At 56.7% G+C, this 57671-nt stretch carries 37 protein-coding genes, 1 other RNA gene and 1 pseudogene (2 of these 39 only partly in view); 24 read left to right on the forward strand and 15 right to left on the reverse strand.

The genetic code is table 11. From position 1 onward, the window contains the following. The 4 genes and pseudogenes from AO064_RS32030 to AO064_RS09095 form a co-directional block, all read right to left on the reverse strand. Positions 1-657: pseudogene (locus AO064_RS32030) on the reverse strand (PDC sensor domain-containing protein); its annotated part reaches 606 nt to the left of the window's first position; the annotation flags it as partial. Between the two features lie 130 nt (positions 658-787). Then, complete coding sequence (locus tag AO064_RS09085) at positions 788-1933, reverse strand: cyclic di-GMP phosphodiesterase (RefSeq protein WP_064053097.1); 1146 nt, start codon at positions 1931-1933, stop codon at positions 788-790. 75 nt (positions 1934-2008) lie between these two features. Beyond that, entirely contained in the window at positions 2009-2941 is a 933-nt protein-coding gene (locus tag AO064_RS09090) for a chemotaxis protein CheV (RefSeq protein WP_064053098.1), read from the reverse strand. A gap of 1155 nt (positions 2942-4096) precedes the next feature. Next, on the reverse strand, positions 4097-4972 hold the full coding sequence (locus AO064_RS09095; protein ID WP_064053099.1) for a BrxR family helix-turn-helix transcriptional regulator: 876 nt from the start codon (positions 4970-4972) through the stop codon (positions 4097-4099). A 119-nt stretch (positions 4973-5091) separates the two neighbouring features. On the opposite strand from AO064_RS09095, the gene AO064_RS09100 reads away from it, so the two are divergent. The 11 genes from AO064_RS09100 to AO064_RS09150 all read left to right on the forward strand — a co-directional run bounded on the left by AO064_RS09100 (position 5092) and on the right by AO064_RS09150 (position 31743). Next, positions 5092-5349 carry a hypothetical protein gene (locus AO064_RS09100; protein ID WP_064053100.1) on the forward strand — a complete coding sequence of 86 codons (258 nt, stop codon included), beginning with the start codon at positions 5092-5094 and terminating at the stop codon, positions 5347-5349. A gap of 243 nt (positions 5350-5592) precedes the next feature. Next, the gene (locus AO064_RS09105; RefSeq protein ID WP_064053101.1) at positions 5593-8013 is read left to right on the forward strand and encodes a dynamin family protein; all 2421 of its coding nucleotides are present in this window, start codon (positions 5593-5595) and stop codon (positions 8011-8013) included. After that, the gene (locus AO064_RS09110) at positions 8010-8918 is read left to right on the forward strand and encodes a diguanylate cyclase regulator RdcB family protein (protein ID WP_064053102.1); all 909 of its coding nucleotides are present in this window, start codon (positions 8010-8012) and stop codon (positions 8916-8918) included. Before AO064_RS09105 ends, AO064_RS09110 begins: the two co-directional genes overlap by 4 nt. Beyond that, a complete protein-coding gene (locus tag AO064_RS09115; protein ID WP_064053103.1) occupies positions 8915-9994 on the forward strand; it encodes a patatin-like phospholipase family protein in 1080 nt (359 codons plus the stop codon). Before AO064_RS09110 ends, AO064_RS09115 begins: the two co-directional genes overlap by 4 nt. A 676-nt stretch (positions 9995-10670) precedes the next feature. Next, positions 10671-11414 carry a hypothetical protein gene (locus AO064_RS09120; protein WP_064053104.1) on the forward strand — a complete coding sequence of 248 codons (744 nt, stop codon included), beginning with the start codon at positions 10671-10673 and terminating at the stop codon, positions 11412-11414. Next, positions 11411-12931 (forward strand): DUF262 domain-containing protein, encoded by a 1521-nt coding sequence (locus AO064_RS09125; RefSeq protein ID WP_167355318.1) that lies wholly within the window; start codon positions 11411-11413, stop codon positions 12929-12931. Before AO064_RS09120 ends, AO064_RS09125 begins: the two co-directional genes overlap by 4 nt. Then, a complete protein-coding gene (locus AO064_RS09130) occupies positions 12921-14951 on the forward strand; it encodes a DUF262 domain-containing protein (RefSeq protein WP_064053105.1) in 2031 nt (676 codons plus the stop codon). The genes AO064_RS09125 and AO064_RS09130 overlap by 11 nt, the downstream gene beginning before the upstream one ends. A gap of 212 nt (positions 14952-15163) precedes the next feature. Next, a complete protein-coding gene (locus tag AO064_RS09135; protein WP_082893913.1) occupies positions 15164-18061 on the forward strand; it encodes a DEAD/DEAH box helicase in 2898 nt (965 codons plus the stop codon). 33 nt (positions 18062-18094) lie between these two features. Beyond that, positions 18095-23050, forward strand: coding sequence for an Eco57I restriction-modification methylase domain-containing protein (locus tag AO064_RS09140; protein WP_064053107.1), 4956 nt, complete (start codon positions 18095-18097; stop codon positions 23048-23050). Positions 23051-23201: 151 nt separating this feature from the next. After that, positions 23202-29639: a DEAD/DEAH box helicase gene (locus AO064_RS09145; protein ID WP_064053108.1), complete on the forward strand. Its 6438-nt coding sequence runs from the start codon at positions 23202-23204 to the stop codon at positions 29637-29639. A 1-nt stretch (position 29640) separates the two neighbouring features. Further along, positions 29641-31743 (forward strand): UvrD-helicase domain-containing protein, encoded by a 2103-nt coding sequence (locus AO064_RS09150; protein ID WP_064053109.1) that lies wholly within the window; start codon positions 29641-29643, stop codon positions 31741-31743. A gap of 102 nt (positions 31744-31845) precedes the next feature. On the opposite strand, the gene AO064_RS31200 is transcribed toward AO064_RS09150, so the two are convergent. The 7 genes from AO064_RS31200 to AO064_RS09185 all read right to left on the reverse strand — a co-directional run bounded on the left by AO064_RS31200 (position 31846) and on the right by AO064_RS09185 (position 40993). Then, the gene (locus tag AO064_RS31200) at positions 31846-32121 is read right to left on the reverse strand and encodes a hypothetical protein (protein ID WP_064053110.1); all 276 of its coding nucleotides are present in this window, start codon (positions 32119-32121) and stop codon (positions 31846-31848) included. Then, positions 32118-33098, reverse strand: a complete 981-nt coding sequence (locus AO064_RS09160) for an integrase domain-containing protein (RefSeq protein ID WP_064053111.1) — start codon at positions 33096-33098, stop codon at positions 32118-32120. The genes AO064_RS31200 and AO064_RS09160 overlap by 4 nt, the downstream gene beginning before the upstream one ends. A gap of 946 nt (positions 33099-34044) precedes the next feature. Then, on the reverse strand, positions 34045-35301 hold the full coding sequence (locus tag AO064_RS09165) for an integrase domain-containing protein (RefSeq protein WP_064053112.1): 1257 nt from the start codon (positions 35299-35301) through the stop codon (positions 34045-34047). A 187-nt stretch (positions 35302-35488) separates the two neighbouring features. Next, positions 35489-35885: a transfer-messenger RNA gene (gene ssrA / locus AO064_RS09170) on the reverse strand. A 104-nt stretch (positions 35886-35989) separates the two neighbouring features. After that, on the reverse strand, positions 35990-36268 hold the full coding sequence (locus AO064_RS09175; protein WP_064053113.1) for a hypothetical protein: 279 nt from the start codon (positions 36266-36268) through the stop codon (positions 35990-35992). Positions 36269-36418: 150 nt separating this feature from the next. Next, positions 36419-39229 carry an FAD-binding and (Fe-S)-binding domain-containing protein gene (locus tag AO064_RS09180; RefSeq protein WP_064053114.1) on the reverse strand — a complete coding sequence of 937 codons (2811 nt, stop codon included), beginning with the start codon at positions 39227-39229 and terminating at the stop codon, positions 36419-36421. A 69-nt stretch (positions 39230-39298) separates the two neighbouring features. Beyond that, on the reverse strand, positions 39299-40993 hold the full coding sequence (locus AO064_RS09185) for a lactate permease LctP family transporter (RefSeq protein WP_015885938.1): 1695 nt from the start codon (positions 40991-40993) through the stop codon (positions 39299-39301). A gap of 250 nt (positions 40994-41243) precedes the next feature. Here AO064_RS09185 and AO064_RS09190 point away from each other — a divergent pair, with 250 nt between their 5' ends. Further along, positions 41244-42011, forward strand: coding sequence for a GntR family transcriptional regulator (locus AO064_RS09190; RefSeq protein ID WP_015885937.1), 768 nt, complete (start codon positions 41244-41246; stop codon positions 42009-42011). A gap of 36 nt (positions 42012-42047) precedes the next feature. On the opposite strand, the gene smpB is transcribed toward AO064_RS09190, so the two are convergent. Then, positions 42048-42530, reverse strand: coding sequence for an SsrA-binding protein SmpB (gene smpB, locus AO064_RS09195; protein WP_003235073.1), 483 nt, complete (start codon positions 42528-42530; stop codon positions 42048-42050). A 168-nt stretch (positions 42531-42698) separates the two neighbouring features. Here smpB and AO064_RS09200 point away from each other — a divergent pair, with 168 nt between their 5' ends. Further along, the gene (locus AO064_RS09200; protein ID WP_015885936.1) at positions 42699-43133 is read left to right on the forward strand and encodes a type II toxin-antitoxin system RatA family toxin; all 435 of its coding nucleotides are present in this window, start codon (positions 42699-42701) and stop codon (positions 43131-43133) included. Continuing rightward, complete coding sequence (locus AO064_RS09205; RefSeq protein ID WP_015885935.1) at positions 43126-43428, forward strand: RnfH family protein; 303 nt, start codon at positions 43126-43128, stop codon at positions 43426-43428. Before AO064_RS09200 ends, AO064_RS09205 begins: the two co-directional genes overlap by 8 nt. Before the next feature lie 63 nt (positions 43429-43491). On the opposite strand, the gene AO064_RS09210 is transcribed toward AO064_RS09205, so the two are convergent. Beyond that, complete coding sequence (locus tag AO064_RS09210; protein WP_016976810.1) at positions 43492-44019, reverse strand: outer membrane protein assembly factor BamE; 528 nt, start codon at positions 44017-44019, stop codon at positions 43492-43494. Between the two features lie 98 nt (positions 44020-44117). On the opposite strand from AO064_RS09210, the gene fur reads away from it, so the two are divergent. Next, positions 44118-44522: a ferric iron uptake transcriptional regulator gene (gene fur, locus AO064_RS09215; RefSeq protein WP_003194220.1), complete on the forward strand. Its 405-nt coding sequence runs from the start codon at positions 44118-44120 to the stop codon at positions 44520-44522. Between the two features lie 96 nt (positions 44523-44618). Here fur and recN read toward each other — a convergent pair whose 3' ends face one another. Further along, positions 44619-46292: a DNA repair protein RecN gene (gene recN, locus AO064_RS09220; protein WP_046034280.1), complete on the reverse strand. Its 1674-nt coding sequence runs from the start codon at positions 46290-46292 to the stop codon at positions 44619-44621. A 254-nt stretch (positions 46293-46546) separates the two neighbouring features. On the opposite strand from recN, the gene grpE reads away from it, so the two are divergent. The 8 genes from grpE (at position 46547) to AO064_RS09260 (ending at position 57013) form a co-directional block, all read left to right on the forward strand. Beyond that, positions 46547-47107, forward strand: a complete 561-nt coding sequence (gene grpE, locus AO064_RS09225; protein WP_015885932.1) for a nucleotide exchange factor GrpE — start codon at positions 46547-46549, stop codon at positions 47105-47107. A gap of 102 nt (positions 47108-47209) precedes the next feature. Next, positions 47210-49126, forward strand: a complete 1917-nt coding sequence (gene dnaK / locus AO064_RS09230; RefSeq protein ID WP_015885931.1) for a molecular chaperone DnaK — start codon at positions 47210-47212, stop codon at positions 49124-49126. A 316-nt stretch (positions 49127-49442) separates the two neighbouring features. Then, entirely contained in the window at positions 49443-50567 is a 1125-nt protein-coding gene (dnaJ, locus tag AO064_RS09235) for a molecular chaperone DnaJ (protein ID WP_015885930.1), read from the forward strand. A 10-nt stretch (positions 50568-50577) separates the two neighbouring features. Beyond that, positions 50578-51384 carry a 4-hydroxy-tetrahydrodipicolinate reductase gene (gene dapB / locus AO064_RS09240; RefSeq protein ID WP_064053115.1) on the forward strand — a complete coding sequence of 269 codons (807 nt, stop codon included), beginning with the start codon at positions 50578-50580 and terminating at the stop codon, positions 51382-51384. Positions 51385-51643: 259 nt separating this feature from the next. Continuing rightward, positions 51644-52780: a glutamine-hydrolyzing carbamoyl-phosphate synthase small subunit gene (gene carA, locus AO064_RS09245; RefSeq protein WP_046034282.1), complete on the forward strand. Its 1137-nt coding sequence runs from the start codon at positions 51644-51646 to the stop codon at positions 52778-52780. A 105-nt stretch (positions 52781-52885) separates the two neighbouring features. Further along, entirely contained in the window at positions 52886-56107 is a 3222-nt protein-coding gene (gene carB / locus AO064_RS09250; protein WP_064053116.1) for a carbamoyl-phosphate synthase large subunit, read from the forward strand. Beyond that, positions 56104-56580 carry a transcription elongation factor GreA gene (greA, locus tag AO064_RS09255; RefSeq protein ID WP_015885926.1) on the forward strand — a complete coding sequence of 159 codons (477 nt, stop codon included), beginning with the start codon at positions 56104-56106 and terminating at the stop codon, positions 56578-56580. Before carB ends, greA begins: the two co-directional genes overlap by 4 nt. A gap of 28 nt (positions 56581-56608) precedes the next feature. Further along, positions 56609-57013 (forward strand): hypothetical protein, encoded by a 405-nt coding sequence (locus AO064_RS09260; protein ID WP_043205906.1) that lies wholly within the window; start codon positions 56609-56611, stop codon positions 57011-57013. 20 nt (positions 57014-57033) lie between these two features. Here the strand turns inward: AO064_RS09260 and AO064_RS09265 are convergent, their stop codons facing one another. Then, positions 57034-57342: a YhbY family RNA-binding protein gene (locus AO064_RS09265; protein WP_010206607.1), complete on the reverse strand. Its 309-nt coding sequence runs from the start codon at positions 57340-57342 to the stop codon at positions 57034-57036. A gap of 106 nt (positions 57343-57448) precedes the next feature. Here AO064_RS09265 and rlmE point away from each other — a divergent pair, with 106 nt between their 5' ends. After that, positions 57449-57671, forward strand: the 5' end (the start) of a protein-coding gene (rlmE, locus tag AO064_RS09270; RefSeq protein ID WP_015885924.1) for a 23S rRNA (uridine(2552)-2'-O)-methyltransferase RlmE. Its footprint extends 428 nt past the window's final position; the window shows 223 of its 651 coding nt (coding positions 1-223); the start codon lies at positions 57449-57451; its stop codon lies beyond the right edge, outside the window.

Genomic DNA, 57671 nt, shown 5'->3' on the forward strand with positions numbered 1-57671 from the left:
AGTGATTGGAACCGACAGCGTAGTGAGCCACACGTTTTTGCCTTGCACCACGTAGGGAATGGGGTCCAGCACGCTTTCCTTCTGGGTATCCCGAGGGCCGGAGTACCAGCCGCCCTTCAATACACCGTTGGGGTGGCGGGTGTCGGAGTCATACTCGACCAGCGGTTGTACCGCGATGTGGCCATCTGCGCTGCGCGTCCAATAGGGGGTGAAGCGGCCGGTCAATGGGTTGTTGCCGCCTTCATTGTTACGAAAGGCTTGATCCTGGCCGTCCAGTGCATCCGGCTCCCAGCATGAATACGTGCCGTTGAAGTCCGGGTTGTCTTTGAGCACGCTGAGCAACATCGCATTGATATGATCACGGCCTAATGTCAGCGAACTGTGTGCATTTTTGCTGGCGCCCAGTGTGTTGGCCAGGGTACGAGCCGAATCCAGGGCAGTCTGCAGTTTGGCCTGTATGGCGTTGGCGCGGGACTCCGCCAGGTTTTGCATTTCGCGGATGGTGGCGCTTTCAATCAATGTTGAAACTTCGGTGCCCACATAGGCTTGATTGGCGTTTGAAGAGTACAGCCCATACAACACCAGACTCGCACATGAGATAAACAGGCAGAGTCCGGCGGTGAAGCAAATTCGAGTCTGCAATGATTTGAATTTCATGGTATTTCCCGCCCACGCTAATAGTTGTCGACATAATCGGATGTCGACATTCCAATATATTTTTCACGCAAGGCTTAGTGCTTGATCATGTGCTGCTTAGGCATCGGAATGCTGTACAGCTGTAGAGTGCTTAACTCTGTGTGTGCGTATCTTCATCGCGCCATAAACGCTCGGTATCTTTAAATCCATAACGCTGTGACGGCACGCGCGCAATAATTTTATCGGTCTGGGTGGGGTCGCTCAAATCGATTGTTTTGGGGGTGATGTAGATGTTTAGAACCGGCAAAAAGAATAATTTGATCTTGGGCGTTAACAGGGAGTGGGCATGTTGCTCAATGACGACACCAATTGTGCCGCTTTTTAGTTGAACGATGGACCCGACAGGGTAAATACCCACAGCCTTTAAAAACGCCCGAAACACCTCATCATCAAAATGCCCTTCCCACGTCGACATTTGCTGGATGGCAACGGCGGGATCCCAACCTTGATTGTAAGAACGGTCCGACGTGACGGCATCATAGACATCACACACAGCGGCCATCCGAGCGAAAAGGCTGATCTGTTCGCCTGCCAACCGATCCGGGTAACCGGTGCCGTCGAACCGCTCGTGGTGATGCAGGCATACATCCACGACCATTTCGCACACCTGCGATGTGCCCAGCAGGGTTTTCTCACCTTCCAGCGGATGGGTACGCATCAGTTGCAATTCGTCATCGCTCAGCCGACCTGGCTTGTTCAGCACGGCACCGGGTATGGCCATCTTGCCGATGTCGTGCAGCAGGCCGGCCAGCCCGACCCTGCGCACCATTGCGGCGGGTAGGGCAAGTTGATTGGCCAGTGCAATCATCAGTGCGCACACGGCGACCGAATGCATATAGGTGTAGTCGTCGAGACTTTTCAGGCGTGCCAGGCTGATAAACGCATTGGGATGGCGTGCGATTGAACTTGAAATATCGTCGACCAGCGTACTGATGTGTTCAAGCTCGAGGGCTCGGCCCATGCGAGCGTGGCTGAACATCTCGACCACGGCGGTCTTGGCTCGGGCGCAGATGGCCTGTGCAGCGACCAGCTCCTCTTGCATGGAGGTCGAGGTTATCGGGGGGGCTGTGATGTCCTGCGGTGGGGTCGTCTCAGGCAAGGTGACCGAGTGGGTAGGCTGTACGCCGCAGCCCAGTGCGCATTGGATAGCCGACTGCGCGTTACGCGCGCGGTCCCGCCAGAAAGGTCTTGCCTCGCTGTCTGGCGCCAGATGGTAGAACTCATTACATTTCAACATGATATTACCTCTGTTGATTTGTTCTTATACGTTTCTTGCTAGCCTCCTTGGCTTGGGTGTTGTCGGGCTAACGCTTCAGTTCGGATGTGCAGCCTTGATGCGCGTAACAACGCGCCCGGCCAGGTCGTCGGGGCGAAACTTGGCCAGGAAGTCATCGGCGCCCACTTTCTTGACCATGGCTTGGTTGAACCCGCCGGAGAGCGAGGTGTGCAGCACAATGTGCAGCTTGGCCATGCGCGGGTCGTTACGGATTTCGGCAGTCAGGGTATAGCCGTCCATCTCTGGCATTTCGATGTCGGAGATCATCATCAGAAACTCCTCCTCCGGCTTGCGTCCCTCGTCGAGCATGGATCGCAGGTAATCAAGCGCTTGTCGACCGTCATTTAAGGCAACCACCTCGACACCAACGGTTTCCAAGCAGCGTGTCACCTGTTTACGCGCGACGAGGGAGTCATCCACGGTCAGGACACGCAGGTGTCTGGCCCGCAGGGTGACCTCGTGATCCACCACGCCGCTGGATATTTCCTCGGACGATGGCGATATTTCAGTCAGTACTTTTTCAACGTCAATAATCTCGACCAGACGATCATCCGCATGGGTCACGGCCGTCAGGTAATTGTGTTCACCACTGCCCTTGGGCGGTGGATGAATGTCTTCCCAGTTCAAATTGACGATGTGCTCAACCGCATAGACGAGGAAACCTTGAACGCGGTTGTTGTACTCCGTAAGTATGATAAAAGCACTTTCCTGGTCTTGTACGCCTGGCAGTCCAGTGGCCATGGCGAGGTCTAGAATAGGAATGCAGGCGCCTCGAATATTGGCAACGCCACAGATATTGTTATTAGACTTTGGTAGTAGAGATAACTTTGGGCAACGTATAACTTCTCGAACTTTAAAAACGTTGATCCCGTACAGCTGGAGGTTGTTGAACCTGAAGAGTAGCAGCTCAAGCCGGTTCTGACCGACCAGTTGTGTGCGACTGTTAACGGATGCCAATACACCTGTCATACACACTCCTTTAGCTCGGCTGACAGCGTTGATGCCGTAATGACACTATCCTATGTAGGGCTATGTAAAAGATATGTGAAAATAAATAAATCTTGGGTTTATCGTTAAAGCGATATGAAATTAATTGGTTGTCTATTCGGATGAGTGTTTGAAATGGTTAGTTGGCTAACTTATTGGTGCTATTGTTGAGAACGATTTAGAACGGCAGTTTCATACTGCGTGTGTTGTCCGTTCAGTACAGGACGCGTCATTTAACTTTGTTAAGCGGCGGTTGTGCAGCGGGCCGGTGCGGACACCCAGCGCGCGCCTCGTGCTGTAGCGAATATCGGCTTGCTGCTGGGCTTTTTGTCCCCATATGTGCGGGTTTTTTGGCAGGGACGCCGACGTACTGGCGGTGTTGGTCGGCGTCGCGCTATGTGCGCACTTGATCATCATCGCCAAGCCATGGCCGTCGAGCGTATTTCACCTATTTCAATCGGACGCCGCAGTCGACCGTGGCTCGCATTTTTGACAAAACCGTCCACGAGCCGAGGATATGGGCCGCTCGCTGCTTGATCAGCTAAGTGGGTCCCAGCGTGATCACCACTTGGGCATTTATGAGGCCAACCTGATCGGCCATTCCCTCGGCGGGTGTCTGGTTATCAGTCGCTCGAAACACCTCGCCGCCGCACGCACTCGCCGTCAATGACGTGTTGCCGAGGGCTGCCGCTGTTGCCATCTGGAATGCCAACGCGCCTGGAACTCACAAACCTTGCAAAGCCCCCTAAGCGCTGAAGCCCTGCATTTACTGGATGTCAGGCATAAAAAAAGACGTCCAAGGACGTCTTTTTTCGTTGAAGTGCCGGGGTAATCTGAATTAGGTCGGTAACATGTTGATTAATTGGGTGAATTCCGGTTTGTATTTTAAGCTGGAATACCGATTGGAATACTGCGAGAAGTGTTCCTGGCCTGCCGATGACCAGCTCGGTCGCCCGCTGTAGGGCGACCCTTGGTCCAAGCGCGGTCACTGAGCTAAACGACTACGAGATAACACGCATCACCCCACAATGTGTCCGGGTTATCCAGCATCAGCAGAATGATGACCGGAACTAGCTTGCCGAGCAGGTTGGCGCAGTCACGCAGTTGATCTCGGTTGACGCTGCTAAGATCCAAGCGTCAGTATTTCATCAACCACGGCTGCAGTTCCTGGAGGTTGTTCACCACCAGTTGCTGGGCCTCGGGAAGTATCGCCATGTTGCGGTGGTCAATCTGGTACCGCTGCAACACATACTTCACCAATGCCCTGCGGCTTGGCACCACCAATTGCCCCTGCGTCATGCCGTAGTCGGTTTCGATGATTGCCTTCTGCGCCTCGTTCAACCGCCCATCAGGCGCGAAGATGACCGGCACCTCGACATTCCAGTCTTTATCCTGCTCGCGCGTGTTCGGTGAAACGTCGAGCAAGTCTGGCTGCCCACGCAGGCGGCTAAGGACGAAGTCGCGGTATTGGCCGTTCTTTTCGCAATAGGCTCGCACGTGCCAGCGCATACCGGTGTAGACCAGTGTGTGGGGGGCGATCAGGCGCACCTCGACATTGGGGGTGTTGAAGGACACGTATTCGGTTTCCAGGCGCAGGCCTTCACGGCAGGCCTTGAGCAAAGGGCGCAGTACCTCTGGCCGAATGGGGCGGTCAGGCACTTCCAGTACCCGGGTGTGCGCATACGCCAGAGCCAGCCCGTCGATGTGCGGGGCGCGCTCATTGTTCTGGTAGAGCAGGTGCAGGTAGGCGCTGGCGCTGTTGTCGATGAACAGCGGCTTGAAATGCTTGCTCGGCACATAGCCCTTGAGCTGCTTGTCATATGTCAAGTTTTTGGGCGCATGTTCGGTGATGTACGTATTGATGTCCTTAGACGCCTGCTGGCGGCTGATGCCAAAGCTCTGCATCAGGTGGCCCGTGGTCAGCCGGCCTTCCCACCAGGCAACGGTCTCGATCAAGCGATAGCGAAGTGCCAGGTCCCAGCGTACCCGCTCGATGGATTGCTTGCGTTTCATACCCTCTCCATGTGCGCGATTACTTTACCTGTATAAGTCTACATTCTAGACGTGTAATTTCACATTACATATCTTTCGCTTGTCTTTGGAATACTTCGCAGGCAGCAAAGGATATGAGTATGGCTATGCCGGAAGTGGTTGCGACGGGTGCATTGGTGGCGATGGGGATCATCCTGCTGGTGCTGATTCAGCAGGGGTTAAAGCTCGGCGAGCTTGGGAAGACGGTGGAGCACTGCCAGAGGGATCTGCGCTGGTTGCAGATTTGGGAGATGGAGAATAGTGAGCTGCGGTCAGCGTTGCGGGCGGAGCGAGAGCATGTGGTGCAGTTGCGGCGCAAGTGTGAGTTGCTGGAGGCGTTGGTGCCGGTTGCGGAGTGATCAGCGGCAATGGATTGAGTAGCGTGCCGTTCAGGGCGTTTGCATAGCGGGCTATCGCCATGTCTGGGGTGGCGTGGTCAGGGTTATGCCGCTCTTTGTTTGCCCACTGGCAATCGTGATTTGAGTTCACAGTAGGTTGCTGTCATTTTGATATTATCGGCGTGACGAAGATAGGCCGCTTGTCTGCGGTAGGCGTTTTACGGATGACTAGAGGCCAATGGTGCCTCGCGCAAGGAGTTTTTGATGCAGGAACAATCGATAGATCTGCTACGTGATGAAGCTCGTAGGCTTCTAAGCTTGGAACTAGGCTTGCTGCATCACGTGCAGGAAGGCGAAGGTGTGCTGTCTGATGATCAGGGTGATGAGCATCAGACCTTCAGCAAAGCGAATGTCATCCAAGAGATTGGTTACCTCGAAGGCGAGCTGGTCAAAGTCGGCGAATTGAAGATGGTCCTGGCCGTGGTCGGCACCATGAAGGCCGGTAAATCGACCACAATCAATGCCATCGTTGGACATGAAGTGCTGCCTAACCGCAACCGGCCAATGACTGCGTTGCCGACTTTGATCGAGCACACCCCTGGCCAAGTCGAGCCAGTGTTGGAGCTGAAAAACTGCAAGCCGATCAACGACCTCATTGTGCAGCTTGGCAAAGTAATCTCATCTGACCGAGGTGACGCGGTGCTGCAGAATCTGGAGCGTACCGATGACATGCTTGACCTGCTGAAGCTGATTGATCAGCGGGGAAGTTTCAAAGCGCTATATGAGGGGTCGGAAAATATCTTCTGGTTCCTCAAAAGCCTGAACGATTTGGTACGGCTTGCGGCGTTTCTGGGGGTGGACTTCCCCTTTGGCAGCTACTCCAGTATCGACGATTACCCTGTCATCCGCATCGAATTTTCTCATCTCGGCCAGGCGGCGGGTCAGGGTAAATTGGCATTGCTCGATACACCCGGCCCCAATGAGGCGGGCCAGCAGCATCTTCGCAAAATGCTCAAGGAACAGTTGAAGAAGGCTTCGGCTGTGCTGGCTGTCATGGACTTCACACAGCTCAAGTCTGACGCCGATGAGCAGGTGCGAAAGGAGCTGGATGAGATTGCCGATATTGCCGAAGGGCGACTGTTTGCATTGGTGAACAAGTTCGACCAAAGGGACCGCAACGGCGACAGTGCTGACCAAACACGTACCTTCGTGGCCGAGTCGTTGATGAATCGCAGGCTCGATGCAGCAGATGTCTATCCAGTCTCTTCGCGCTGGGGATATTTGGCCAGCCGTGCCCAACAGGAAATTGCCAACCACGGCAAGCTTCCTGAGGCCAAGAGTGGCCAAAATGCGTGGGTCGAAGACTTCGGCCAGTTGGTGCTGGGCATGGAATGGGAAGACGCCTTGCAAGACACCGAACTTGTCCAGCGCGGTGCCAGTCACCTTTGGAAAAAATCAAATTTCGCCGAGCCGCTGGAGAAAGTGATCTTCAAGGCCCACCGGCAGGCAGCCGTCATGGCGTTGTCCTCTGCTGCGTCGAAACTGGTTGACACGGCGACCCGCCTTGCACGCTTCCTGGAAGTGCGTGATACCGCGCTGGCCAAGAGCGCCGAAGAGCTTCAGGAGCAGATTGGGTCGCTGCGCCATGACATTGCAATGATTGATCGCCTGGAACAGGACAGCGAGGAGTCTTCGCAGAACGCGCTGGCGGAAATCAAGTGCGAGATGAGCATGACCTTCACCGAATTGGCGGAGGCTATCAAGCATGAGGTCGGCGAAGGATTCAAAGCGGGAAAGCGGCAAGAGCAGCAACAAGCCGTCGCCAGAATGCAAGAGCAGCTCGCACCGACCATGGCAGGGCTCCTCAAGGGAGCCTTTAGCACTTGGTTGGGTGGCGAACAGGCTCGTCGCGCGCGCAACGGTTTCGATTTTGAATTCGACGAAGAAAGCCCAGTAATCAATTTCGATAAGCAGTCTGAGGCCGAAGCGCTGCTGAAAAAAATCGAAGATGGGGTGCACAGCATCATTAGCGATGGTGAAGTCGAACTGGTAAGGCGTATGGGTGAAATCCTCAAGGATTTCCGCATCACTTTCGCAGTTGATATCGAAGCCGAAGCCAACAAACTTATCGCAGGCCTGAATGAGCGGCTCAATCGCAGCGGTTTTGCCATCGATGTGAAAATCCCGGACACGACCCCGCTGACTCTCAAGTACACCGCTGGCGAGATTCTGCGTGATTCGGTGGATAGCAAGCACCGTAACGTCACGCGCTCTCGCCGCAGCAAAGGTGCATGGGGCACCATTTGTAGCTGGTTCGGTACCTCTGACTGGGGCTGGGAAGAGTTCACGGTCAAGCAGGGCTATTACGCAGTCGATATCAACAAGGTCCGCAAAGCCATCGACGCATCGATCGAACAGCTGTTCAAAGACCTGGAAGCCTCCGCTGCGGACACCATCGCTCAGCCGCTCAATGAAGGGCTTCACACCTTCTTCGAGCAACTAAAAGGCAGCATCGAAAGCATTCGAAGCGATTTGCAACAGAGTATTCGCGATCAGGAACGCAGCCAGGACGAGCAAATTGCATTGGCTGGTTTGCTTTCTAGTTACAAACGCGAGGTCATGCCCATCAAGCGCGACAGCGAGGAGCTGCTGCGAGATGTGAGCCCGGCTGGGGTGCCAGCATGAGCGAAGCGCAAAACGATGAGTTGATTGGCGAAATGAGCCGTCTGTTTACCTGCCTGCCGGAAAAATTCGTGGTGGACTTCGCCAACGGTATCGATGTGGTGCGCGAGCGCCAGAGGCATATGTCGACTCGGACCGGGATGTTCGACCGCCTTTACGATGGGTTTACTGGCAAAACAGCCCAGAACCAGGCGGAAATCAATGCAAGCCTCACCGATGGCGTCGAAGGGGCACTGGAGTGGCTGGTCGACTTGACTCAATCGTTGGCCAAGAGTAACCGCGCGATCTATCAAGTGCAGATGCGGGTGAGTGGAATGAAGCAGGATTTAGCTACGGTCGCTAACTATTCAGCCGATACCCGCTATGCGTTGGAGCGACTTTCGCAGCACCTTGGCGATCGATGCAGTGCTTTAGAGCTAAATGTTGCGAGAATCGATTGTACGCAACGTGCCCAGTTACACCTCGAGAGTGTTATGGGCAAGTGGGGCGCGGGTCGGTTCGCTGGTCTTAGTCTTACTGGCCGCTGTTATGCGGTGCTGGAAGAGTTGCGCTGGGGGGCATTCGGCGATCATTGCCTAACCATTTCTGGTACTGAGCGTCAGCAACTCTTGGAGGACCTAGCCAACCGGGCGATCATACAGCTGAGTCGAGACGCTCAGGTGGGGCAAGGGGAGCGCATCGCTACCCGAAATCGCTGGCTGGCGAGGCCTTCGCCTGGCGTACCGTGGAATGTAAGCGAAGAGACGCTTGCTTATCTGGGTGATTGGTCGTGTCCTGATCGTTCGCCAATGTCCTATGCAATTTCGCAGGTGCCTGACGAGTTACCACTCCAAGTGCCTCTGCTGGGTTCTGCCCGGCGTATGACTGAAGGGTTGGTCAATGAATTGTTCTTGGAGACTTCAGCATGAGTGCATCCTTGAAAGTGGGCTTGGTGCTGTCGGGTGGAGGAGCGAAAGGTGCATACCAAGTTGGTGTGCTGAAAGCGTTGCGCGAGCTGGGTACTCGCATTGATGCTGTTTCAGGTGCAAGTATCGGAGCACTCAATGGGGGCATTCTCGCGTCAGCGCCTTCGCTTGATGTTGCCATTGAGCGTCTAGAAGAATTGTGGGGGCGTTTGAGTAAAAGCTCCCCTTTGAGTTTGAAAATGCCAGGCTATGTGTCATTGCTGGTAGCTGCAGGATTACGCATGAACGGCGCGCCTGCCATTCTTGCTGCAGCTCATGGCGCCAAGAGGCTAGCCCAGCGCTTTGATGTCGAATTCCCCGAGTGGCTGAATGGCTGGGAAGACGGTTTTCTAGACGACAAGCCGTTGCAGCAACTAATGGATGAGTTCTTGGTCAGCAAAGATCTGCAGCGCGGCCTGCCATTGTACGTTTCTCTGTACGAGAGCTTGGGAGGGCTCGAGGATATAGCGCGTGCTCTCTGTGCTGAACTTGGCTTTGGTGACACGCCACATTCAAAGTTTTTCCATGTCCAGTCGATTGCAGGTGAGGAGGAACAGAAACGCATCTTGCTGGCCTCAGCGGCGCTTCCGTTGCTTTTCAAATCACGTCGCCATGATGGGCGAAGCTGGTCAGACGGAGGGCAGGGTGGTTGGCAAACCATGCAAGGTAATACGCCGATTACTCCCTTGTTGGAGGCGGGTTGCAACCTGGTCATCGTCACGCATCTGAGTGATGGATCAGTCTGGAGCAGGCAGCAATTCCCTGATGCCACCATTTTGGAGATTCGCCCGAGCAAGAGTTTGGCACGTGCGAATGGGCCTTTGGCGGGGGCTCGCGACTTGTTAGGTTTTGATGGCGAGAAAATTCCATCGTGGATCGAGCAGGGCTATCAGGACACGCTTCAGTGTGTTGGTCGCGTGCTGAATGCACAGAGGGCGCGTAATGAGTTACGAGCTTCGGAAGCGGCGCTGGTTAACATTGAGCGTGAGTCCAATAGCGCTGATCAAGTGCTTGCAGACGCTATGGCGCGATTGAGGTGAGCGGCGCGGGGAAAGTGGTGATTTGTCGAGTCTCTCGCTAATCAAGGCTATGCGCCTATCGACTCTTCTTCCCGACCATTCCGCCGAAAGGAATGGTGTTCACTTAATTTAATTGGACACCATTTTAACCACCTAGTGAATGTTCGTTGCGGACTCCGTACCGTACCTACGGCAGCCTCGGGGGTAGCTGAATCAAGCCAGTAACATATCGATTGAATCACTGAAAATCGGATTGTATTCGAAGATTTAATGCCAATTGAAATACTGTTAAGGGTATTTCTGGTCTGTTGTCAAGCAGTTGTGTTGCCTGTAAGCCGACCTTTGCTTCAATCGCAGTCATCTAGTTGAACAACACCCGGATAACGCTCCCCACAAGTTTTCTGGGTGTTTCAGGATGAGCAGAATAATTAACGGTACCAGCTTTCCTAGCAGGTTGGCGCAGTCACGCAGTTGATCCCGGTTGACGCTGCTGTTCTAGGTGGTGACCCCAAGCCTGAAGCCAGGTTCGACGGAGGCTTGTAGAGTCTTATCATGTAATAGTGGCATTATGCTTTCTCAACCATGCGGCTTCCGCGCGGGATGGCTATCGCAGCTGTGTGCGCTCATCCCAACGTTTGCAATCATGGCAAATTAGGTCGTGAAGCCCACCCAAGGTCCCGCTCAAGGAATGAAGGCAATGATCAAGAAATCGGTGACGGAGCTCGCGTTCGTCAACAGTAAATCGCCGCTACCCACCGTCGAGATCGATTCGCAGTCCATCGAGGACGCAGGTTTCAGCATCTACCGCACGGTGATGCAGGTACTCACCCAATTGGCTGAGCAGGACGCATCACTGCGGGCGACTCTCTATATGTACGGTACTGTCAGCGTCAATTTCCGCGAGCCGTGCTGGTCTGAGTTTTTGCTGGTTGCAGGTCCAGAAAAGGTGCTGCGTGCCTTGGGGGCCGGCTTTGAACGGTTGCCAGCCGTGAAGTCGCGATTCAGCGATTACGTTCCGTCTTCCGCAGCCTTGCGCACTTTCCATGTTCAGGATGGCTTGGTGTGGGAACAAGAGGATGCCAGCACTTGGTACTCCCACTCCCAGACACTGGCTGACCTGACCGCTGAAGCTGACGAGGCTGAAGAGGTCGACGACGATGCCGAGCCTATCGAGGAGGATGAAACGGAAGAGGCCTGGGATGCTGAAGACCTGGAGGCTTCGGATGACCAGAAAGAAGACTCGACGGTCGTTATTGGAAACCGGAAGGCGGCTCGCTATCGGGCCGCGCGCTCGGATGCGAAAGTGAGCACCATCCGGGCAAGGATCGAAGAAGTCTTCGGGTTGCCGGAAGGTTCTGTCGCACTCTGTGTGCCAGACGGCCGCGCGTTGCGAGGAAACGCGCTGATCAGGACCCTGCGTAAACGTTGGGACGAAAATTGATCCCGGAATTCCTACCCGCCAAGGCTAATTCGCTTGTACGGGTCAGTACTCTGCCTTTCGCCGAATTGCTGAATACAAGCGATTGGCCATTGGCATTGGACAGCTATCAGCGTGGTTTCGTCTGGGGCCCGGATAAGCTGACGCAATTGGTCAGTGACCTCGCAGCGTATGCAGAGCAGGCGGATACCACCCTGCCTTACTACATGGGGGGCGTATTACTGCATCGCGACGCAAGCCAGTCGAAGCGGTTCATTATCGATGGTCAGCAGCGTATCACCGCGTTGTCGCTGTTGTACCACCGCTCTACCGGCAAGTTGCCAGTGGGGCAGGCACTCAGCTATTCGGGCCAATCCGCGCGACATATTGCTGAAGGGTTGCAGGCATTGAAGCAAATGGAGGCGATTGCGCCGCAGATCATCGAAAGGCTACGGCTGACAGTGATCGAAGTGGACAGCACCGATCTCGCTTTCACCTTTTTTGACACCCAGAACAACCGCGGGATGCGCTTGGAGGCCACTGACCTGCTCAAGTCCTATCACCTGCGTGCGATCGACTACGCGCAAGGGAAGACTGAACTCAAGGCAGCACTGCAGCGGCACTGTGCGGAGCGTTGGGAGAGCCTGCAACGCCACCCGGCGGTGCTAAGCCCTGGTCAGGACTTCGCCCCTAACTTATTCAATCGTTTTCTCTGGCGTGCGCGGCGTTGGCGCGGGTCGCACACTCCTGCGGGGAGGCACGAACCGCTCCTGGCAGAATTCCAGCGCGACACTTGGCCCCACGTCGCCGACAGCCGTAGCCGCATTGACAGCGTGCCGCTCTACGCGACTCAGCACAATCGGCTAGCGTCCTGCATGACTCTGGCGCGAGATGGCGATTACGTGCTGCAGGGCAGCCATCTGCGAGTCGGTCAAAATCCTGCAAGCCTACCCATGGCGTTGCGTCAGCCCATCCATGAAGGTGTTGGGTTCTTTCTATACGCAGACAAGTACGCAGCGTTGCTGCAACGGCTGATGAATGATCCTGCGCCATGCCTGCAGGTGAGCACGTTCCGCACGATCTACAAACAGCTGCTGCACAATAACCAGGAGTACCTGCGCGAGATCTTCATGCTGTGCAGCCTGATGTATGTCGATCAGTTCGAAGTTGAACAACTGACCGCCTTTGCCCTGCGCTTGGAGTTTTTGCTGGGTGCGATTCGCTTGGAGAAAAAACAGGTCAAGCAGGAAACCGCGGCCAATTTCTTCAGGCTGGCCGAGCTGAACCTGTTGGATGTGATTGCCCAGAGTTACCACCCGAAGCAGGTGCTGGACTTTCTTCAGCACCGACAACAAGCGGTGGCGTCTTCGTATGCCAACGAAACGGTAGCAACAGGGCAGGGTGTGCAGGGACGATATAAGAGGGCAGTCCTGGAGTTCTATCAAGGGCAGTTGGATTCCGAATGCTTGACCCTTGCGGGTAAATCGCAATGGCTCGAAACGTACTTGAAGGCTTGTAAGGAAGATCGCCATGCGTATTGATTCCCGTCTCTTCACCTTGGAACAGCTGGCTAATCAAGACGACGCGGCCTGGTGCTTCAATGTGCCCATCTATCAGCGCTTGTACGTTTGGGGTGACGATCAGATAAGGACGTTGCTGACCGATATGGCCAACGCCTTCGATCGGCGCGATGAGCAGTTCTTTCTGGGTGGTGCCTTGCTGGTCGAAAAAACCTCTGAGCAAGACCACCTTAAGGGCTTGCGCCGCTTCGACCTGATCGATGGGCAGCAGCGCTTTACTACGCTGTGGATGCTCAGCACGATCGCCATATGGAACCAGGTGATGGGCGATTTCAGCAGGGTGGTGCTGAAAGACGGTGTGATTCCGCGTTTGCACTTCTCGATTCGCGAGCAAGTGAACGCCTTCCTTGCCAGCATGATGCCGGGCAAGGGGAGAGCGAGCCCTGAGATCCTCGATACCCAAAGCATGAGAGAAGCTCAGCAATTGATGGTTTCCTTCAAGCAGACCTATAAGCGTGCGGATGGCGGACCTGTGGATGATGAATATCTCAAGGCGCTGGCTGGCTTCGTTTATCGCAACGTCTCGCTCGTGCTCACACAGGTGCCTGAGGGGATGGACTTGAACAAGTTGTTCGAAGTCATCAACAACCGCGGCATCCAGCTCCAACATCACGAAATTCTCAAGTCCAGGCTATTGCGCGACATCCCTGCAGAAAGCCGTTCCCGTTACGCTGCTTTGTGGAATGCCTGTGCCGATATGAGTGGTTTTGTCGAACGTAACCTTTGCCAGGAAACCCAGCTGGAGGCTCACCGTCTAGGTGATCTCTATAGTAAGGGGCAGTTGCTGCACGCGGCAGCTGTGCACGGGCTGCTGTCGCGAAGAGCCGAGGCTGCACAAGCTGAATCCGCAGAACGACTGACTTTGGAGAATATCGTCAACGGCGCAGTTACCAGGTTTGACAATGGTTCAGCGGCCATCGCGGTGGATGAAGGCGAAGCGCCATGGGCGCGTAGTATTATTGGCTTCCCGCTGTTCCTTCTGCATGTGCTGCGTATCTGGTTGAAAGAGCAAGGGCAGCCGGATGTGCCCCGCGTGCTAGATCGGCACCTACTTACCTTGTTCGAGGCCCACTTACTGCTGCCGGCGGAGCCAGCGCAGCGTACCGCAAGGGCACAAGGGTTCATTGATCTGCTCTGGCGTATGCGGGTGCTTTGGGATGAATACGTCATCAAATGGGTCGATCAGGGCGATGACGAAGTTCATCAAATTTGCCACACCTCGATCTCTACCAATGATGACAAACGTTACATCAGTCGCAGCCGTGACAACGATCTGAAACAAGGCATGTCGTTACTGCAGAGCATGCTCTACCACTCCCAGGAGATCACCACCCATTATTGGGTGACACCTTTCCTCTTTTTCATCCACAAGCACGCGCAAACGTTACGTGGCGGCGTGGGAGAGGTTGAGCGCTACTACGACTTCCTGTGCCATTTGGATAACCAACTCCTTGGGGAGGTGACAAGCGATCCTTTGGTAGTGCGCACACGGGGATTCATGGACGAGCCCTGGCGTACCGCTACCGAGCTTCAATTCGAGGCAATGCTGCCCGGCGACTACGGCGTGGAATTTTCCCATTACTGGTTCTACAAACTGGACTTCGTGCTTTGGCATGAGCAGCATTGTGATCATGATAAATGGGGCAACTTCCGCTTCACAGCCAAAAACTCGGTGGAGCATATTTCGCCGCAGAATCCACAGGCGACCGATACCAATAAGGTCACCAACACCTGGCTGAATCGCTTTGGCAATCTGGCGCTGGTCTCGCGCAGCATCAACTCCGAGTACAGCAATCTGCCATACAACGAAAAGCGCCAGCGATTCCTCAATAAGCGAGCCCTTGAGAAGCGGCCAGACTCTTTGAAAATGGACTTGATCTACTCGAACGACGAATGGGGAGATACATGGGCGGCTGAACATCAGGCGTCGATGCTGGCGGCAATGCAGCGCCATTACCAAAGGCGTTTTGCCGTTGAGTAGCGTGGAGTAAATGGCATCGCTCACCAGTGTATCACTACAGTCGGAACTGGTTAGCGGTGGTTGGCAGCCCATTGCCGCATGATTTTCATCCGGTCAGCTAAATATCTAGTTAAGGCTTCACCTCAATGGTGGATCTGTCGCATCATCCGGCCATTATCGTTGTCTTCACATGACACTGGATGTCGGGGTCGTGTCTGTTACAGGAATTTTCAATGCAAAGTCTTTATGCTCCAGGCGCTCGCGTCGTTATCCGTGACTGCGAATGGGTAGTGCGCCGAGCTGATCCCTGCGATGACGGTGGTTACATTCTCACCGTCGATGGGTTATCGGAGCTGGTCAATGGCAAGAGTGCGCAGTTTCTCTCTCGGCTAGAGGAGCAGGCTGACGTGATCCGTATTCTGGATCCGGCAGATACCCGCTTCGAGCAGGACACCACTCCAGGCTTCGAGAAGAGCCGTCTGTTCATCGAAACCCAGCTGCGGCAGATCACTCCAGCAGATGGCAAGATTCATCTGGGCCATCGCGCAGCGATGGATACGGTGCCTTACCAGCTCGACCCAGCGCTGCAGGCGCTCAAGCAGAATCGCCAGAGGATCCTTATTGCCGACTCAGTGGGCCTGGGGAAAACCCTGGAAGCCGGCATCCTGATGACGGAGCTGATCCGCCGGGGCCGCGGCAAGCGCATACTGGTGCTTACGCTAAAAAGCATGATGACCCAGTTCCAGAAGGAGATGTGGAACCGATTCACTATCCCACTGACTCGGCTGGACTCCGCCGGCCTGCAGCGTGTGCGCAATCACATACCGGGTAATCACAACCCTTTCTACTATTACGATAAGTCGATCATCTCTATCGACACGCTGAAGCAGGACAACGAGTATCGCCGCCATCTGGAAGAGGCCTACTGGGACATTATTGTCATCGACGAGGCCCATAACGTCGCCGAGCGCAGCAGTGGCTCGCAGCGTGCCAAGCTCGCGCAACTGCTGGCTGGCCGCTCCGATACGCTGATCATGCTCTCGGCCACGCCGCATGACGGCAAGGCGCGCAGCTTCGCCAGCCTGATGAACATGCTTGACCCGACTGCCATTTCCGATCCGGACGACTACGCCAAGGAGGACTTCCGCGATAAGGGGCTGGTCATCCGTCGCTTCAAGAAGGACATCCGCGACCAGGTAAAGCAGGAGTTCAAGGAGCGAGTAGTCAAGGACATCTACCTGTACGCTTCGCTGGAGGAGGAGGGTGCTTACCAAGCCCTGCTTGATGTGCCCTTCACATACCGTGGCGAGCATAGTGCGACCAGCAACGGCCAGTTAGTGCGTATCGGCCTGCAGAAAGCCATGTTTAGCTCGCCGGCTGCCGCCGAGATATCGGTCAAGCAGCGCATTGCCAAGTTGCAGGGTAAGGGTGCCAGCACCGACGAGCAGACTGAAATTGAAGCGCTTCACAACTTTCAGCACGCCTTGCGCAACATCACCCCGACCAGCTTCATCAAATATCGGGAATTTCTCGGCCTGCTGAACAGCAAGGACTTTGGCTGGAAGAAAAGCGATACCGACGACCGCCTGGTGATCTTCAGTGAGCGTATCGAAACGCTCAACTGGCTGCAGGCCCAATTGCAGCAGGATCTCAAGCTTAAGGACGATGCCATCCAGATACTGCATGGCGGCATGAGCGACATAGAGCAGCAATCCATCGTCGAAGCCTTCGGCAAGCCGGAAACCAAGCTACGTGTATTGCTGTGCTCGGACGTGGCTAGTGAGGGTATCAACCTGCACTACCTGTCTCATCGTCTGGTGCATTTTGATCTGCCCTGGTCGCTGATGGTGTTCCAGCAGCGCAACGGTCGGGTTGACCGCTACGGCCAAGAGCAGACGCCGATCATCACCTACCTGATTGCCCAGAGCAGCAATCCGACGGTCAAGGGCGACCAGCGCATATTGGAAATCCTCAAGGAGAAGGACGATCAGGCCTACCGTAACATAGGTGACCCAGCCACCTTCATGAAGGTCCACGATGCGGACGCTGAAGAAGCGTTGACCATGCAGGCCATGGCCACCGGCACCGACGCACAAACGTTTGATCAGCAATACCAAGCCGATGACAGTAATGAAGGCGACGATCTGCTGGCGCTGTTTCTCAACCCCGAGACCGCGCAGCCGAAAACTCCTGAGCAGGTAGAGCAGTTCACCGTCGACGGCTTCAGCTTGTTCCCCAGTGACTATGAGTTCGTTCGTCAGGGGCTGGAAACCATCAACCGTGAGCGCCGCCAGGTCAACTTCACGGCCAACAATGAGCGTCAAACCATCACCCTGACGCCTCCGGACGACCTGGACTATCGTTTCCGCTTCCTACCCCCGGAGATCCGCCCGGAAGATGGCAGCCTGGTACTTACCGCTGACAAGCAGCGTTTTGCCGAAGAAATTCGCCGTAGTCGTCAGGACGAGAACGCCTGGCCCAAGCTGCACTACCTCTGGCCCCAACATCCGGCGATCCAATGGCTGCAAGACAAGCTGCTGGCCCAAGTGGCTCGGCACAGTGCGCCGGTACTAGCGCTGCCGGATATCGACCGGGTCACCCAGCTAATGCAACCCGACGAGAGTGTGTTCCTGGTCAGTGGCCTGATTCCCAACCGCAAGGCCCATCCAGTGATCTGGAAGTGGTTCGCCATCAGGATCCGTAACGACGCGGTCACGGGCATCGAACCTGCCGAAGCGTGGCTGCAGCGCCTGCAGCTGGACAACCGCTTGCCTAACCGCGCTCAGCCGCTGGCAATCGTTCAGCTAGAACGTCTGCGGCCGGCAGTGATTACCGCCGCGCGCAACCAGATGCAGCAACTGCAACAGGATTACATCGCCACACACCGACCGCAGCTGGAACGTCAGCTGGCCGAGCTCAAGGTGCTTAAGGGGCGTCAGGTCCTGCAGCTCGATCTGCAACTGGAAAGTTCCAGTCAGGCGGAGCATTTCAAGGCCGCTCGCAAAGAAGAGCGTCTGAACCGGATTGAAAAGGTGTTTGCCGACTACCAGACCTGGGTGCAGGACACCCACACCATAGAACCGGTGCCGTTTATTCAGATTATTGCCATATTTACCCGGGCCACAAACTGAGTAGCCGGGCTCAGGCAAAGGAGTAACAGTTAAATGTCGTTACAGGACAGCGTGGCCACCTTTGTCGGGTTGAGCAACGATAACGAGTTTTTTAGCGCTCATTACCTTGCAGAGGTATTCCAGGGCGACCTGGTTGACACCATCAAAGAGTGGGAAATCCGGGAAGAGCAGGGCGATGGCTTCGTCACCCCGCACCGCGCTCTGCGCAACCTGAATCAGGGCTATTTTGCCCTGCGCCACAAGCTCAAGACTGAGCGCAGCGCCAGTGAGCGCATCCGTCTGCAACGCGAGTTCTACCGCGACCTGCTTGTTGCGCTGGGTATTCCCTACCAGCCCGGCAACCGTGAGGTTGCCGCCAATATGGAGCTGCCAGTGCTCAGTGTGCTGGGTGACCAGCTATGGGTGTTGGGTGCACTGGATGCTGATAGCGAGGGCGAAGATCCGCTGTCGCTGCAACTGCACCGTGACCAGTTCTTCGGCTCTGGTCCGCACCACGACAAATTGAACAATACCGACTGGTACCGCATCCTCAATGAAGTGGTGTTTCGCCAATCCAGCCCGTTTAACGAGCAGCCGCCGCGTTGGGTACTGCTGCTCAGCGACCGCCAGGGCATTCTGATTGACCGCTACAAGTGGTCGCAGAATCGCATGCTGCGTTTTGACTGGGAAGAGATTCTCGGACGTAGAGACGACCGCACCCTCAAGGCCACCGCGGTACTGCTGCACCGAGAAAGCCTGGTGCCGGATGATGGCCAGAGCCGACTCGACAGCCTGGATGAAAACAGCCACAAGCACGCCTTTGCCGTCTCCGATGATCTGAAATACGCCCTGCGTCACGCTATTGAGTTGCTCGGTAACGAAGCGGCTGCGCAACTGGTCGAGCAGGCCCGAGACCGCAAAGAGGGCATATACAGTGGCAGTAATGCGCTGGACCCCGACCAGTTGTCCAGCGAATGCCTGCGCACTATGTACCGCATCCTTTTCCTGTTCTATATCGAAGCTCGGCCAGAGCTCGGCTACCTGCCGCACCAGCACGATGCCTGGCGTCAAGGCTACAGTCTGGAAAGCCTGCGCGATCTGGAAAGTGTTCGCTTGACCACCGAAGAAAGCCGTCGCGGTCACTATTTTCACCACAGCCTGCAGCGCATGTTCGGCCTGATCTACAACGGCCACCAGCTCAACCGCCAACTCGACCAGTTGCACGAAAGCACCGCCAACGGCTTCACCCTGCAGGGCCTGGACAGCCACCTGTTTGACCCGGCTAACACTCCGTTGCTCAACCGCGTCACCTTCAGCAACGAAACCCTGCAGCGAGTAATCCAGAGCATGTCCTTGACCCGGCCTCAGAAGGGCCGTAAGCGTCGTGGTCGTGTCAGCTACACCCAGCTCGGCATCAACCAGCTCGGTGCCGTGTATGAAGCGCTACTCAGTTACCGTGGTTTCTTTGCCACCGAGGCCCTCTATGAAGTCGCCGCCAAAGGCCAAAACATTAACCCTGATGAACTGGAAACCGGCTTCTTCGTCACGCAAAGCCAGCTGAACGAATTCGACGAAGACAGCGAATGGGTTTACGACATCGAGGACAAAAAGAAAAAGCTGCGCGTCCACCCCAAAGACAAATTCATCTACCGGATGGCCGGGCGCGATCGGGAAAAATCCGCCAGCTATTACACCCCGGAAGTGCTTACCAAAAGCCTGGTGAAGTACACCCTCAAGGAGCGCCTGACAGGCGACGTCACCGCCAACGACATCCTCAACCTGACCGTATGCGAACCTGCTATGGGCAGTGCGGCCTTCTTGAACGAGGCCGTCAACCAGCTCGCAGAGGCCTACCTCACGCGTAAACAACAGGAACTGGGCCAGCGGATTCCCCACGAGGACTACCAGCACGAACTGCAGCGGGTAAAAATGCACATCGCCGACCACAACGTGTTCGGTGTTGACCTCAACCCTATCGCTGTTGAACTGGCGGAAGTCTCCCTCTGGCTTAACGCCCTTAGCGGTGGCCACAACGTACCCTGGTTCGGCTACCAGCTGTTCACCGGCAATAGCTTGATTGGTGCTCGCCGCGAGGTCTACCGCGCCAGCACACTCAAGAAACAAGCCAAGGAGGGACTCTGGTACAACCATGCCCCGCGCCGGCTCAACCCCTTTAGCCTGCTGGAGCAGGCAGGCGAGGGAGGGCGAAAAGAAGGGGAGATTTACCACTTCCTGCTGCCTGACCCTGGCATGGTCGGCTACAACGATAGCGTGGCCAAACAGCTGCGTCCGGATGCCTTCAAGGCAATCAAAGACTGGAAAAAAGCTTTCTGTGCTCCGTTCGAAGCGCAGGAAATTCGCACCTTGCAAACGCTCAGTGATGCAGTCGATCGCCTGTGGCGCGAACACACCCAGATGCTGGAGCTGCACCGCCGGCGCACCGAAGACAGCTACCCCTTGTGGGGTCAGCAGGGTATGGCCGAACACCACACCAGCACCAAAGAAAAAGACCAGCTGCGCACCACCGGCATCTTCAATACCAATGCCCGCATCGCATCGCCCTACCGCCGCTTGAAACTAGCGATGGACTACTGGTGCGCCCTCTGGTTTTGGCCGCTGGACAAGGCAGAGCAACTGCCTGACCGGCAAAAATGGCTGTTTGACCTCAACACCATCCTCAATAGCGCCGGCACCTTCGAATTCGCCCCGACTCAAGAAGGCCTTTTCGGTGTTGAGCAGGAGCAGGGTGAAAACCTCTTCGTGAAACCCATTGAGGACCTTTTCGCTACCGACGAGCCCCAACAGACCCTACGTGCCGAAACCCAAGCTGTCCGCGACGTTAGCACCCAGCAGGGCGAGCTCAACCTGGAAAAGCTGTTCAAGAATCCGTTTTTTAACACTCTGGCCATCGCCAACGAGCTGGGTGAGCACTTCCGCTTCTTCCACTGGGAACTGGCCTTTGCCGACATTTACGCCAAGCGAGGTGGCTTCGACATCACGCTGGGTAACCCGCCCTGGCGCAAGGTGGAATGGCAGGAAGGCGGCGTGCTCGGTGATTACAACCCGGCTTTTGTATTGCACGGGCTCAGCGCCAAGCAGCTCACCGACCAGCGTGAAGCCGCCTTCGAGCGCAGCCCCCAATTGCAAAAGGCCTGGTTTGACGAGCTGGCGGAAGCGGAAGGCTCACAGGCGTTTCTCAATGCCACCCAGAACTATCCGCAGCTCGCTGGGCAGAAGGCCAACCTGTACAAGTGCTTTCTGCCCCGGGCCTGGGCTAATGCAAACGGGCGAGGGGTGAGTGGCTTCTTGCATGAAGATGGGCCTTATGAAGATGCCAATGGTGGGCGCTTCAGAGCAGAAGTTTATACGCGGCTGCGTAATCACTTCCAGTTTATTAATCAACGAAAGCTCTTTCCAATTGGGCATACTCGAAAGTACAGCGTAAATATTTACGGATCGCCGAAAAGTGCACCAAGTTTTAACAATATCGCCAACCTGTTTGTTCCACAGACCATCGATGCTTCCTTTGTCCACGATGGTCTGGGCATGGTAGGGGGGATTAAGAACGAAGAAACGGGGGACTGGAACCAGGTTGGACACCGTGATCGTATTATTGAAGTCGGTCTGAAAGAGCTGGCCCTGTTTGCCCTGCTATATGACGATGCCGGCACTGATCCGCTGGAAGCCCGCCTGCCTGTCTTGCATGCTCGGCAGCTGATAGACGTGCTAAAAAAATTCGGATCCCTCCAGAAGACCATAAGGTCTCTGGGTGATTCTGTTCGAACAGTCGATGTCCATTTTGATGAAACTCAAGCTCAAAAGGATGGGGTCATTAAGCGATCAACACAGTTCCCGCAATATCCAAAGCAGTGGGTATTATCAGGTCCGCATTTTTTTGTCGGCACCCCGTTCTACAAAACACCGAGAGCTGTCTGCACTGAGAAGGGCCACTACGACATCCTCGACTTGCAAGTTATGCCGGACGACTACCTACCACGCACCAACTACGTTCCGTTCTGTGCCCCGGAAGTCTATCTTGCGAAAACGCCTAAAGTAACATGGAGGCGGGAAGGTATTGACGAAACGAATTTTTTTACGGAGATGTATCGCGTCTTTAATCGGCGTGCAATTGGCTCTACCTCAGAACGCACCGCTGCTGCCGCAATTATTCCAAAGGAAGTGGCCAACATAGACGGGGCAGTTAGCACAGCTTTTGCTAACCAGGGGGACTTGATTGATTTCGCGGGAATGTTTAATTCTTTGCCAGTCGATTTCTACGTTAAAACAACTGGACGCAGTGACTGTCGTGGAGACTTGATAAAAACGCTCCCCGCTCTGAGTACGCCACAATTAGTTGAGCGAGGACGGCTATTAACACTCTGTTTGAACAGCCTGACTAACCACTACGCCGACCTCTGGCAATCCAACTGGCAAGACAGCTTCCGCAAACAACGCTGGGCCACCCGCGATCCCATCGCCGCGTTGCCGCTGGATTTCTTTGCCAATCTAACCCCCCAGTGGCAGCGCCACAACGCCCTGCGCAGCGACTTCGCCCGCCGCCAGGCCTTGGTAGAGGTCGACGTCCTCGTCGCTCAAGCCCTGGGACTGACCCTAGATGAGCTGCTTACCATCTACCGGGTTCAGTTCCCGGTCATGCGCCAGTACGAAGCCGATACCTGGTACGACCAGAGCGGCCGTATCGTCTTCACACCCAGCAAAGGCCTCGTCGGCGTTGGCCTGCCCAGAAAAGCCCGCAATAGTGATTTGGCCGAGGGCACCCACTACTCGGTCGAGTCCTCGGACTCCAACGCTCATGACGTCGCCCTCGGTTGGGAAGATATCCAGCAATTGACCCAAGGCGTTGTGCGCAAAACCTATCAGGACGACACCCTGCCTGGCGGTCCCTGGGAAACCACCATCACTTACCACGCTCCCTTCTTTAAACCTGATCGGGAAGAAGACTACCGGGTGGCTTGGGCCATTTTTGAGGAGAACGCTGGATGCGCGTAATCACGCGCCGAGCGGTGCAGGCGCATGAGCGGAGATGTGTTGGTTGGCCTAAGGTAAAATTTTTATATTAGGGATCTGGCTGCGCGGCTCAGCGCACTGCAAGGTACCTTCAGCAGGGCATTTGCTCTGTCACAGATAATAAGGACGTTTCATGATTCCCGGCTTGTTGGCCAGCGAAGTATCCGCTGCACTACGCGAATTCATCATTACCGGTTTCGAGACTGAAACCGCCCCATTCCGGGGGGAGTTCCGCCGTCTGGTTGAGGAGCAGCAGGGCGGTGAGGCTTTCATCAAAGGGCCTTACGTTACCGTCGGTTTGCCATTTCTGAGTGGTCAGTCAGGCTGCGATTTCTTTTCTGGATTTAAGACTGAATTCCCTCCTCATGCTCACCAGGAGCAGGCTTGGCGGCGCCTTTCGGCGAATGGCAAAGCAGCCAATACACTGGTGGCAACGGGGACTGGCTCGGGTAAAACAGAATGCTTTATGTACCCGGTGCTGGATTTCTGCCAGAAGGCTGGCAAGCCCGGTATTAAGGCCATTGTCATTTACCCGATGAACGCTTTGGCGACGGACCAGGCCAAGCGTTTTGCCAAAGAAATCTATAACCAACCGTCACTGAAGGGGCTGCGTGTAGGGTTGTTTGTCGGCGGTGATGGCCAGGGCATCAAGGCCATGGGACCGGACCAGGTAATCACGGATAAGGAAACCCTGCGCCAGAATCCGCCCGACGTGCTGCTTACCAACTACAAGATGCTCGACTACCTATTGATGCGCCCTCAGGACCAGAAACTGTGGGTGAACAATGAGCCCGACACCCTCCGTTATCTGGTAGTGGATGAGCTGCATACCTTTGATGGCGCCCAAGGTACGGATCTGTCGCTCCTGATCCGCCGCTTACGTGCCCGCTTCGATCTGTCGCCGGAGCGCTTGATCTGTGTGGGTACATCGGCGACATTGGGAGGTGAAGACAGTTTGGCGGGGCTGCTTCAGTATGCCAGCGATATATTTTCCGCTCCCTTCCCACGGGAGGCGGTGATCACTGAGCAGCGTCAGTCGCCGGATGAATTCATCGACACGCTGTCGTTCCTCAACCTGAATCCGGACATTGGTCCAGAGACCCTGCAGATCGCGCTGCGCCAGGGCTTGAACGAGTATTTGCTGGTCGCTTACGAGTTGTACTTCAGCAAACAGTCAGAGATGGATCTACAGGAAATACCAGGGCGTATAGCGCTTGGTAAGGAGTTGAAACAGCACGGACAACTGGCCAATCTATTGCGACATCTGCGGCAAGGTGACAAGACTCCAACCTTCAGAGAGTTGGCAAATCGTCTGGCCGCTCAGATTCCAAAGCGTTTTCAACGTCAGCCGGAACAGGCACTGATTGCTCTTTTGTCATTGGCAGCTCATGCACGGGCGGAAACGAAGCTGCCACTGATGCAACTGCGACTGCAGCTGTGGGCACGAGAGCTGCGACGTATTGTCGGTACCTTGCGTGAGCCTGTCCCCGCAGATGATCTTGAGATCGAGGAGACCGACAGTATCAAGCGCTTGCAGCCCTTGCTCGCGTTCGGTGATGACCCGCCGGCCAGGGACAAGCAACAGATTCGGTTGCCACTCGTGCAGTGTCGTGAGTGTCACGGTACGGCCTGGTTGACGCGGATGGAGGTGGCGCAGCCGGTCAATCAGCAGATCGAATTGGATCTGGCCAATATTTACTCGGCGTTCTTCAGCAATCACCAGGAAACCGGGTTGTTGATGCCTTGGCAGCCTAGTGGTGATAAGCAGATGAGCGGCCCAAGGTTGACCCATTTCCGGGTTTGCCGTGAGTGTGGCTTTACCGCAGGGCTGGAACATAGCGGTGGGTGCAAGGCATGCCAGGCTGGGAATGAAGCGCTGGTGCGTGTCAGTCGCCCAGATTTGCTCAAGGAGGAGCGTGTCGGCCAGGTAAACCGGGTTGTACATCAGCACAACTGCCCGTACTGCTCCGCAAAAGCATCCCTGGTGGTGTTTGGTGCGCGAGCCGCGAGTCTGAGCGCGGTGGCTATTCATCAGCTATTCAGCAGTCGCGATAACGATGACCGAAAACTGCTGACCTTTAGTGATTCGGTGCAGGATGCAGCACATCGCGCCGGCTTCTTTGCCGCCCGTACCTGGCAGAACAACGTTCGAATGGCCTTGACTCAGCTGCTGGAAAATCAGCCCAGTCCGATACCGCTGTTGCAGATACCGGAATTGTTTGAGCGTTATTGGCTAGAGCATGAAGGTCGGCATGGGCATTTGACGCTGCCGTATTACCTGCGTGAGTTCATGCCGCCGGATAAGCGTTTTGATGGGGACTTTGAATATTTTGAGCAGTCCGGTGAGGTGCGCAATCCGGCCCGGCATTTGAAGATCATCCGTAATCGCATGCTCTGGCAGGTGCTGGAGGATCTGGGTTGGCGTGCGCAGGTTGGTCGCTCGCTAAATCGCTTAGGCATTGCAGCGCTAGAGTGGCCGCTGGATAAGGTGCAGCAGGCTGCGGAACGTTGGGCGACTGAGGTAAATAATACGCTCGGCTATCGGATTGATTCTGAGGCTGCCCAGCAGTATATGCAGGGTCTGATGCTGCATCTGGTGTATCTGGGTGCATTCGCGTTAGAGGACCTCGCGAGCTACCGTTGGAATTCTGGGAAGTCTTATCTGCTGAACCTCCTTGATTACGCGCCGGCCAGCGGTCCGTCTGCCGCTCGTCCACGTTATCCGGCAGCGAGTAATGGTGATGGCTTTGAAGTGCTTTCTGGAAGCCAGGGCGCTACCTGGTACCAGCGTTGGCTGGCTTGTCTGAATCCGGGAGAGTTGGTCGATCGAAAACAGTTGGAGTCGGTGTTGGGGGCGTCGTTCAAGGCTCTTTGTTCGACTGGGCTGCTTAAAGAGGAGCTGAGTGAGCGTGGTGTTCAGTTGTGGGCGGTGGTGCCTGAAGTGCTGCAAGTCACCTCGGAAGTGCATAACGTAGAGTGCCCGGGCCATCGTTCTCTGCTGTTGCCGGCAAGCCATGCCAAGGCTTGGCTTGGCATGCCGCTGTTGAACGCGGCACACCCGGATCTGCATTACTCGCAAGTTGTACCCACACGGGACTCGCTGTATCGCAACCTGTTCCGCCATGGCGTCATTCACCGGGTGATAGCTCATGAGCATACCGGGCTGCTATCCACGCCGGAGCGGATCCGCGTCGAGAACAGTTTTATGCGTGAGGGTGGCAAACCGTGGGAATACAACCTGCTGTCTGCTACGCCGACCCTAGAAATGGGTATCGACATTGGCAACCTGTCCAGCGTGCTGCTTTGCTCCGTGCCGCCGGCACAGGCGAACTACCTGCAGCGCGTTGGGCGAGGTGGGCGGCGTGATGGCAATTCCTTTGTCCTGACCGTGGCCAACGGTCGGCCCCATGACCTGGTGTTCTACGCCGACCCGAGCCGCATGCTGGATACCCCGGTGGAGCCCCCAGCGATTTTTCTCAAAGCGCGGTATGTGTTGCGTAGGCAATTGCTGGCATATGCCATGGACTGCTGGACCAGGGAATCCAGGGGCGACAACCTAGTGCCTTCGAATATGCAGCCGGTGCTGGATGCGGTGGAAAAGGTCCAAGAAGACCGCTTCCCCTATACCCTGCTGAATTTCCTTAAACACAATATGCAGGAAATTTGGGATGGCTTCAGTGCTTATGTAGCCAGAGAGCTCAGTGGTGATGATCTTGAGTTGCTGCGCCAATTCTTGTATGGCGGGCCGCAGCATCTGGATGACCATTTGCAGTTGTATGTGCTTGGGCGGCTCAAGGTGGTTGCTGATGAGCGGGCAAATATGGCTGCGCGCAGTGCGGATCTGAAAAAGCAGATCGATAAGCTAGCCAAGGCACCACAGGACGAGCATACCCGTGACGAACTCGCTGAGCTTGAGCGAGAGCGTGAGGGTTTCAATCGTTTGCGCTATGTGATGAACCGGCGCGAAACGCTCAATTTCCTGACAGATGAAGGCTTACTCCCCAACTACGCCTTCCCAGAGGAAGGAGCAACCTTGCATTCGGTTATCTTCCGATCAGAAAAAGCGACTTCTGGTGATGGGGCTGAGCGCGAGTTGATCAAGCGCGAGTACGAATACCAGCGACCGGCACAGGCAGCGCTGACGGAATTGGCGCCTGAGTCGGTGTTCTATGCCGGTAACCGCAAGGTGAAGATATCCCGAGTGGAAACCGCCAAAGGGCGCAATATTCAGGACTGGAGATTCTGCCCGCGATGCCATTACTCCGCGGCTGCGGACAACCCCACTGCAGGCTTCAGCGAAAAGCTCTGTCCGCGTTGCCATACCAGTCAGTGGGGGGATTCAAGCGCTCGTACCAAGATGCTTAAGATGACTCAGGTGTATGCGTTTACTAACGCACGCGATGCGCTGTTGAATGACCACTCGGATGATCGGGAGCCGGTATTTTTTAGTAAGCAGATGCTGATCGATTTTAAGCCTGCAGATATCCATATCACTTGGGTTTTGGATGATAAGGATCGACCGTTTGGTTTCGAGTTTATCCGCTCGGCGACTTTCCTTGAGGTGAACTTCGGTCGCCGTGACGGCGACGAGATAATGTTCCAGGTGGCTGGCGAGCAGTTGCAGCGATCCGGTTTTGCCGTTTGTCGCGAGTGTGGCTCGGTGCAGAGCCGTAAGGTGATGGCAGGCAAGGGCGAGCCGGTTCATCTGAAGAGCTGTAGCTATGCCAAGGGCGTGAAAAAGCTTGTCAATGGCGGTGAAGACTTTGGACTGGACAACTGCCTGTATCTGTACCGCCAATTTACCTCGGAAGCCCTACGTATTCTGTTGCCAAGACTGGCAACGGGGGGGACTGAAGAGCAGATTAACTCCTTTGTTGCAGCCCTGCAGTTGGGACTCAAACGACGGTTTGGCGGCAAAGTTGACCATCTGCGAGTAGCCCACCAGAGCGAGCCGATAGGGGAAACAGACGAACGTCGACATTTTATTGTGTTGTACGACTCTGTGCCTGGCGGGACTGGGTATCTGCATGAGCTACTGAGCCGGGCTGAGAACATGCAGGCTGTGTTCCGCATGGCTTACGATGTCATGGTGACGTGTGATTGCTACGAGCACACGATGGATGGTTGTTATCGCTGCCTGCTGGAGTACCGCAATGCCTATGGCATGGAGAGCACGAGTAAGGCGATAGCCTTGGAAATGCTCAAGGACATTGTCGAAGGTGAGCATGAGTGGGTGCAGAACAGTGAGTCCCTAAGTTCCCTCTCCGGTAATCCATGGGTGGAGAGTGAGCTGGAAGCACGTTTCCCCGAGGCGCTTGCGCGATTCAGTGGCATGGATTGCGTCAGCGGTCAGAAGGTCAGGGTATCGGCTGACATCATTCACGGTAAGACCGGTTACCGGCTAACGATCGGCGAGCAGGCCTATGAAGTGGAGCCCCAGGTTGATCTGGGCAAGGCTGAGAGTGTCCAGTTTGCCAGTCGACCGGATTTCGTGCTTTGGCCTGCATCGGCTGGTTTCAAGCCAGTTGCGATCTTCCTTGATGGCTACCAATTTCACGGTCAGAAAAGTAGCGAGGACTTGATCAAGCGACAAAGCTTGATGCATGCCGGTTTCGTGGTATGGACGTTGAACTGGTATGACGTTAACAAGGTGATCGGTGATAAAGCCTCGGATGTGCCATTACTAACCGGTATGACTTCACCAGCGCAGCATCATCAGGCGATCGCGGGGCTGGCAAAATTGGCAGGGACAGCCAATACGGCTCAACACTTGAGCATGCCCACCTTCGACTTACTCATGCACTTTCTTGCCGATCAGAATCCGCAAGCGTTGTCGGAGCAAGCGCTATTTTTCATTCTGCAATGCTTGCCAGCTGCTTCGTTGGCCGACGCCGAAGTTCGGGCGAAGCTTTTGCAAAGTCTCCATGGTTTGCCGGTAAGCTATACCGATCAGCAACCAGAACCGATAGCTCTCGCGGGGGCGGTGGAAGTCAAGGATGCGCAAGGGGCTGCGCTGATCAGCTTGGGCTTGATTGCCGGTGCGGATTTGATCAGACAGTTTGATCTGAACCAAGCCTTGGTGTCATTTTGCTATGACTTGAGGCAAGGCAGTGAAGAGGCTGCTCGCTATCAATGGCAGAGGTTCTGGGCTGCGGTGAATTTTCTGCAGTTCCTGCCACTGTTTTATGCCTGGACACCCCGGTCCAAGCACGATGGGACAGCTGCAGGCTTGCTCTGGCCGTTGGTTGGTGCGGTGGCCGAAGAGTCGGTGGAAGCACGCCAGTTGCCCAACTGGTTCCAGCTGCTGGATGAGAACGTAGCCACCGTCTTGGGTGAGCATCAGATTGCTTGGCCTATGTCTGCTGTTGTCGGCGATGCGGTTATGGATGAGCAGGGTGAGGTGGTCGGTGAAGCAGAGCTGCTGTTGCCCGAGCAGAAAATTGCTCTGCTGCTTGAGCATTTGGAAGACCAGCAGGCGGCGATGGCGTATTTGCAGAAAGCAGGTTGGATCATCGTTTCCAGCGCCGAGGATCTGGTTAAGGCCATCACCCAATTGAATTCAGGAGCCTGAGATGGTTAGTGTTGCGTTTTCGGACAAATATTTTGACAGCCTGTTGAAGCTCACGCCGAACGAGCAAGCTCAGGCTAACAAGGCGGTCATGCTGTTCCAGCAGGATCCGCAGCATGGCGGTCTGCACTACGAAAAGCTGACAGCTTTCAGGGATGACAAACTGCGTTCGATCCGGGTGAACCAAGATGTTCGAATCATCCTGGCGACAGTGGAGAAACAGAACTTATATCTGATGCTCTACATAGACCACCACGAGCAGGCTTACTTTTGGGCGGCCCGTCGTAAGGTCGAGATCAACCCCAACACAGGCAGTCTGCAAGTATTTACTGTTCAGGAGCAAGAGTTGGTGGCGCCCGAACAGCCTGCCATGGTTGCACAGCCTGGGCTGTTTGATTCCATCCGCGATCGTCAGCTGATTCAGTTGGGAGTGCCGGAGGAGGCCTTGCCACTGGTGCGTAGCATGAAGATCGAGGCTGATCTGGACACGGCGCGCCTTAATGAGCAGATCCCGGCAGATGTACATGATGGCTTGTTCATGTTGATGGCTGGCGCCAGCTTCCAGGAGGCTTTCAACGAGGTTGTTCCAGTAGTTACACAGCAGGTGGATACCGACGACTTCACTACGGCATTGGCGCGCCCCGAATCTCGCGCGTGCTTTGTTGTGGCAGAAAATGAAGAGGCACTACAGGAGGTGCTCAATCAGTCGCTGGAGAAATGGCGGGTTTTTCTGCACCCGGCGCAGCGGCGCTTGGTGGAAGGCAAGAAGAATGGCCCGGTGCGAGTGCTGGGCGGTGCCGGTACTGGCAAGACCGTAGTGGCCATGCATCGTGCCAAATGGCTGGCCGAGCATGTGGCCAGTCCAGGTAATAAGGTGCTGTTCACCACCTTTACTCGCAACCTAGCGACGGATATCCAGCAAAATCTGAACAAGATTTGCAACCCGGCACAACGCGAACGTATCGAGGTAATCAACCTGGATGCTTGGGTGATCAGCTTCCTGAAGAAGCAGGGCTATGATTATGGGCTGTTGATGAATGCCCAGCAGGAAAGGCAACTCTGGGAGCAGGCTTACTCCGATAAGCCGGCAGGCTCTGAGCTGAGTCTCGCGTTCTTCCAGGAAGAATGGGCGAGGGTGGTTCAGCCACTATCGATCATGACTGCCGATGAGTTCAAGACCGCTTCACGTATCGGTCGCGGCACGCCACTGAATAGGCAGCAGCGTATCGATATCTGGCCTGTGTTTGAACGCTACCGACATCTGCTGTCGAGCAATTACCTCAAGGAACCGGATGACGCTTATCGCGATGCGCGCCGGCTGCTTGAAGGCCGCGCTGAGCTCCGACCGGAGCTGTGCGCAGTTATCGTGGATGAGGCGCAGGATATGGGCACCCAGGCATTCATGCTGATTCGTGCTCTGGTACCTCCGAGTTCTAACGATTTGTTCATTGTCGGGGATGGGCACCAGCGCATTTATGGCAAGAACAAGGTGATATTGGGCCAATGCGGTATCGATATTCGAGGTCGCAGTTCCCGCCTCAAAGTGAACTACCGTACTACGGATGAAACCCGAAAGGTCGCGGTTAGTGTGCTTGAGGGTGTGTCCGTGGACGATCTTGATGGCGGCGAGGATAGCAACGCTTATTACCATTCGCTGATGCACGGACCTAGTCCGGTCATCAGGAGTTTTGCCGGTATGGCTGAGCAGGTACGACAGGTCATAGGGGACCTTCAGGCCAATGATATGGCCTCTGACAATTGCTGCGTGATCGCTCGTACCCGCAAGGAATTACTGGAAATTCAAGCTACATTCGAGAGCTGTGGCCTGCGCTGTCATATGCTGGATCGTGACAGTGCCTCCACCCCTGATGGTGCCATCAACCTGGCGACCATGCACCGGGTGAAGGGGCTTGAATTTGATGCGGTATTCATCCTCTCTGTGAATAAGGGTTTGGTCCCCCTGGACTTCGTGGTTAGCCAGGCAGCTGATCTGGTGACCAGACGCCAGAAGGAAAACGAGGAGCGTGCGCTCATTTACGTCAGTCTGACCAGGGCTCGAAAGCTGGCGTTTGTCTATGGGTACGGACAGATGAGTGAGTGGTTTTGAAATAGAAGGCCACGGTTGGGTTGTGAGGCACAACTCTTTAGGCTCTCAATGCGCGCTGGAGGCGATGCCTTGCCTTCGGTCGCATTGGAGTCCAGTTTTCGCTCAAAGGTCGAAAACCCATGGTATTTCTAGGCGCCGAGTGATCAACCGAGCAGTGAGTAGATAGTAATATCGGGTCTCCTCGCTGCGCTGTTTCAGTCGATATTTGAGAAACCAAGCCAGATGTTTCCGCTTCCAACCCCAAGGCGTCTGCCGCTGCCATCGCTCTGCAATTGCAGCGTGGATAATCTTCGCTTGCCGCAAATGTCGCTGACGCGTCGCATGCGATCCGGTCAGCACACCACCCAAGAACACCTCCATATCAAACGCTTTGGTCATACCCGCCCCCCGATGTACGCAGCAACTACTTCGATGCGGCCATGCCCCAGTTCATAGCTGATCTGTATGCGAGCCTCACGATCGAGGGGCCGATCTACGGCAAAGCAATGACCACCGTTAATTGGTGCACGATGCTGGGTAATCTGCTCATAGCGCTCACACGCGAACGCCGCGCGCAGTTCATGAAAGCCTTTCAGATCATGTGCATGCAGGACCTCCCGTGCCGCTCCGGCTACTCGCTGCAAAAGGTTCGCATAGCTTTCGCTTGGCGCAATCATGTTGCGGCTACCCGCCGGCGACACTTGCGCCGCAAGCCTCAGTGCATCGCGAATACGGTCATCCACCCCAATCCATCGGGGCGCCGATGCACCTCCTCGGCCACCTTTCGTGCCGTCCTGGATATTGATCTTGCCGAGCTTATGGGCCTCGCGGATCAATCGGGGCAAATCAGCCAATATGGCTTCGCGCAAGCGCATCCCTGTGGCCCGTGCCAACTTAACAATCGCCGCAGCGCGTAGCTGTTCACGATCGCAAAGCGCATCGACAATCTGCTGCACTTTCGCGCGATCTTGCCCCAGTGGTACTGAGTGACGAACCCTGCTGCGCTGTACACCCAACGTCTTGCTCGGGCTTGGCAACCTCAAATGCCGATCACCTCGAAGCGCCTCCAAACCGATGTTCACACTGGACAGGCGATTCACCGCTGTACTGACGGCGATCTCACCCCGCTCGACCTGACCGCCAACGTAAGTCGCGTAGTCCGCAAGTACTTGGTGATCAATCTTCTGCGCGTCATTGATACCCGGGCCATCGCTGGACGAGCACCATCTAGCAAAGATTCTGCACCGATCACAATGTGCTCTAACGGTGCCAAAGTGGCCGCCGCCATATTTGCCTTGCAATGCGTAGCTTAGTGCGTAGCTCAATTGCCTGCCCCAGCCGAAGTTCCGGCCATCACGCTTACCGACCCGTTTCATACCCTTTACCTCCGTCACCACCTCTCGAACCGTTGCCCCCACGTCATCCCGCCAAGAATGCTGAGTGTTATCAGGGATCAAGGCCCCTGCGGCCTGTGGGGATGTCCACTTACGCGGGACTTACGGCTCCTTACGGCCAAGAGCTTGGGCATCTCATGATCTGGCCTCCTGAACACCGTTACCGGTGGGCGGGTGGAGGCAGTGCTGGCTGACTAAACCAGCGCCTGAAGATCCTGAGCCGGGTGAAGGCAGCAATGCGATGACCGGGGCATGCCTGACTGTCAGTCAGGTGCAGTCCATTCCCTGGTCTGCGGCACCATCATCTGCATGGCTGTTGCTGGTGACATCGGCGTTTGTCACGCCGATTGTCACGAGGGGGATTGCCGCAAAGTCATGTGTGATCAGGGCTGCAGCAGTGGTAGGAGTGCCCGTCTCTTTCCAGAAGAAAGAGACGGGCACAGGTTGGCGCAATATCCGGCCAAGCGGATAGGTTGCTGCAGGGCAGCGCAGGACGGTGTTTCTGGCGCATGAGGGCCATATGTGTAAGAGCATCCATCACTGGGAGTGACCGGGCGAGCTGCCGGATGCGAATCGCCCTTGGGGAGAACCACCGCGGGAGCGGCGTGACCTTGAAGGTTCGGGCCACTTGGGGTGCTGTCATCGACAGCGCTTGCACGGCCAGTTCTACGCCTGTGGATAAACCCGGTCAAGGGTCGAAATTCAGCGCTGCTTGGGATGAGAAAAGCGGTTATCCACCGGTGGAATTCCGTGGTAAATCCTGGACAACGTGGTCGCTTTTAGCTCTTCAAAGTAAGGTCCATCCAAACAGGGCGGCTTTGCAGCCCTGTTTGGATGGACCCGCGCTTAGAAGCGGATAAACGAGGCTGCTTGCCCCGAATCTTGAACGTTCAGTTGTTGTCGCTGCAGTTCTTACGCCTGTACAGCGCTAGCGGATCGGCACCACGTTCTTGTCTCTGACTTGGCCGTATGCTGAGGCGAGCAGGCTACCGGTGGCGGCTTTCTGGATGTGCTCACTCCACCAGGCCATCATCGGACGCCGGCGCTCAATGTAGTCGGCGCGGTTGTAGGCGCTCCGCACCTCATCCCTGTCGACGTGCGCCAGTGCGACTTCAATAAGCTCCGGGTCCCACCCATGCTCATTCAAGATGGTGCTCGCCATCGAACGCATGCCGTGGCTGACTAAGCGATCCTGGAAGCCCATACGCTTCAACGCCATGTTGGCAGTTTGGCTATTGGCGTGGGTGCGTGGATTTCTGTCTGCCGGGAAGACGTATTCGCGATGGCCGCTGTGAGACTTGAGTGATTCCAGTAGTGCAACAGCGTGATCACTCAACGGGATGCTGTGTGGACGGCGCTTCTTCATTTGCTCCGGAGGGATGGTCCAGACACGCCTCTCAAAGTCGATGTCTGTCCAACGAGTGGTCGCCGCCTCGGCAGGGCGAGTCATGGTATGCAACTGCCATTCGATCAGACAGCGGGTGGTGCGTTTGATGCTGGCGTTCGCGATCTCCAGCATGAGCTCGGGGAGCTCTTCTGGCGGAAGCGCAGCCATGTTCTCTTTCTTGGGCTTCTTGAAAACCGCCCTGATACCGCTGAGCGGGTTGGCGAAGATCAGGCCTGAGTTCACGCCGTAGGTCATGATCTCGTTCAGCCGCTGACTAAGACGCTTGACCGTCTCCAAGCTGCCTTTCGCTTCGATCGGACGAAGCAATTCGATCACCATCGGCGCGGTGATTTTCGCGAGTGGCGTCGTCTTCAAATCGGGGAGCAGGTGCAGCGTTAGCGATCGCCAAATGTCCTCGGCGTAGGCCGAGGTGACCGAGTCTTTCTTGAGCTCGAACCAGGCGGTAGCCACGTTCTCGAAGGTGTGTTCCGTTTCTGCGCGCTTGGCTTCATTCAGCGTATTGCGCTGCACCTTCGGGTCGATGCCCTGGGCGAGCAGCTCGCGCGCTTCGACTGCCTTCTTTCGTGCGTTCGCCAGTGACAGTTCGGGGTAGGTCCCGAAGCCGATGTTGATGCGCTTTTTGGTGAGCGGTTCGCGGTAGTTGAAATTCCACAGCAACGAGCCGTTGCTGCGTACGCGGAGCTGCAAACCGTCACCGTCAGTGAGGACGTAATCCTTGGACGCGGGCTTGACTCCCTTGAGCTGTCGATCGGAGAGGCGGAGGTTTTGGGTAGGCATGAGATTGTCCTCAGGCACTGATTCGGTATTCCAAAGATTAGCACCGGATGGGCTGGAATACTGTTTGGAATACCCGAATGGCTGGAACTCAAAAAATCTCATAGGACCGCAAAAGCACTGGAGGTCGCGTATTTACTGGATCTCAGGCACAAAAAAAGACGTCCGTGGACGTCTTTTTTTGATCATTTGGTGGAGCCGGGGGGATTTGAACCCCCGTCCGCCAGTACTCCGCTGTCGGTACTACATGCGTAGCCGTTTCTATTAAGTTAACCCTCAGCGACCCGAAGGGCAGGGTGCTTTGGGCGAGTTGTGTAAGTTTTAGCCGCTTCGTCCACAACGTACTGCACGGCGATTCTGTTCTATATGACAATCACTTTGGGTTTACAGACATCCCCTGGTGATTGCTGGACCCGAAGGTACCAGAAGCTCAGGGCTAAGGCTGCTTACGCAGCGAGAGCGAATTCCTGGCCGTAGTTTTCGTCATTGGCAACTATAAGAAGTTGCAACAGTGGATTTACGAGTTCTGTTACCAACTCGGCATGCACCTAAAGTTTCGCGACCGGCGTCGAATCCTAAACGGCCCCGTGCTTGTAACTCGTTGTTTCTTAGTGAGTGACAAGCCTGTGCAGTGTACGCCAAACGGTCACGGAAGGCCAACCCGAAGGTTGGCCTTCCGTGAAGGAGCAGCCTATTGACCGCCTTTTTCGCTGTTCTGCAGGTCTTGCAGTGCCTTCGAGGTGATCTCGATGCACCTTTTGTCATCGCCCGCGGCGTGGGCCGCTTTGGCTTGGGAGACGGCGGTGTCGATCTCGCCGCTTTTACCGCTGGTGTCAGTGGCGAGCAGCGCTTTACCGTTGTTGATTTTGTCCAGATTGATTTTGCACAGATCGGGCTCGCCCGCAGCGAACACAGGCGAAGCCAACATCGCAGCGGTAACGAACAAGCCAGCAAGAGCGGAACGCTTCATAGGGTATCTCCTTGCGCAAAGGGGCTCGACGCTGCTGGCGTTGAACGGTTGCCAGCGACATCACGGATGAGCCTCGTTTGTCGAGGCCTATGCAGATGACTGCGCCGGCGCGCAGGGGTTCTGTTTTTTTGCAGGATCATTTTTGCTGGATCAGTGTGCGCGGGCCTGGGTGACACGGTCCACCAGGTAGACCAAGCCGTGATAATCAATGCCGCCATGCTGGCTCAGGCCGATCTCGCAGGTACGGCTGGTGGAGATGCCTTCGCTGCAATATTGCACCGCGTCCTTGAGCGTGCGCAGTGAGTGGGCGTTGAGCTCCGGCGTGGTGAAGCCTTTGTCGCCGGCAAAACCGCAGCAATGAATGCCCTCCGGGATGACCACGGTGTTGGAGCAGCGTCGGGCCAGGTCGATCAGGGCCTGGCTTTCGCCCAGGTGCTGGGTGCTGCAGGTGACGTGCACGGCGATCGGCGCTTCCTGGGGCGTGAAGTCGAGGCGATCCATCAGGTGGGTGCGGATAAAACGCACCGGGTCGTAAAGATCCAGGCGGGTTTCGCCCAGGTCCTGTACCAGGCGCAGGGTGCAGGGGCTGGTGTCGCAGTAGATCGGATCGAGCCCGCCACGGCTGGCGTGCAGCAGCGCGCCGATCAGTTCCTGGCGCTTGTGTTCGGCCTGTTCGGCATAGCCTTTGGAGGCGAAAGGCTGGCCGCAGCACAGGCTGTCCTCATTGTCGGGAAACACGACTTGGTAACCGGCTTTTTCCAACAGATTGCGGGTTTTGTCATACAGCGACATCTGTTCCTTATCCCCCGCCGCCGGGCCCATGGCGCGTGACACGCAGGCGGCCAGGTAGACCACGCGTGGCCGCTCGTCCGTCACGGCCGGGCTGAAGCGAATGGCTTTTTCCGGCTGCGGCATGGCAGGGGTCCATTGCGGAATCTGTCCCTTGGACAGCTTGGTCACGCTGGCCGACAGCTCCGCCAGGCGAGGTGCGCCCAGCAGCATGCGCGCGCCATTGGCCACATGCAGGGTGAAGCGCGCGCCTTGCAGTGCAGTGGCGAAATGAGTGGCGAGCCATTCGGCCGTTTTCGTACGGTCGGCGTCGCGGCTGCGCAGTTTTTTCACCAGGTCGCCGGTATTGATTCCCACGGGGCAGCGTTGGGCGCACAGGCCGGTGGCAGCGCAGGTGTCGATGCCCTGGTAGTGATAGGCGGCTTCCAGCTCAGTGGTGTCGACACCGGCGCGTTTTTTTGCCTGGATATCGCGCCAGATCACGATGCGTTGCCGTGGGCTCAAGGTCAGGCCTTTCGACGGGCACACCGGTTCGCAGAAGCCGCATTCGATGCACTTATCCACAAGCTCATCGGCGGCGGGCAGCGGCTTGAGGTGCTTGAGGTGGATGTGTGGGTCTTCGCTGAGCACCACGTCCGGATTGAGGATGCCGTTGGGGTCGAGTAGCCGCTTGAGTTGCCACATCAATTGATAGGCGTCGCTGCCCCATTCCAGCTCGACAAACGGCGCCATATTGCGGCCGGTGCCGTGTTCGGCTTTCAACGAGCCCCCAAACTCCACCGCCACCAATTGCGCCACGTCGTCCATGAACGCTTGGTAGCGCGTGACTTCTTCCGCGCTGTTGAAGCCTTGAGTGAACACGAAGTGCAGATTGCCTTCCAGTGCGTGTCCGAAAAGTATCGCTTCGTCGTAGTGATGTTTGTCGAACAGTTCGATCAAGCGGTTGACGCCGATTGCCAGTTGCTCAACCGGGAAGGTCACGTCCTCGATGATCACGGTGGTGCCGGTTTTGCGCACGGCACCGACGGCTGGGAAGGTGTCTTTGCGGATTGCCCACAGGCGGGCGTTTTCCACGGGGTCTTCCGTGAAATCGACCTGCTTCTCTACCGGGAATTGGGCGAGGGAGGCCATGATCAGCACCAGTTGCTCATGCAGCAAGGACGAAGACGCCGCACGGGATTCGATCAACAGGGCGCAGGCAGTTTCCGATAGCTGCTGTACGAACGCGGGCATGCCCGGCTTGTTCTGTACCGAGCGCAGGCTGCGACGGTCCAGTAGCTCGACGGCCGAGACCGGTTGGGTTTTAAGGACGCTCACTGCGTTGCAGCAGGTCTCGACGTCCGGAAACACAATCAACGCCGATGCTTTGTTCGGGTGATCGATCACGGTGTCGTAGGTGACCGCGCTGATAAAACCAAGGGTGCCCTCGGAGCCCACCAACAGGTGGCTGAGGATATCCAGTGGCTCATCAAAATCCACCAAGGCGTTGAGTGACAGGCCGGTGGTATTTTTCAGACGGTATTTGTGGCGTATTTTTGCCGCCAGCTCAGCATTCGCCCGGGTTTCGCGGCCCAGTGTCGCCAGGCGTTCAAGCAGCGGCCCGTGCTGTTCACGAAACGCCTTAACGCTGGCCGCGTCTTCGGTGTCCACGCGACTGCCGTCAGCCAGTACGAGGCGAATCCCGGCCAAGGTGTGATAGGTGTTCTGCGCGGTGCCGCAGCACATGCCGCTGGCGTTATTGGCGACAATGCCGCCGATTTTGCAGGCGTTGATCGACGCCGGATCCGGCCCGATCTTGCGCCCGAACGGTGCCAGCCACGCGTTCGCCTGAGCGCCGATGACACCGGGCTGCAGGCGGATTTGTGTGCCTTGCCCACGGATTTCGCGGCCGTTCCAGTTGTCGCCCAGTACGATCAGCACTGAATCGCTGATGGCTTGCCCGGACAGGCTGGTGCCCGCAGCGCGGAAAGTTACCGGTACGCGGTCGCGCTGAGCGAGTTGCAGCAGCGTAACGACTTCGTCCTCCGATTCCACGCGGATCACCAACTGTGGGATCAGTCGGTAAAAGCTGGCGTCGGTGCCGAAAGCGAGGGTGGAAAGCGCGTCGTCGAAACGCCGATCTTTCGGGATCAAGTGTGCGACGTCGCTCAGGAAAGCAGCAGGCAGGCTCATCGGTCCTCCAGAAATAGCTGACGCCGGAATCGTATCCGGCGTCGATTCTTACCCTATTGCGTGCAGGTCTCAGTGCACCAGCATACCGGTGAACCAGTAAGCCTGGGCCAGGGTGATCAGCCCGACGATCGTGGCAAAGAACAGGCTGTGCTTGAGGGTAAAGCGGAACAGGTCGGATTCCTTGCCTACCAGGCCAGTGGCGGCGCACGCCACGGCGATCGATTGAGGCGAGATCATTTTGCCGGTGACGCCGCCGCTGGTATTCGCCGCGACCAGCAGCGTGTCGTTCACGCCGATCTGATGCGCAGTGGTGGCCTGCAGCGAGCTGAACAGGGCGTTGGACGAGGTATCAGAACCTGTCAGGAAAACGCCCAGCCACCCGAGGAAAGGCGAGAAGAACGGGAAGGCTGCACCGGTGCCGGCCAATACCAGCGCCATGGTCGACGACATGCCGGAGTAATTGGTGACGAATGCGAACGCCAACACCATGCCAATGGACAGGATGGGCCAGCGAAGTTCATAGAAGGTCTCTTTTAAAGTGGTAAGACCAGTTTTAATGTTGATCTTAAGCACCAGCATAGAGATCAATGCAGAGAAGAAAATCGCGGTGCCGGTCGCGGAAATCGGGTCCAGCTTGAACACAGCCGGGATCGCGGTGGGGTTGGTCACGATGGGTGCGACCTTGATCACCATTTGGTCCAAGTGCGGAATCGCGAAGTTGAACACCCAGCTGTACATCGAGCCGCCGGCGGCGAACATCGCCTTGAACGGTTTGAGCGTCCAGATCGTCACCAGCACGGTAAGGATCAGGAACGGTGACCAGGCCTTGAAAATCTGCACCAGGCTGTAGGGCGAGACAACCGTGTTGCGTGGCAGGCCGAAACCGCCGGCACTGGCGGTGACTGCCGCGCTGGAAGTGGCGCCGGCAATCTGTGCGCCAGCGGTGCGCTTGGGTTGCCACACTTTCAGGAACAGCGTCAGGGAAATCAGGCTGGCAAGGGCCGAGGTGATATCCGGCAGTTCAGGGCCGATGAAGTTGGACGTGAAGTACTGGGTGATGGCAAAGCTCAAGCCCGCTACCAGCGCCGCCGGCCAGGTTTCACGCACGCCGCGCAGGCCGTCCATCATGAACACCAGCCAGAACGGCACGAACAGCGACAGCAGCGGCAGTTGGCGACCGGTCATGGCGCCGATCTTGAACGCATCAATGCCGGTCACTTGACCCGCAACGATGATCGGGATGCCCAATGCGCCAAAGGCCACCGGTGCGGTGTTGGCAATCAGGCACAGACCCGCGGCGTACAGCGGGTTGAAGCCGAGGCCGACCAGCAGTGCGGCGGTGATTGCCACGGGGGCGCCGAAACCGGCCGCACCTTCCAGGAAGGCTCCGAAACAGAAGCCGATCAGCAGCACTTGCAGGCGCTGGTCGTCAGTGATCGACAGCACCGAGCTGCGAATGATCTCAAACTGGCCGCTCTTAACCGTGAGTTTGTAGAGGAACACCGCGGCGACAATGATCCACGCGATAGGCCACAGGCCGTAGGCAAAGCCATAACCGGCGGCGGCCAGTGCCATGTCCACCGGCATCTTAAAGGCAAAGATCGCCACCAGGATCGACAGCGCCAAGGTGATGCTGCCGGCCACGTGGCCTTTGAGGCGAAATACGGCCAGGGCCAGGAAGAAGAATACGATCGGAATGACGGCCGCTAATGCGGACAGGCCGAGGCTGCCGAGCGGGCTGTAGAGCTGTTGCCAGGTTTGCATATGGGGTGGCCCCTGATTGTTGTTGTTTGGTTAGCTTGGATAATTGGTAATACCAATTTACAATCGCTGTGGGCTAGGTTAAAAGGCTTCGGGGCGGTGTGTCAATTTGCCGCTCGCGAAACTTTGGTCGTAGGTGGGTAGGCGACGGATCTGAGCGGATAAATCGAAGGCGTTCTGATAGGTGCTGCGAGTGCGGCGATAGGCCAGAATAGAGGGCCCGGCGAGTGGTCGGGATGGTGGAGAGTGAGTTATGGGGTTTGATCAGGTGCGTCAGCGCCGTTTGTCCGACGATATCGTCGAGCAGCTTGAGGGCATGATCCTTGAGGGCACGCTGAAGTCGGGTGAGCGCTTGCCCGCCGAGCGCGCTTTGGCTGAGCAGTTTGGTGTGTCGCGTCCGTCTTTGCGGGAGGCAATCCAGAAATTGGCGGCCAAAGGTTTGCTCGTCAGTCGTCAGGGCGGTGGTAACTACGTGGCGGAGTCCTTGGGCTCCACGTTCAGTGATCCGCTGCTCCACCTGTTGGAGAATAATCCCGAGGTTCAGCGTGATCTTTTGGAGTTCCGCCAGACCCTTGAAGCCTCCTGCGCCTATTACGCGGCGCTACGTGCCACCGAGGTCGACCGCGAACGGCTCACGGCGGCCTTCGAAGCGCTCCAGGACTGCTACACCCGCTCCGATGAAGTGAGTCGAGCTGAAGAGGGGGCGGCGGATGCCAGGTTTCACTTGGCTATCGCCGAAGCCAGCCACAACGCCGTATTGCTGCACACCATTCGCGGTCTGTTCGACCTGCTGAAACGTAACGTGGTGACCAACATCGGGGGGATGTATCAACAGCGTACGGAAACCCGCGACATGCTGATCAGTCAGCATAGGGATTTGTACCTGGCGATTATCGAAGGGCGTGCCGAGCAGGCGCGGGAAGTTTCAACGCGTCATCTGCTGTATGTGCAGGAAGTGTTGGAGGAGGTTCGTCAGGAGGTTCAGCGCGTGGCGCGTGCGGAGCGGCGCAAGGGCCTGTAGCCGAGGGAGGCTCCCAGGGCTACAGGCTTGCAAGGATCAGTCTTCCTTGCCCTTGTTGCGCACGGCGCGATGCAGTTCGCGATTGGAATCGCGCTCGCGCTCGGTATCACGCTTGTCGTATTCCTTCTTACCTTTGCCCAGCGCGATCTCGCATTTGACCAGGTGCTTGCTCCAGTACCAGGACAGGCAGATACAGGCATAGCCTTTCTGCTGTACGGCGGCGGCAAGCTTTTCCAGTTCGCGTGCATTGAGCAGCAGCTTGCGCGTACGCACCGGGTCAGCAATCACGTGGGTGCTCGCGGTAGTCAGCGGGGTGATATGACTGCCCAGCAGCCATGCCTCGCCATCTTTGAGCAGCACATAGCTGTCGACCAGTTGCAGCTTGCTGGCGCGCAGACTCTTTACTTCCCAGCCGGCCAGGACCAGACCAGCCTCGAACCGATGTTCGATGAAGTAATCGTGTCGCGCCTTTTTATTTTGCGCGATGGTCCCTGTGGGGTGTTTCTTTTGTTTAGCCATAGGGGCGGCATTATAGGGAGTTGCGAGCGTGTCGGCTACGGTCAACCTGCGTGCTTGAGCGTGTTCGACGAATCCCGGACAATGCGGGCAGTTCTCTGGTTTTTTTCTTTCGCGGATCGGGCTGTTCTTTCGCGATGTTTGCCGCTCAGCTGTGGAAATAACGCACACATGACGACGCATATTCAACGTTCAGCGCTGCTGCCTTATCCGGCTCAGGCGCTCTATGACCTGGTCAACGACGTGGCGCGTTACCCGGAATTCCTGCCGTGGTGCTCGAAGGCCGAGGTGCTGGAAAGCGGTGATGAGTACATGGTCGCCAGTGTTGGGGTCGCGAAAGGCGGCCTTAGCCAGCACTTTGTGACGCGTAATGCGCTGGTGCCTGGGAAATCCATCGAAATGAATCTGCAGGAAGGCCCGTTCACCCAACTGCATGGGGTGTGGGTATTCAAGGCGCTGACGGATAAGGCCTGCAAAATCAGCCTGGATCTTTCCTTTGATTACGCCGGGCCTATCGTGCGAGCAACGCTGGGCCCCTTGTTCAATCAGGCAGCTAACACGCTGGTGGATGCATTTTGCCAGCGGGCCAAACAACTGCATGGTTGAGATTGAAGTGGTGTATGCAGCCGTGGATCGCCAGGTTCTGCTGGCGATGAAGGTGGCGGCGGGCACCAGCCTGCGCGCGGCGGTGCGGGCGTCAGGTATCGCAGCGCAGTTTCCTGAGCTGGATCTGGCTGGCTGCCCGTTGGGCATATTCGGCAAGGTGGTTGCGGATGCTGAGGTGCGTGCCGTGCAGGCAGGTGATCGTATTGAGATTTACCGACCGTTGCTGGCGGACCCAAAAGAGGTGCGCCGACTGCGCGCGGCCAAGGCTGCGCTGGCTAAGCAGCAGGGCTCATAGGCTTGCCAAATAGCAGGCAACAAAAAGCCCGGCATGCCGGGCTTTTTGTTGAGCAACGCAAGCTTACTGCGGGCTGGTGTCCAGAGGCTGTGGTGTCGGGACGGGAACTGTTTCCACGCCGTCGACGTCTTTCTGGATCTTGTCGAGCAGGGAGCCTGGCTTGGCCGGTACTTCCGACTTCGGCTTTTCACCTTCCTGCGCAGGCGCGGTCACGTTAGTGCCGTTATCCTTGCCGAGCAGGGCTTCATCACGACTCACGCCGGGCATGAAGTCGCCGGACAGGCTGACAAGCTGGTCGTTGCCATTGAAGATGACACTGACGCGCTCCTGTTGGCGTTCACCGCCACCTGGCTGCAGGCTGTAGAGGTAATCCCAGCGATCGGCATGGAAAGTGTCGGTCAGCAGGGGGTTACCCATGATAAACCGTACTTGCCGTCGGGTCATTCCGGGGCGTAACTGGTCTATCATGTCCTGCGTGACGACATTGCCCTGCTGGATGTCGATTTTGTAAACCCCGGGGAATGAACAACCGGCGAGTGCGAGCAGTCCCACAAAGGTGAAACTGGTTAGCAAGAGCTTGGTGTTTTGCATCGGTGGGCGACTTCCACTATCTTGGCTGGGACAACGTAAACGCCGATCATACCCGTATTAAGAGAAGCTGCGAAGCAGCATCCGCGAGAAAGCTAACCATGGTTGAAAATAGCGAACTACGCAAAGCCGGTCTTAAAGTGACTCTGCCACGAGTCAAGATTCTACAAATGCTCGATTCTGCTGAGCAGCGCCACATGAGTGCCGAGGATGTTTACAAGGCGCTGATGGAGTCTAACGAGGACGTCGGCCTGGCCACGGTTTACCGTGTGCTGACCCAGTTTGAAGCCGCAGGGCTGGTGGTTCGTCATAATTTCGACGGCGGTCATGCAGTGTTCGAATTGGCTGACGGTGGTCATCACGACCATATGGTTGACCTGGATACCAATGAGGTTATCGAGTTCACCAGCCCGGAAATCGAGGCGCTTCAGCACAAGATTGCCGAGGAGCATGGCTTCGATTTGGTCGACCATAATCTGGTTCTGTACATCCGTAAGAAAAAGTAAAAATCGCTGCAGATTCGCTCTGCAAAACGATTGAAGGCGACCTTAGGGTCGCCTTCGTGCTTTCTATAAGCCGGAAAGATGAGGAAAGTGCTCTGCTCAGGCTTTCGCCGCCACGACCATTTTCTTCGCGTGTGCCAGGGACTCCTTGGTCAAATCAATGCCGCCAAGCATGCGCGCCACTTCCTCCACACGTTCCGACTTGTTCAGCTTGGACACGGCTGTGTGCGTTGCATCACTGCCGCGTACCTTGTGCACAAACAGATGTTGATGCCCCTGGGCGGCCACTTGTGGCAAGTGAGTGACCGTCAGTACCTGGCCCCGATCCCCGAGGCGTCGTAATAATTGGCCAACAATCTCCGCTGTCGGCCCGCCAATCCCCACGTCAACTTCGTCGAATACCAGTGTCGGTACCCGAGAGGTTTGCGCGGTAATCACCTGGATCGCCAGGCTGATCCGAGACAGCTCACCGCCGGAGGCCACTTTTGCCAATGCTTTGAGCGGCTGCCCAGGGTTGGCGCTGACCAGCAGTTCAACCTGTTCCAGGCCATGTGGCTGCAATTCGTTACTGGTGCTGGCGTGCAGTTCAATGGTGAAGCGCCCGCCGGGCATGCCCAGGCGTTGGATCTCCAGCTCCACTGCGCTGGCCAGGCCGGTTGCTGCCTGGTGGCGCAGGTCGCTCAGTTCGCGTGCTTTTTCCTGGTAGTGGCGGGCGAAGGACGCGAGCTCGTCACCTAGGCGTTCGATGGATTCGTCGTTGGCATTCAGGGTCTCGATTTCATCCAGCAACTTTTGCTGCATCGTCGCCACTTCGGTGGGTTGGATTCGATGTTTGCGCGCCAGGGTATAGATGGTGTCCAGGCGTTCTTCTATTTCCTGCAGGCGTGCTGGGTCGGCATCGAAGTGATCCAGGAAGCGGTTCAATTCGCCGACGGCTTCTTCTACTTGGATCTGTGCGCTGGTGAGTAAGGTCGTGGCCTCGCTCAGGGAGCCGGAGGCGTTGTTCACGCTGGACAGGCGATTGAGACTGGCGGTCAGCGCGTTGAGTACGTTACCGGAGTCGCTCTCGCTGCATTGCTCCACCACCTGGCGGCAAATGCCCAGCAGGGTTTCTGCGTTGGTGAGGTTCTTGTGTTCCTGCTCGAGTTGCTCCAGTTCAGTCTCGCCCAGGCCCAGGCTTTCCAGCTCTTCGAGCTGATAGCTGAGTAGCTGGTGGCGTGCGCGTTGTTCGTCGCCGGAATTGGAGAGTCGCTCCAGTTCCTGACGCGTTTGGCGCCAGCGCTGGGCGGCAAGTTGCACCTGGCGGGCAAGGTCTGTCGCACCGGCGTATTCGTCGAGCAGGCGGCGATGAGTGTCGGTTTTCAGCAGCGACTGGTGTTCATGCTGGCTGTGAATATCGATCAGCAGTTCGCCCAGGGCTTTCAAGTCGCCCAGTGGGCAGGGGGTGCCGTTGATATAGCCGCGTGAGCGGCCTTCCGCAGTAATGACCCGGCGCAGGATGCACGGGCCTTCATTATTAAGGTCGCGCTCCGCCAGCCACGCCTCGGCTTCGGGAATATCCGCCAGGTCGAAAGTGGCCAGGATATCGGCCTTGTCCGCGCCGGGGCGCACCACGCCGCTGTCGGCACGGTCCCCAAGGGTCAAGCCCAGGGCGTCGAGCATGATTGACTTGCCGGCGCCGGTTTCGCCTGTGATTACGCTCATCCCGCGATCCAGTTCGAGATCCAGGTGTTCAACGATGGCGTAGTTATGTACGGACAGGTGCACGAGCATGACGGCCGCTCCCAGGCTTTAGGTATGGTTATTTATACAGTGTTTTGTTCGAGGCTGACAATCCTGATGATTAGCTCGATTTGCTTGGATGAGCGCTTTTTTTAGCGCGATGAGGAATGTATGGGCAGGAATTGATCCCGGTCATAGGAAAGACTTTTGGTAACGCCCGCGCCCTTGAACCTGGAAATTGTGGCCCCATATACCGGAACAGAAGCGCGAGTTGAGTTCGCGCATGATTTTGAAAGGAGAAAACTATGGCTGACGAACAGACGCAGGATACGCAAACTCCAGACGCCAATTCGGCTGTCGGCGATGAGCTGGCAACTCGTGTGCAGGTGCTCGAAGAGCAATTGGCCGCTGCGCAGGACCAGTCTTTGCGTGTTGCCGCCGATCTGCAGAACGTCCGCCGCCGTGCCGAGCAGGATGTAGAGAAGGCTCACAAATTCGCACTGGAAAAATTCGCCAGTGACTTGCTGCCGATCATCGACAGCCTGGAGCGTGGTCTTGAGTTGTCCAACCCGGATGACGAAAACATCCGCCCGATGCGCGAAGGGATCGAGCTGACCCTGAAAATGTTCCAGGACACCCTGAAGCGTTATCAGTTGGAAGCCATTGATCCAGTCGGCGGCGAACCGTTCAACGCTGAGCATCACCAAGCCATGGCCATGCAGGAAAGCCATGATCTGGAGCCTAACAGTGTGTTGAAGGTGTTCCAGAAGGGTTATCAGCTCAACGGTCGCTTGCTGCGTCCGGCGATGGTGGTGGTGAGCAAAGCACCTGCACCGGTTTCGCCTTCTATTGATGAGCAGGCTTGAAATACGCCGTAAGGCCCCCATCTATAAGTCAAGCGTTTAAGTGCTACCGCAGTTAGCCACCACTGCTGCGGCATCCAAATTCAAGTTTCGGGAGAGTAAATCATGGGCAAAATTATCGGTATCGACCTGGGGACCACCAACTCCTGCGTCTCTGTCATGGAAAACGGCAAAGCCAAAGTTATCGAAAACGCCGAAGGCGCGCGTACCACGCCGTCGATCATCGCTTACGCAAATGATGGCGAGATCCTTGTTGGTCAGTCGGCCAAGCGTCAGGCTGTCACCAACCCGCACAACACTCTGTACGCGGTAAAGCGTCTGATCGGTCGTAAGTTCGACGAAGAAGTCGTACAGAAAGACATCAAGATGGTGCCTTACAAAATCGCCAAGGCTGACAACGGTGACGCCTGGGTTGAAGTAAATGGCAACAAGATGTCTGCACCGCAGATTTCGGCTGAAGTCCTGAAAAAGATGAAGAAAACCGCCGAAGACTACCTCGGCGAAACTGTCACCGAAGCGGTCATCACCGTTCCGGCCTACTTCAACGACAGCCAGCGCCAGGCAACCAAAGACGCTGGCCGCATCGCGGGTCTGGACGTAAAACGTATCATCAACGAACCCACCGCAGCTGCTCTGGCTTACGGTATGGACAAGGCCAAGGGCGACCACACTGTGATCGTTTATGACCTGGGTGGCGGTACGTTCGACGTTTCGGTCATCGAGATCGCTGAAGTTGACGGTGAGCACCAATTCGAAGTGTTGGCCACCAACGGTGACACCTTCCTGGGTGGTGAAGACTTTGACATTCGTCTGATCGACTACCTCGTTGACGAATTCAAGAAAGAAAGCGGCATGAACCTCAAGGGTGACCCGCTGGCCATGCAGCGCCTGAAAGAGGCTGCTGAGAAAGCCAAGATCGAGCTGTCCTCGAGCATGTCGACCGACGTGAACCTGCCGTACATCACTGCAGATGCCACCGGTCCAAAGCACTTGAACGTGAAGATCTCTCGCGCCAAGTTGGAAGCACTGGTTGAAGACCTGGTTCAGCGCACCATCGAACCTTGCCGCATTGCGCTGAAAGACGCCGGTATCGACGTAGGTTCCATCAACGACGTGATCCTGGTGGGCGGTCAAACCCGTATGCCACTGGTGCAGCAGAAAGTTACCGAGTTCTTCGGCAAGGAAGCACGTAAAGACGTGAACCCGGACGAAGCGGTTGCCATGGGTGCTGCCATCCAGGGCGCGGTATTGGCCGGTGACGTGAAAGACGTGCTGCTGCTGGACGTCAGCCCGCTGACCCTGGGTATCGAAACCATGGGCGGCGTGATGACTGCGCTGATCGAGAAAAACACCACGATTCCTACCAAGAAATCCCAAGTGTTCTCGACTGCCGACGACAACCAAGGCGCGGTGACCATTCACGTGCTGCAAGGTGAGCGTAAGCAAGCGGCGCAGAACAAGTCCCTGGGCAAGTTCGACCTGGCTGAGATTCCACCAGCACCGCGTGGCGTGCCACAAATTGAAGTGACCTTCGACATCGACGCCAACGGCATCCTGCACGTCGGCGCGAAAGACAAGGCAACTGGCAAAGAGCAGAAGATCACCATCAAGGCCAACTCCGGTCTGTCTGATGAAGAAATTCAACAGATGATTCGTGATGCTGAAGCCAACGCTGATGCGGATGCCAAGTTTGCCGAGCTGGCTGGCGCCCGTAACCAGGGTGATGCACTGGTTCACTCGACGCGCAAAATGGTCGCTGATGCTGGCGATAAAGTGACGGCTGAAGAGAAAGCCGCTATCGAAGCTGCCGTAGTTGCCCTGGAAGCCGCCGTCAAAGGCGACGACAAGGCTGCTATCGAAGCCAAGATCGAAGAACTGTCGAAAGTTTCTGCACCCGTCGCGCAGAAAATGTATGCCGAACAAGGTCAGCCAGCTGATGGTGCCGCGCAACAGGCAGAGCCTGAAGCCAAGCACGACGATGTTGTCGATGCCGAGTTCGAAGAAGTCAAAGACCAGAAGTAAGTTGGTCGCCCGGTTGACCGCTATCAAGCGGTGACTGGTAGGATGTCGCCGCGCGGGAGCTTGCTCCCGCGTTGGCGTGTCTGGGGTATGCGAATTTTTACAGCATGCGACAAGGTTCGGATGCTGGCGGTGCGATCGGGAATGCTCCTGCTTTCCGAGTAAGAAGTACCGCATTTTGGCCGGGTCCCTGGCTAAAAGTAGTAATGACCAGGATCGTTGAATTGACGTGAGTTGGGTCCGGGCCTGTATTGGGGCTCAACGAGTTTGGCAGGGCTCAGGAGGGTCTGGCCGAACGTCCTTAAGAGTGCAAAGACTTATGGCAAAGCGTGACTATTACGAAGTGTTGGGTGTGGAGCGCGGCTCCAGCGAGGCGGACCTGAAGAAGGCCTACCGTCGCCTGGCGATGAAGCATCACCCGGACCGTAATCCGGATAGCAAAGAATCCGAAGAAATGTTCAAAGAGGCCAATGAGGCCTACGAATGCCTGTCTGATCCCAACAAGCGTGCGGCCTACGACCAGTACGGTCACGCCGGGGTCGACCCGAGCATGGGCGGTGGCGGTGCCGGGTTTGGCGGCCAGAACTTCTCCGATATTTTCGGTGACGTATTCAGCGACTTTTTCGGCGGTGGCCGGGGTGGTCAGCGGGGCGGCGCCCAGCGTGGCAGTGATTTGCGCTACACCTTGGAGTTGAACCTGGAAGAAGCCGTGCGCGGCACCAGCGTCAATATCCGTGTGCCGACGCTGGTCAACTGTAAGCCGTGCGATGGTTCGGGTGCCAAGAAAGGCTCCTCGCCGATCACTTGCCCGACGTGTGGCGGTATCGGCCAGGTCCGCATGCAGCAGGGCTTCTTCTCGGTGCAGCAGACCTGCCCGCGTTGCCATGGCCAGGGCAAGATCATTTCCGACCCGTGCGACTCCTGCCACGGCGAAGGTCGTGTCGAAGAGTACAAGACGCTGTCGGTAAAAGTGCCTGCGGGTGTGGATACCGGCGACCGTATTCGCCTGTCGGGCGAAGGCGAGGCGGGTACTCAAGGTGGCCCTACGGGCGATCTGTATGTGGTGATCAATGTGCGCGAGCACTCGATCTTCCAGCGCGACGGCAAGCACCTGTTCTGTGAAGTGCCAATCAGCTTTGTTGATGCGGCGCTGGGTGGCGAGTTGGAGATTCCGACCCTTGATGGTCGCGTCAAACTCAAGATCCCTGAAGGCACGCAGACCGGCAAACAGTTCCGTATCCGTGGCAAAGGCGTTGCGCCGGTGCGCGGTGGTGGTGCTGGCGACCTGATGTGCCGCGTTGCCGTTGAGACGCCAGTCAATCTGGGGCGTCGTCAGCGCGAATTGCTGGAAGAGTTCCGCAGCTCGCTGGAAGGCGATGACTCCCACTCGCCGAAAACCACGGGCTTTTTCGATGGCGTGAAGCGCTTCTTCGGCGACCTGTAAGGAGTTGGGTATGCGACGTATAGCCGTAATGGGCGCTGCCGGGCGCATGGGCAAGACGCTGGTCGAGGCGGTGCAGCAGCGCTCGCCGGCCTCCGGGCTGACCGCAGCGATCGTTCGTCCCGGCAGCACATTGATCGGTGCGGATGCGGGTGAGTTGGCTTCGCTGGGGCGTATCGGTGTTTCGTTGTCCGGCAACCTGGAGCAGGTGGCTGACGAATTCGACGTGCTGATCGATTTCACTCTGCCGGACGTCATGCTGAAAAACCTGGCTTTCTGCCGCAAGGCGGGCAAGGCGATGGTGATCGGCACCACCGGTTTGACGCTTGAACAGAAGCAGTTGCTGGCGGAGGCGGGCAAGGACATTCCGATCGTCTTCGCGGCCAACTTCAGTGTGGGTGTGAACCTGTCGCTCAAGCTGTTGGATCTGGCGGCGCGCGTGCTGGGGGATGAGGCGGATATCGAAATCATCGAGACTCATCACCGTCACAAGATCGACGCACCGTCGGGTACCGCGTTGCGCATGGGGGAAGCGATCGCCGATGCGCTCGGTCGCGACTTGTCGAAAGTGGCGGTGTACGGCCGTGAAGGCCATACCGGTGCGCGTGCGCGTGACACCATTGGTTTTGCAACCGTGCGCGGTGGCGATGTGGTGGGTGATCACACCGTATTGTTCGCCACCGAGGGCGAGCGCCTGGAAATCACGCACAAGGCGTCCAGCCGCATGACGTTTGCCAAGGGGGCGGTACGTGCTGCGCTCTGGCTGGAAGGTCGTGCGGCGGGCCTTTATGACATGCGTGACGTGCTGGATCTGCACTAATCAGTAGCTAAAACAGGGGCTCAAGCTTATGCTTAGGCCCCGTTTTTACCCGCTAAGCGACGTCCTGTCGCATTCCCCTGCCTTTAAGGCTCATTAGCGGTGGACCAAAAAAGCCTTTTTCTGTAAGCTACAGCTTTAGTGTGTCCACTAAAAGCGCGCAGAATAATTCAGTGAAGAAGCGGGGTGACGTGTCCATACGTCACTCCGCTTTTTTACAACCTGCGATCGCCCTTTCAGGCTTTATTTACGGGAGGTCTTCTTGACTAAGCCAGCCATACTCGCCCTTGCTGATGGCAGCATTTTTCGCGGCGAAGCCATTGGAGCCGACGGTCAAACCGTTGGAGAGGTGGTGTTTAACACTGCCATGACCGGCTATCAGGAAATCCTTACCGATCCTTCCTACGCCCAACAGATCGTTACCCTGACCTATCCGCACATCGGCAACACCGGTACGACACCGGAAGATGTCGAGTCTGATCGTGTCTGGTCGGCCGGTTTGGTGATTCGTGACCTGCCGCTGGTTGCGAGCAACTGGCGTAACACGATGTCGCTGTCCGATTACCTGAAAGCCAACAACGTTGTGGCGATCGCCGGTATCGATACGCGTCGCCTGACACGCATCCTGCGTGAGAAAGGCTCGCAGAACGGCTGCATCATGGTCGGTGACAATATTTCCGAAGAGGCGGCGATTGCCGCAGCCCAAGGCTTCCCTGGCCTGAAGGGCATGGACCTGGCGAAAGTCGTCAGCGTCAAAGAGAAGTACGAGTGGCGCTCCACTGTCTGGGACTTGAAGACCGATAGCCACGCGACCATCGATGCGGCCGAGTTGCCTTACCACGTGGTCGCCTACGACTACGGCGTCAAGTACAACATCCTGCGCATGCTGGTCGAGCGCGGTTGCCGCGTGACCGTGGTGCCGGCGCAAACCCCGGCCAGCGACGTGCTCGCCCTGCAGCCGGACGGTGTGTTCCTGTCCAACGGCCCGGGTGACCCTGAGCCTTGCGACTACGCTATCCAGGCGATCAAAGAAGTGCTGGAGACCGAGATTCCGGTATTCGGTATCTGCCTCGGTCACCAGCTGCTGGCCCTGGCCTCTGGCGCCAAGACCCTGAAAATGGGGCACGGCCATCACGGTGCCAACCACCCTGTGCAAGACCTGGACACTGGCATTGTGATGATCACCAGCCAGAACCACGGTTTTGCGGTGGATGAAGCGACCCTGCCGAGCAACGTTCGCGCGATTCACAAGTCGCTGTTCGACGGTTCCCTGCAGGGCATCGAGCGCACCGACAAGAGCGCGTTCAGCTTCCAGGGCCACCCTGAAGCCAGCCCGGGCCCGAACGACGTAGCGCCGCTGTTCGACCGTTTCATCAATGAGATGGCCAAGCGACGCTGACTGAGCGGCTTGCGGGCGGCCCCGAGCTTCGGTGGCCCCCGCAGGCTCATCAAAGATTGTTCAAGACGGCTTGCCGACTGACCTGCGGATTTGAGTGACAAACCCATGCCAAAACGTACAGACATAAAAAGCATCCTGATTCTCGGCGCTGGCCCGATCGTGATCGGCCAGGCCTGCGAATTCGACTACTCCGGCGCCCAGGCCTGTAAAGCCCTGCGCGAAGAGGGTTACCGCGTCATCCTGGTGAACTCTAACCCGGCCACCATCATGACCGACCCGGACATGGCCGACGCCACCTACATCGAGCCGATCAAGTGGCAGACCGTTGCCAAGATCATCGAGAAAGAACGTCCGGACGCACTGCTGCCAACCATGGGTGGCCAGACCGCCCTGAACTGCGCATTGGACCTGGAGCGCGAAGGCGTCCTGGAAAAGTTTGGCGTAGAGATGATCGGCGCCAATGCCGACACCATCGACAAGGCTGAAGACCGTTCGCGTTTCGACAAGGCCATGAAGTCCATCGGCCTTGATTGCCCGCGTTCCGGTATCGCCCACAGCATGGAAGAGGCCAATTCTGTCCTGGAACGCTTGGGCTTCCCGTGCATCATCCGTCCGTCCTTCACCATGGGCGGCACGGGCGGCGGTATTGCCTACAACCGTGAAGAATTCGAAGAAATCTGCGCCCGTGGCCTGGACTTGTCTCCGACCAAAGAGCTGCTGATCGACGAATCCCTGATCGGCTGGAAAGAATATGAGATGGAAGTTGTCCGCGATAAGAAGGACAACTGCATCATCGTTTGCTCTATCGAAAACTTTGACCCGATGGGCGTGCACACCGGTGACTCGATCACTGTTGCTCCGGCGCAGACCCTGACGGACAAGGAATACCAGATCATGCGTAACGCCTCCTTGGCGGTGCTGCGTGAGATTGGCGTGGAAACCGGTGGCTCCAACGTCCAGTTCGGCATCTGCCCGGACACTGGCCGTATGGTTGTGATCGAAATGAACCCGCGTGTATCGCGTTCTTCGGCGCTGGCATCGAAAGCTACCGGCTTCCCGATTGCGCGTATCGCTGCCAAGCTGGCGATCGGTTACACATTGGACGAGCTGCAGAACGAAATTACGGGCGGCGCAACGCCGGCGTCCTTCGAGCCGTCGATCGACTACGTCGTCACCAAGTTGCCACGCTTCGCTTTCGAGAAATTCCCGAAAGCCGACGCCCGCCTGACCACTCAGATGAAGTCAGTCGGTGAAGTCATGGCTATCGGCCGGACCTTCCAAGAGTCCCTGCAGAAAGCCCTGCGTGGCCTGGAAGTGGGCGTTTGCGGTCTGGACGAGAAGCTCGACCTGAGCAACCCGGAAAGCATGAGCGTGCTCAAGCGTGAGCTGACCGTGCCGGGTGCCGAGCGTATCTGGTACGTAGCCGATGCCTTCCGCGCTGGCATGACCGTCGAAGACATCTTCGGCATGAACATGATCGACCCGTGGTTCCTGGTGCAGATCGAAGATCTGATCAAGGAAGAAGAGAAGGTCAAGACCCTCGGTCTGTCCTCTATCGACCGCGACCTGATGTTCCGCCTCAAGCGCAAAGGTTTCTCCGACCAGCGCTTGGCCAAGCTGCTGGGTGTGACCGAGAAGAACCTGCGCACGCATCGCCACAAGCTGGACATCTTCCCGGTCTACAAGCGCGTTGATACCTGTGCGGCCGAGTTCGCAACCGACACTGCGTATATGTACTCCACTTACGAGGAAGAGTGCGAAGCTGCGCCGTCGGGTCGCGACAAAATCATGATCCTGGGTGGCGGTCCAAACCGTATCGGCCAAGGCATCGAGTTCGATTATTGCTGCGTACACGCCGCTCTCGCCCTGCGCGAAGACGGGTACGAGACCATTATGGTCAACTGCAACCCGGAAACTGTTTCCACTGACTACGACACTTCCGACCGTCTTTACTTTGAGCCGGTAACACTGGAAGACGTGCTGGAAATCTGTCGCGTCGAGAAGCCAAAAGGCGTGATCGTCCAGTACGGCGGCCAAACCCCGTTGAAACTGGCTCGCGCACTGGAAGCTGCTGGCGTCCCGATTATCGGCACCAGCCCTGACGCTATCGACCGTGCCGAAGACCGTGAGCGTTTCCAGCAGATGGTTGAGCGTCTGAACCTGCGTCAGCCGCCGAACGCCACCGTGCGCAGCGAAGATGAAGCGATCCGCGCGGCCAGCAAGATCGGTTACCCCTTGGTGGTGCGTCCGTCCTACGTACTGGGCGGTCGTGCGATGGAAATCGTCTACGAAGAAGACGAGCTCAAACGTTACCTGCGTGATGCGGTGAAAGTGTCCAACGACAGCCCGGTGCTGCTGGACCACTTCCTCAACTGCGCCATCGAGATGGACGTAGACGCTGTTTGCGACGGGACCGACGTGGTGATCGGTGCGATCATGCAGCACATCGAACAGGCGGGCGTTCACTCCGGTGACTCCGCTTGCTCGCTGCCGCCGTACTCGCTGCCGGCGCATATCCAGGACGAAATGCGCGAACAGGTCAAGAAAATGGCCCTGGAGCTGGGCGTGGTCGGCTTGATGAACGTACAGTTGGCGCTGCAAGGCGAAGACATCTACGTCATCGAAGTCAACCCGCGTGCTTCGCGTACCGTGCCATTTGTTTCCAAGTGCATTGGTGTGTCCCTGGCCATGATCGCTGCTCGCGTGATGGCCGGTAAGACCCTGAAGGAAATCGGTTTCACCAAGGAAATCATTCCGAACTTCTACAGCGTGAAAGAGGCGGTATTCCCATTCGCCAAATTCCCTGGCGTGGACCCGATCCTGGGCCCAGAGATGAAGTCCACCGGTGAAGTGATGGGCGTGGGCGATACCTTCGGTGAAGCGTTCGCCAAGGCTCAGATGGGCGCCAGCGAAGTGTTGCCAACCGGCGGTACCGCGTTTATCAGCGTGCGTGATGACGACAAACCGCTGGTTGCGGGCGTAGCCCGTGATCTGATCAACTTGGGCTTCGAAGTCGTGGCCACTGCCGGGACCGCCAAGCTGATCGAAGCTGCCGGCCTGAAAGTGCGTCGCGTGAACAAGGTGACGGAAGGCCGTCCGCACGTGGTCGACATGATCAAGAATGACGAAGTCACCCTGATCATCAACACCACCGAAGGTCGCCAGTCGATCGCGGACTCCTACTCCATTCGTCGTAATGCCTTGCAGCACAAGATCTACTGCACCACTACCATTGCTGCTGGCGAAGCCATCTGCGAAGCGCTCAAGTTCGGTCCAGAAAAAACCGTGCGTCGCTTGCAGGACCTACACGCAGGATTGAAGGCATGATCAAATACCCAATGACCGTCCAGGGCGCAAAGGCCCTGGAAGAGGAGCACGCCCATCTGACCAAGGTCGTACGTCCAAAGCTGAGCCAGGACATCGGTACGGCCCGCGAGCTGGGTGACTTGAAGGAAAACGCCGAATACCACGCTGCTCGCGAGCAGCAGGGTATGGTCGAAGCGCGGATTCGTGACATCGAAGGCCGTATGCAGAATGCGGTGATCATCGACGTCACGACTATTCCGCACACCGGCAAGGTGATTTTCGGCACCACCGTGGAAATCGCCAACGTCGAAACTGATGAGAGCGTGGTTTACCACATCGTTGGCGAGGACGAGGCTGACTTCAAGCTCGGCAAAATCTCCGTCGGTTCCCCGCTTGCCCGCGCCTTGATTGCCAAGGAAGAGGGTGATGTGGTGGCCGTGAAGACGCCGGGTGGCGTGATCGAGTACGAGATTGTTGAAGTTCGTCACGTCTGAAAGGCGGCGCCCGCTTCATGCGGGCGCCATGCTTTGGCAGCTCTCCCAGATGCTTTGGGTCGGCGGCCTGTGGTTGCTGCATATTGGTGTGTTACCGGCGCTGGGCCTGATTGGGCTGGCGCCGTTGTTGATCGATGAGATCGACGGATTGCTCAGTGCGTTGCTGGTGGGTTTTGCGGCGGCGTGCGTAACGCTCCAGGCATTGGTGCTGGTCAGGGCCGAAGGCTTGGAGAGTTTGTGGCGGGATATTCGCGGGCAACTGCTGTTGATGGCGCTGTATGCGTGTGCAATGTATTGCATCGTGCATGTCTGGCAGCCGGAAGCGTTGCGCTGGCAGCTATTCAGCTATCTTGTGCTAGGGTTCTCCGGCCTGGTGCTGGTTATACAGCCTGCACCGGGATGGAGTGGCGGGGCGCGCGAAGCACGCCCGTGACCCTTTTTATCATCTGAAAACTACTTGAAGCGATGTACGTTCGACAGCTGCTTGTTGACGCTGAAGTTCTTGCGATACAGCAGCGCCATCTTGCCGATGACCTGGACCAGGTCCGCTTTGCCCACCTTGCACAATTCTGCAATGGCGGCCAGGCGCGCTTCGCGGTCGAGGATATTGACCTTGATCTTGATCAGTTCATGATCGTTCAGTGCGCGTTCGAACTCGGCTAACACACCTTCAGTCAAACCGTTATCTGCCACAATCAAAACTGGTTTCAGATGGTGGCCAATGGATTTGTACTGTTTCTTCTGCTCTTGAGTGAGCGGCATAATCTGACCCCTGCGTCTGATCTTGTAAAAAGCGGCGGCCAGTTTACCCGAGCGAGTCCGGGACCGCCCAGTTAATCACGACCCGTTTTATTTTTCGAGGTGGCCCGTGGCCCGTTCCAAAACCAGCCTTAAGTGGCTACAAGAACATTTCAACGATCCTTACGTCAAAAAGGCGCAAAAGGATGGCTACCGTTCCCGGGCCAGCTACAAGTTGCTGGAGATCCAGGACAAGGATAAGTTGATTCGTCCAGGCATGAGCGTAATCGACCTTGGCGCGGCCCCAGGTGGCTGGTCCCAGGTGACCAGTCGTCTGATTGGTGGGCAGGGTC

Source organism: Pseudomonas marginalis, assembly GCF_001645105.1.
In the GTDB taxonomy this organism is placed as follows: domain Bacteria; phylum Pseudomonadota; class Gammaproteobacteria; order Pseudomonadales; family Pseudomonadaceae; genus Aquipseudomonas; species Aquipseudomonas petroselini.

Bases quoted from the DNA above. Each gene is read 5' to 3' on its own strand.
- dnaJ (WP_015885930.1), top strand. From the start codon at position 49,443: ATGGCAAAGCGTGACTATTACGAAGTGTTGGGTGTGGAGCGCGGCTCC.
- AO064_RS09105 (WP_064053101.1), top strand. From the start codon at position 5,593: ATGCAGGAACAATCGATAGATCTGCTACGTGATGAAGCTCGTAGGCTT.
- AO064_RS09130 (WP_064053105.1), top strand. From the start codon at position 12,921: ATGCGTATTGATTCCCGTCTCTTCACCTTGGAACAGCTGGCTAATCAA.
- recN (WP_046034280.1), bottom strand. From the start codon at position 46,292: ATGCTCGTGCACCTGTCCGTACATAACTACGCCATCGTTGAACACCTG.
- carB (WP_064053116.1), top strand. From the start codon at position 52,886: ATGCCAAAACGTACAGACATAAAAAGCATCCTGATTCTCGGCGCTGGC.
- AO064_RS09095 (WP_064053099.1), bottom strand. From the start codon at position 4,972: ATGAAACGCAAGCAATCCATCGAGCGGGTACGCTGGGACCTGGCACTT.
- AO064_RS09265 (WP_010206607.1), bottom strand. From the start codon at position 57,342: ATGCCGCTCACTCAAGAGCAGAAGAAACAGTACAAATCCATTGGCCAC.
- AO064_RS09135 (WP_082893913.1), top strand. From the start codon at position 15,164: ATGCAAAGTCTTTATGCTCCAGGCGCTCGCGTCGTTATCCGTGACTGC.
- AO064_RS09145 (WP_064053108.1), top strand. From the start codon at position 23,202: ATGATTCCCGGCTTGTTGGCCAGCGAAGTATCCGCTGCACTACGCGAA.
- AO064_RS09175 (WP_064053113.1), bottom strand. From the start codon at position 36,268: ATGAAGCGTTCCGCTCTTGCTGGCTTGTTCGTTACCGCTGCGATGTTG.
- AO064_RS09165 (WP_064053112.1), bottom strand. From the start codon at position 35,301: ATGCCTACCCAAAACCTCCGCCTCTCCGATCGACAGCTCAAGGGAGTC.
- AO064_RS09180 (WP_064053114.1), bottom strand. From the start codon at position 39,229: ATGAGCCTGCCTGCTGCTTTCCTGAGCGACGTCGCACACTTGATCCCG.
- fur (WP_003194220.1), top strand. From the start codon at position 44,118: ATGGTTGAAAATAGCGAACTACGCAAAGCCGGTCTTAAAGTGACTCTG.
- AO064_RS09150 (WP_064053109.1), top strand. From the start codon at position 29,641: ATGGTTAGTGTTGCGTTTTCGGACAAATATTTTGACAGCCTGTTGAAG.
- AO064_RS09260 (WP_043205906.1), top strand. From the start codon at position 56,609: ATGCTTTGGCAGCTCTCCCAGATGCTTTGGGTCGGCGGCCTGTGGTTG.
- greA (WP_015885926.1), top strand. From the start codon at position 56,104: ATGATCAAATACCCAATGACCGTCCAGGGCGCAAAGGCCCTGGAAGAG.
- AO064_RS09205 (WP_015885935.1), top strand. From the start codon at position 43,126: ATGGTTGAGATTGAAGTGGTGTATGCAGCCGTGGATCGCCAGGTTCTG.
- AO064_RS09185 (WP_015885938.1), bottom strand. From the start codon at position 40,993: ATGCAAACCTGGCAACAGCTCTACAGCCCGCTCGGCAGCCTCGGCCTG.
- grpE (WP_015885932.1), top strand. From the start codon at position 46,547: ATGGCTGACGAACAGACGCAGGATACGCAAACTCCAGACGCCAATTCG.
- AO064_RS09100 (WP_064053100.1), top strand. From the start codon at position 5,092: ATGGCTATGCCGGAAGTGGTTGCGACGGGTGCATTGGTGGCGATGGGG.
- dnaK (WP_015885931.1), top strand. From the start codon at position 47,210: ATGGGCAAAATTATCGGTATCGACCTGGGGACCACCAACTCCTGCGTC.
- AO064_RS09160 (WP_064053111.1), bottom strand. From the start codon at position 33,098: ATGAAACGGGTCGGTAAGCGTGATGGCCGGAACTTCGGCTGGGGCAGG.
- AO064_RS09210 (WP_016976810.1), bottom strand. From the start codon at position 44,019: ATGCAAAACACCAAGCTCTTGCTAACCAGTTTCACCTTTGTGGGACTG.
- AO064_RS09140 (WP_064053107.1), top strand. From the start codon at position 18,095: ATGTCGTTACAGGACAGCGTGGCCACCTTTGTCGGGTTGAGCAACGAT.
- dapB (WP_064053115.1), top strand. From the start codon at position 50,578: ATGCGACGTATAGCCGTAATGGGCGCTGCCGGGCGCATGGGCAAGACG.
- AO064_RS09085 (WP_064053097.1), bottom strand. From the start codon at position 1,933: ATGTTGAAATGTAATGAGTTCTACCATCTGGCGCCAGACAGCGAGGCA.
- AO064_RS09190 (WP_015885937.1), top strand. From the start codon at position 41,244: ATGGGGTTTGATCAGGTGCGTCAGCGCCGTTTGTCCGACGATATCGTC.
- AO064_RS09120 (WP_064053104.1), top strand. From the start codon at position 10,671: ATGATCAAGAAATCGGTGACGGAGCTCGCGTTCGTCAACAGTAAATCG.
- AO064_RS09200 (WP_015885936.1), top strand. From the start codon at position 42,699: ATGACGACGCATATTCAACGTTCAGCGCTGCTGCCTTATCCGGCTCAG.
- AO064_RS31200 (WP_064053110.1), bottom strand. From the start codon at position 32,121: ATGACCAAAGCGTTTGATATGGAGGTGTTCTTGGGTGGTGTGCTGACC.
- AO064_RS09115 (WP_064053103.1), top strand. From the start codon at position 8,915: ATGAGTGCATCCTTGAAAGTGGGCTTGGTGCTGTCGGGTGGAGGAGCG.
- AO064_RS09110 (WP_064053102.1), top strand. From the start codon at position 8,010: ATGAGCGAAGCGCAAAACGATGAGTTGATTGGCGAAATGAGCCGTCTG.
- smpB (WP_003235073.1), bottom strand. From the start codon at position 42,530: ATGGCTAAACAAAAGAAACACCCCACAGGGACCATCGCGCAAAATAAA.
- AO064_RS09090 (WP_064053098.1), bottom strand. From the start codon at position 2,941: ATGACAGGTGTATTGGCATCCGTTAACAGTCGCACACAACTGGTCGGT.